Below are 57671 nucleotides of genomic sequence, written 5' to 3'. Positions count from 1 at the left end.
CGCTGTACAGCCTGCTCTATTACGTCAGCCCGATCCTGGCCTGGGCGCTGAATGTTTGCGCGCTCTACCTGACCATGGGTTTCCGGCAGTTCAGTCACCACTACACCGAAATCCAGCTGGCTCTCCGGCTGGGTGATCTTGAGCGAGCCCGCCAGTTGCTCGCTGAATGGCAGGGGCGGTCCACCGTCGATCTGGGCTCTGAGGATATTGCCAGGCTTTCGATCGAGGGGGCGCTGGCGGCTTCGCATCGGCATGTCTTCGCCGTGCTGCTCTGGTTTGTCATTCTGCCTGGCCCGTGTGGCGCCGTGCTGTACCGGATGGCGGCAGTTGTCCGCGAGCGCTGGCACGAAATCATCGGGGCGGAGTCAAATGATTTTTCGCTGTTCGCCAGGCAGGTTTTCGGTATCATCGATTGGCTGCCCCTGCGGGCAACCGCTTCGGCATTTGCCATCGTTGGCGATTTCGAGGATGCCGTGTATTGCTGGCGTACCCAACCGGCCCAGTGGCCGGATCGCGATATGGGCATTGTCCTCGCCAGTGGTGCGGGGGCGCTAGGTGTTCAGCTCGGGCGACCGGTCGTCGATGGCGCGGAAGTCTCGGATCGCGGAGAGCTCGGTCTGGGCGACCTGGCCGATGTGGATTTCATGCAGAGCGCTGTGGGCCTGGTCTGGCGCGCAACGATACTGTGGATCTTGTTGCTGTTTTTGTTGGGGCTCGCCAGTCTGGCGGGTTGAATGATACTTATCAGGAGGTTTTCATGAGCAGAGACGTCGTCGTTCTAAGCGCAGTTCGTTCCGCTATCGGTTCTTTTGGTGGTGCCCTGGCCGATTTTGAAAGCACCGAACTCGCCGGTGTGGTGATGAAGGAAGCGATTGCTCGCTCCGGTGTCGATCCCCTGGCCATCAACTACGTTACCGTCGGCACCACGATGCCGACCGATTCGCGTTATGCCTACGTTTCCCGCGTGGCATCGATCCAGGCCGGTCTGTCGATGGACTCCGTCGCCATGCAGGTCAGCCGCCTGTGTGCTTCCGGCCTGCAAGGCATCGTGACTACCGCTCAGAACCTGATGCTGGGTGATGCCGATTACGGTATCGGCGGTGGTGTCGAAGTCATGTCCAAGGCAGCCTACCTGTTGCCGGCACTTCGTTCCGGTGCCCGTATGGGTGACACCAAGGCGATCGACTCGATGGTTGCCGTGCTGACCGATCCGTTTGGCGTTGGCCACATGGGTATCACCGCGGAAAACCTGGCGACCAAGCACGGCATCACCCGTGAAGCTCAGGATGCCTTCGCGGTCGAATCCCAGCGTCGTGCTGCCGCCGCTATTGCTGCCGGTCACTTCAAGTCGCAGATTTTCCCGATCGTCAAACAGACCCGCAAGGGCGAAGTGGTGTTTGACACCGATGAATACGTCAAGGCCGGTACCACGCTGGAAAGTCTGGCCAAGATGAAGCCGGCCTTCAAGAAGGATGGTACCGTCACCGCCGGTAACGCTTCCGGTATCAATGATGGTGCCGCCTTCATGGTGCTGGCTGCCGCTGACGTCGCTGCCAAGGCCGGTTACAAGGCCATGGCCCGCATCGCTTCCTACGCTGTTGCCGGCGTGCCGAACGACGTGATGGGCGAAGGTCCGATCCCGGCGACCAAGCTGGCTCTGAAGAAGGCTGGCCTGACGCTGGACCAGATGGACGTCATCGAATCCAATGAAGCTTTCGCTGCCCAGGCATTGTCGGTTTCCAAGGTGCTCGGTCTCGACCCGGCCAAGACCAACCCGAACGGTGGCGCCATCGCCCTCGGTCACCCGGTTGGCTGTTCCGGTGCCTTCATCGCCACCAAGGCGCTGTACGAACTGGAACGCATTGGTGGCAAGTACGCCCTGGTCACGATGTGTATCGGTGGTGGTCAAGGTATCGCTGTCATCTTCGAACGCGCCTGATCACTCCGCGTCAGTCGTTATAGAGAAACCCACCGGAGCGATCCGGTGGGTTTTTTATTTGCACCAGTTTGAAATAAGCCGCACCGTATTGGGGCGTGGCCTTGCTTCATGAAAATGTAATTCACTGATTTGAAGCATTTTTAATCCGTGGCACGGAACCTGCTGAAATTGTACCGAGAGCATCCTCAGCGACGAGTCCAAAATGAACTTCTATAACGAAATGAATGACGCCAGCGGCGGCGTCCGCGCTCATTATCAGGGTTACGATGAATGGCTCAAGGCGACGCCGCCGGAACGTATCGCCCGCAAACGGGCCGAGGCCGATCTGGCTTTTCATCGGGTGGGCATCACGTTTGCGGTTTATGGCGAGGAGGCGGGCAAGGAGCGCTTGATTCCGTTCGACATCATTCCGCGCATCATCCCGTCGGCTGAATGGAAGTCGATGCAGGGCGGCCTGCGCCAGCGCGTCAAGGCGTTGAACATGTTCCTGCACGACGTGTACCACGACCAGGAAATCCTCAAGGCCGGCAAGATTCCGGCCGAACAGGTGCTCAACAATACCCAGTATCGCGCAGTGATGCAGGGCGTCGATCTGCCGGGCCAGATTTACGCGCACATTGCCGGCGTCGATATCGTGCGCGCCGGTGCCGGCGAATGCTATGTGCTGGAAGACAATTTGCGGGTGCCCTCCGGCGTGTCGTACATGCTGGAAGACCGCAAGATGATGATGCGCCTGTTCCCGGAGTTGTTTGCCAAGCACAAGGTGGCGCCGGTCCAGCATTATCCGGACATGCTGCTGGAAAAGCTGCGCGCCGTCGCGCCGAAGGGAGTCAGCGATCCGACGGTTGTCGTGCTGACGCCGGGCGCCTACAACAGCGCCTATTTCGAACATACCTTCCTGGCCCAGCAGATGGGGGTCGAACTGGTCGAGGGCCGCGATCTTTTCGTCAAGGACGAAGTGGTTTACATGCGGACGACGCAGGGTCCGCAACGCGTCGATGTGATCTATCGCCGCATCGACGACGATTTCATGGACCCGCTGGCCTTCCGCCCGGATTCGGCGCTTGGCGTGCCCGGCATCCTGAAAGCCTACCAGGCCGGCAACGTGACGCTATCCAACGCGATCGGTACCGGTGTTGCCGACGACAAGTCGATCTACCCCTACGTGCCGGAGATGATCCGCTTCTATCTCGGCGAAGAGCCGATCCTTAACAATGTGCCGACCTACATGTGCCGCAAGCCCGACGATCTGGCCTATGTGCTGGCGCATCTGCCGGAGCTGGTCGTCAAGGAGGTGCACGGGGCGGGCGGCTACGGCATGCTGGTCGGTCCGGCGTCGACCCGGGAACAGATCGAGCATTTCCGTCAGTTGTTGCTCGCCAAGCCGGATGGCTACATTGCCCAGCCGACGCTGGCGCTCTCCAACTGTCCGACTTTTGTCGAGGAAGGCATCGCGCCGCGTCACCTCGATTTGCGCCCCTTCGTGCTGTCCTCGGGCAAGTGCGTGAACATGGTGCCGGGCGGCCTGACCCGCGTCGCACTGACCAAGGGTTCGCTGGTGGTCAACTCGTCGCAGGGCGGCGGCACCAAGGACACCTGGGTCCTCGAAGACTGATAAGGGAGAGAAAAAATGCTATCGCGTACCGCCGACCACCTTTTCTGGATGTCCCGCTATGTCGAGCGGGCCGAAAACATCGCCCGTCTGCTCGATGTGACCTGGCAAATGTCCCTCGTGCCGCAATCGCTGGAAGCCGCCAACCAGAACTGGAATGCGATCATTGCGCTGAACAGTCTGGAAGAGGCCTATGCCAAGAAATATTCCGAGGTCAATGCTGAAAATGTGCTGCGCTTCATGGTCAGCGACCATGACAATTACGCGTCCATTCACAGCTGTCTGCGCCTGGCGCGGGAGAATGGCCATGCCGTGCGCGGGACGATCACCTCGGAAATGTGGGAAACACTGAATTCGACCTGGCTGGAAGCGCGCGAAAAGAGCTTCGAGCAAATTTCCAATGCCGGTGTCGGCGAGTTCTTCGAATGGGTCAAGATGCGTTCTTCGCTGACGCGCGGGGTGACGATCGGCACGCTGCTCCAGGACAAGGCCTACCATTTCATTCGTCTCGGCACGCTGCTCGAACGGGCCGACAACACGGCGCGCATTCTCGATGTCAAATACCATGTGCTGCGCCCGCAAGGGGACGAAGGGGCGACCGACTTCTACCAGTGGGGGGCCTTGCTGCGTTCGGTTTCGGCCTTCGAGGTCTATCGCAAGGTGTATCGCGATGTGATCACGCCGGAACGGGTGGCCGAGCTGTTGATCCTGCGCAACGACATGCCGCGCTCGCTGCATTTCTGCATGAACGGTGTCATCAAGAACCTCGAACTGATCGCCAACAGCCAGTCCGGCGAAACCCAGCGGCAGGCCGGCCTGCTGCACGCCCAACTGCATTACGGGCGGATCGAGGATATTCTGGCGCACGGCCTGCACCAATGGCTGACCGACTTCATGGACCGCATCTACCTGCTGGGCGATGGCATCAGCAAGGATTTCCTGGTGCCGATGGCCGAAGCCGCTTAAGGGATACCGGATGACTTATTGCGTTGCCATGCGTCTCGACGCCGGGCTGGTTTTTCTCTCCGATTCGCGGACCAATGCCGGGGTCGATCACATCAACACCTTCCGCAAGATGCACGTCTTCGAGAAAGTCGGCGAGCGGGTGCTGGTCCTGATGACCTCCGGCAACCTGTCGATCAGCCAGTCGGTGGTCAACACCCTGCGCGAGAAGATGGCCTCGTCACGCGGCGCCAATCTCAACAAGGTCAAGAACATGTTCGAGGCCGCCAAGCACATCGGCGATTGTCTGCGCGAGGTGCATGGCCGCGACGCGGAAGCGCTGGAGAAATTCGGTGTCGACTTCACTTCGTCGCTGATTCTCGGCGGGCAGATCAAGGGTGAGGAACAGCGGGTCTTCCAGATCTACGCAGCGGGCAATTTCATCGAGGCGACGCGCGAGACGCCGTATTTCCAGATCGGCGAATCGAAATACGGCAAGCCGATCATCGACCGGGTGATCAGCCCCAAAACCTCGCTCGACGAGGCGGCCAAATGCGCCCTGATTTCGATGGACTCGACCATCCGTTCGAACCTTTCGGTCGATCTTCCGCTCGATCTGGTGATCTATGAGCGGGATGGGCTGAAGATCAAGCGCCACGTCAATATCACCCGGGACAGCGCCTACTACGGGCAAATCAGCAAGCAGTGGGGCGAGCATCTGCGCCAGGGGTTTGCCGAGTTGCCGGATCCGGCCTGGGCGTCGCTCTAGCCTTTTCGCCGGCCGGGCGCGCAGCCCCGAACTCCTCTGCGCAAAAGACGAAGCTTGCCGGGCGGGGCTGGTTCTTGTAAAAGTTGAACCTATGCCCGACTCATCTCCTGCCATCAATAGCCATGCCGCAACGCCCGAGGCGGTGGCCGATCATCTTGGCGTCGACCCGGCCTGCGGCTTGAGTGGCGATGCGGCGCTGGCCCGTCGTGCCGAGCATGGTCCGAACCAGCTCGCCGAGAAGCCGCCGCGCCCGGCCTGGCTGAAATTTCTCGATCAGTTCCGCAGCTTTCTCATTCTGGTCCTGCTCGCGGCTGCGGTTCTCGCCGGGGTGGTCGGTGAGATCGAGGATGCGGTGGTGATCGGCATCGTGGTGCTGATCAATGCGCTGATGGGATTTCTTCAGGAACATCGGGCCGAGGCTGCGCTGTCGGCCTTGAAGGGCATGCTGGCGCCGATTGCCCGGGTGCGTCGCGACGGCCTGGCAAACGAGGTCCCGGCGGTCGATCTGGTGCCGGGCGATGTGCTGTTGCTGGAAGCGGGCGACCGCGTTCCGGCCGATGCCCGCATTTTCGTCGCCCATGCGGCCGAAGTCGCCGAAGCGGCGCTCACCGGCGAATCGCACCCGGTGGCCAAAATGCCCGCAGCGGTGGCCGAAAGCGCCATTCTGGCCGAGCGCAGCAACATGGTTTACATGAATACCGTGGTGACGCATGGCCGCCTGGAGGCGCTGGTCGTCGCCACCGGCATGTACACCGAAATGGGCCACCTGGCCGGTCTGCTGGCCGAAACGGCTGAATCGGCGACGCCGCTGCAAATCCAGCTCGACCAACTAGGCAAGCGGCTAGCCGCCATTGCCGGCCTCGTCGTCGGGCTGATTTTCGCGCTCGGCCTGTGGCGCGGCGACGATCTATTGCAGACCGCGATGACCGCCATTGCCCTTGCCGTGGCGGCGATTCCCGAAGGCTTGCCGGCAGTCGTCACGGTTACGCTGGCTCTCGGCATGAACCGGATGGCCGGGCGGCACGCCATCGTCAAGAAGCTGGCCGCCGTCGAAACGCTGGGTTGCACGACGGTGATCTGTTCGGACAAGACCGGGACGCTGACCCTCAACCAGATGACGGCGCGCCAGCTGTTTTTCGCCGGGCGGCGTTTTACGGTGAGCGGCGAGGGCTACGCCGGCGAAGGCGAGATCATTGAGGAAGACGGTGTTCCGCTACCAGATTTGATGCCGCTGTTGGTGCCGGCCGTCCTGTGCGCCGATGCGCGGGTCGATGCGGGCGCCCTGATCGGCGATCCTACCGAGGGGGCGTTGCTGGCCCTGGCGCTCAAGGGCGGCGTCGATCCGCAAGCGCTGAGCGGCGAGCATCCGCGCATTGCCGAGATTCCCTTCGATTCGGCGCACAAGTTCATGGCGACTTTCCATCGCGAAGGCAACGTCGTGCGGATGTGGCTCAAGGGCGCGCCGGATGTCCTGCTCGGGCGGGCCAGCCGGCAGTTTGGACCGGCTGGCGAGACGCCTCTTGATGCCGCTGGGCGGGCCGTTTTCACGGCCGAAAACACCCGCTTTGCCGAGGCGGCGATGCGGGTGCTGGCGGTCGCCGGGCGTAGCATTCCCGCCGCTCAATTCGATCCGGCCGGCGACCTGATGGCCTGGGCCGACGACCTGACGCTGATCGGCCTGGTTGGCATCATCGACCCGGCGCGGCCCGAGGTGAAGCAGGCGATCGAGCTCTGCCAGACGGCCGGCATCGCAGTCAAGATGATCACCGGCGACCACCTGGTCACGGCGGCCAGCATTGCCCGCGAACTCGGCCTGGACGGCGAGGTGCACGCCGGCAGCGATCTGGAAGGTCTGTCTGCCGGGCAGTTGCGCGACATGGTCGAAAGAACCGCGGTCTTCGCCCGCGTCGCACCGGAACACAAGATGCGCATCGTCGATGCCCTGCAGGCCGGCGGCCATGTCGTGGCGATGACCGGCGACGGGGTCAATGATGCGCCGGCCTTGAAGACCGCCGATATCGGCATTGCCATGGGGATCACCGGCACCGAGGTGACCAAGGAGGCGGCGACCATGGTGCTGACCGACGACAACTTCGCCAGCATCGTCGGCGCGGTGAAGGAGGGGCGGACGATCTACGACAACATCGTCAAGTTTGTTCGCTTCCAGTTGTCCACCAATATCGGCGCCATCCTCACCGTGCTCGGCGCGCCGCTGTTCGGTTTTCCGACGCCGTTCACCGCCATCCAGATCCTCTGGGTCAATATCATCATGGATGGGCCGCCGGCCATGAGCCTCGGTCTCGAACCGCCGCGCGACGGGATCATGGAGAGCAAGCCGCGGGCTGCCGATGCGGTCATTCTGCCCGGCGGGCGGCTGCTCAAGATCGCCCTGAGCGGCCTGACCATGGCCGCCGGCACCCTTGGCGCCTACGCCTGGGGGCAGCAGGTCGGGGGCGCGCCCTATGCCATGACGCTGGCTTTCACGACCTTCGTGCTGTTCCAGTTCTTCAATATTTTCAATGCCCGCGCCGAGCGGCGCAGCGCCTTCAACAGCCAGTTCTTTACCAACGGCAAGCTGTGGCTGGCGCTGGCCACGATGCTGCTGCTGCAGGTTCTGGTCGTGCACTGGGCGGCGGCCCAGGCAGTTTTCGATACTGTGCCGCTTGCCCCGAACGACTGGGCCTTGGCGCTGGCCATCGCCTCCAGCGTGCTGGTGCTGGAAGAGTGCCGCAAGCTCGGCCTTCGATTGTTCCGGCCTTAACGGCCGAGCATGCCGCGTTCGCGGATGAAGGCGATCACCGTATCCAGCCCGTCGCCGGTTTTCAGGTTGGTAAAGACAAAGGGCCGCGTGCCGCGCTGGGCCTTGGCGTCGTGCGCCATCACCTCGAGCGAGGCGCCGACCATCGGCGCGAGGTCGATCTTGTTGATGATCAGCAGGTCGGATTTGGTAATGCCGGGGCCGCCCTTGCGCGGGATTTTCTCGCCGGCCGCAACATCGATCACGTAGAGCGTCAGGTCGGATAGCTCCGGCGAGAAGGTGGCGGCCAGATTGTCGCCGCCGGATTCGACGAGGATCAGTTCGACGTCGGGAAAGGCGCGTTGCAGCCGGTCGATCGCTTCGAGATTGATCGATGCATCCTCGCGGATCGCCGTGTGCGGGCAACCGCCGGTCTCGACGCCGATGATCCGCTCCGGTGCGAGGGCCGAATGATTGACCAGGAACTTGGCGTCCTCGGCGGTATAGATGTCGTTGGTGACGACCGCCATGTCGATGCTTTCGCGCAGGGCCTGGCACAGGGCCAGGGTCAGGGCGGTCTTGCCGGAACCGACGGGGCCGCCGATACCGACGCGCAGGGCTTGTTTGTTCATGGTTTTACGATCTGAAGAGACGAGAATATTGGGTTTCGTGACGGGCGCAAGCGATGGCGAACGCCGGCGTGAAATTGGACCATTCGGCTTCCGGTAGTTTCAAGGCCTGGCGCGCGATGGCGGGGATCTCGCCGCCGAGTTGGGCGAGCAGGCGTTGCCCCGAGGCCTGGCCAAGGGGCACGGCTTTCAGTGCGGCCATCACCTGATTTTCCGCCCACGACCATAGATAGGCCGTGACGGCCGCTGGCGGATCGATCTGCCAGTGGGCGGCGATACCGGACCAGCCAGTAGGGAAGGCGATTTCCGGCAATTTCGCCAGGGTGCTGTCGACCAACACCAGCGCCGGGTCGCGCAAATCGCGCACCAGCCGGTTCAGCGAAAAGCCCATCTGGGCCGTTTCGGCGCGCAGTTCGGCCGACTCGCGACTGGCCAGGAATTCCTCGTTGAGGCGGCTGATTTCTTCCGTGTCGCCGGCCGTCCACGCCGCCATCAGCACCGCCACCAGCGGCGCCTCGTAGCGGCCGATGCCGTGCTGCATCAGGTCGGCGATCCACCGGCCGGCGCTCGCTTCGTCGCGGATCACACCGGATTCGACCGCCCACTCCAGGCCCTGCGAATAGGTGTAGGCGCCGACCGGCAGCGCCGGGCTGGCCAACTGTAGCAGGCGGGCGAGTTGCAGGCTGGAATTCACCGCGGCTTGAACTGGTGAATTTTCGGCACCGAGCGGTGCGGGCCGTGGCCGGGGTCGTGCAGGTCGGGGGTGTGATCGGCATCAGTCTCGCCGTGCGGGTGATGACCGCCATGCGCACCATAGGCTCCCGGTTCCGGCTGGAAGGGGGCATTCGTTTCGCTGACCGTACAGCCCAGGCCGCGCACCATCTCGGCCAGCACGTGGTCGGTCTGGAAGCGCAGCCGGCCGCCGTTGTCGCCGGGCAAGATCTGCACCGGCACGTGGCGATTGCCGAGGTGGTAGGCGGCGCGGCCGAACAGCAGCGGCGAGTCGGCAACGGCCTCGATCAGCTTTTCCGGGGCGGCGAGGATTTCGACGACGGTGCTGCCGTTTTCGGCAAGCAGCTTGTCGCCGCCATGCAGGTGATCGCCGCGTTCGAGGAAGATGCCGGCCTCGGCGCCAGAGGCCAGCGTGACCTTGAGGCGGCTGCGCTTGCGTTCGTCGTAGGCGAGGGCCACCGAGTCGGTGGCGGGCTGTTGGGTGCGTTGGTTGAGGATCAGCATGTCAGAACAGGAAGTAACGTTGGGCCAGCGGCAGCTCGGTCGCCGGTTCGCAGACCAGCAGCTCGCCATCGGCGCGCACGGCGTAGGTTTCCGGATCGACGTCGATGACCGGCGTGGCGCCGTTATGCACCATGTCCGACTTCCGCAGCGTGCGCGTGCCGGAGACGGCGACCAGCGGCTTGCTCAGGCCGAGCGCGGCGACGGCCGGGTTGTTGAGCGCCGCCTGCGAAACGAAGGTGACGGAAGTTTTCAGCGCCTTGCCGAAGCTGCCGAACATTGGCCGGTAATGCACTGGCTGCGGGGTTGGGATCGAGGCGTTGGGGTCGCCCATCGCGGCGCCGGCGATCATGCCGCCTTTCAGGATCAACGACGGCTTGACGCCGAAGAAGGCCGGTTTCCACAGCACCAGGTCGGCCAGCTTGCCGACCTCGATCGAGCCGACGGTGTGCGCGATGCCATGGGTCAGCGCCGGGTTGATGGTGTATTTGGCGATGTAGCGCTTGACGCGGAAGTTGTCGTGGCGGGCGCTGTCTTCCTGCAACGGCCCGCGCTGCAGCTTCATCTTGTGCGCTGTCTGCCAGGTGCGAATGATCACTTCGCCGACGCGGCCCATGGCCTGGGAATCGGAGGACATCATCGAGAAGGCGCCGAGGTCGTGCAGGATGTCTTCGGCGGCGATTGTTTCGCGACGGATGCGCGATTCGGCGAAGGCAATGTCCTCGGCGATGGCCGGGTCGAGGTGGTGGCAAACCATCAGCATGTCGAGATGCTCGTCGATGGTATTGACGGTGTAGGGCATGGTCGGGTTGGTCGAGCTGGGCAGCACGTTGGGCAGCCCGGCCGCCTTGATGATGTCCGGCGCATGGCCGCCGCCAGCGCCTTCGGTGTGGAAGGTGTGGATGGTGCGGCCCTTGAAGGCGGCCAGCGTGGTTTCGACGAAGCCGGATTCATTCAGCGTGTCGGAGTGGATGGCGACCTGGACATCCATCTCGTCGGCGACCGTCAGGCAGCAGTCGATGGCGGCCGGTGTCGTGCCCCAGTCTTCGTGCAGCTTGAGACCCATCGCACCAGCTTCGACCTGCTCGCGCAGGGCTGCCGGCAGGCTGGCGTTGCCCTTGCCGAGGAAGCCGAGGTTCATCGGGAAGGCGTCGGCGGCTTCGAGCATGCGGTGGATATGCCACGGCCCCGGCGTGCAGGTCGTGGCAAAGGTGCCGGTGGCCGGACCGGTGCCGCCGCCTATCATGGTCGTCACGCCCGAATACAGCGCCTCGTCGATCTGCTGCGGGCAGATGAAATGGATGTGGCTGTCGATGCCGCCGGCCGTGACGATCATGCCTTCACCGGCGATGACTTCGGTGCCGGGGCCGATGACGATGGACACGCCAGGCTGGATGTCCGGATTGCCGGCCTTGCCGATGGCGGCGATGCGGCCGTCCTTGAGGCCGATGTCGGCCTTGACGATGCCGGTGACGGCATCGACGATCAGCGCGTTGGTGATCACGGTATCGACCGTTTCGGCGGACACGCGCTGGCCCTGGCCCATGCCGTCGCGGATGACCTTGCCGCCGCCGAATTTCACTTCCTCGCCGTAGATCGTGTGGTCCTTTTCGACTTCGATGATCAGTTCGGTATCGGCGAGACGGAGACGGTCGCCGGTGGTCGGGCCGAACATTTCGGCGTAGGCCTGACGGGTGATTTTGTTCGCCATTACAGTGCTCCCTGAATCAGGCCACGGAAACCGTAGACCTTGCGCTCGCCGGCCAAAGCCACCAGTTGCACGGTGCGCGTCTGGCCCGGCTCGAAGCGCACGGCGGTGCCGGCGGCGATGTCGAGGCGGAAGCCGCGTGCGGCTTCACGCGCGAAGCTCAGGGCCGTGTTGGTTTCGGAGAAGTGGTAGTGCGAGCCGACCTGGATCGGCCGGTCGCCGGTATTGGCCACGCTCAGCGTGATCGTCGGGCGGCCGGCATTGAGTTCGAGTTCGCCGGGTTCGGCGAGGAGTTCTCCGGGAATCATGGCTTAGTTCCTAGTAGGTAGTTGTTAGTCGCTAGCTGTTGGTCACCGTCACTATTTGCTAGCGACTAACAACTAACGACTCGCGACTAAACAATGGGGTTATGTACGGTGACCAGCTTGGTGCCGTCGGGGAAGGTCGCTTCGACCTGGATTTCCGGGATCAGCTCGGCGATGCCGTCCATCACGTCCGCCCGGCTCAGCACCTGGGTGCCGGCGTGCATCAGTTCGGCGACGGTCCGGCCATCGCGGGCGCCTTCCATGATGGCGCAGGTAATCAGCGCCACGGCTTCCGGGTAGTTCAGCTTGAGGCCGCGCGCCTTGCGCCGTTCGGCGAGCAGGCCGGCGGTGAAGATCAGCAGCTTGTCTTTTTCGCGGGGAGTGAGTTCCATGAAGTTTCCTCAGGTATTCCAGATTCGGGGGATGATGGCCGGGCGACCGGTGCAAGCCGGGCGCAGGATTTCCCATAGCCGGGCGAACCACAGCCGGGCCGCCTCGCTGCTGTCGCCTAGATAGCGGGCAACGAGCAGGCCGGGCAGGGGGGTCAAGGCATGGCTGGCCCGGTCGTTCGGGGCAATTTCGCGGCAGGCCGCGAGCAGTTCGGGTGTCTGCGGAAAAGCGGCGAGCAGCGTGCCGCAGACGGTGGCGCCGGCCCAGCCGGCCGGGCTGCCGAGCATGGCGTCGTGGCCGGAAAAACCACCGCGCTCGAGCCAGATCGGCTTTTCTTCGCGGTCGATCCGGTAAAACAGGTCGAAACGGCCGTTCTCGAAACGCTCGCCGGCTGCGGCCCGACCCAGGCAGAGAATGTCCCAGCCGATATAGCGGCTGTCGGCGGCGAGTTGAACGCGGGTTTCCATGCGCGCCCTGGCCCCATCAAAGACGATGGTTTCCTGCGGCAACCATTCCAGCGTGGCCCTTTCGGCGACGGTGAAAGCAAGGCGCTGAGCTGCCTCCGCTCCGCCCGAGCGATACCACTTGCCGGCGCCGGGCGTGGTTAGCTGGGCATGGGCGCCTGCTGCGATTTCGGCGGAAATCCGGAGCTGGTCGCCGCCGGCGATGCCGGATGGCGGGTGCAACAAGATGGCCTGGCAGACGGCATCGCCTTCCGGGTACAGCGCCTTCTGCACGCGCAGCGGGCCGAAGTGGCGGTTTTCGCGCAGCACCGTACGTTCGCCCGTGCGGGCGAACCCCAGGTGCAACTCGGCATGCCAGGCGGGCGAAGTGAGCGGAAGGCGGGAAGTCATGGTGGGATTATCGGTGAGGTAGACGGCGCCGGGAATACGCAACTATACGCAGGCGAAATGATCCGGCCGTGCTTGGCAGAGGAGCGGTCGGCTGGCAGGACGTTGAACTTCTTCGAGCAGTGCGCTGTCGACCCAAAAGGAGCCTCGGATCACGAAGTCTGCAGCCTTCAGCGGGTTATGAACATAGGGTATTTATTAAATGCAAAGCTGAAAATTTGCGGTTACCATTCCCATGCTGTATCGATGCAAAAACGCTTGGCATCGCAGCTTGACCATGTGGAGAAAGATGAACCATGCCTTATGACCTTGTTTGGGAACCTGAAGGTGTCCACAAGCGGTTTTCAGGTTTTGTCACGGCCAGACAGTTCATCCAGTCGGTTGAGCAAACCCAGAGGGATTCCCGCTTCGACGAGATTCATTACATCATCAATGATCTTTCGGAAATTACCGGCCATGAACTTTCCGAAGAAGTTCTGACTCATCTGGCAGCCATCAATTACGGGGCATACGCCAGCAATCCCAATTGTCGTATCGTCTATGTGACGACTGAGGACGCCTTGGTCGGGCGCCTGAAGGCCAATCTGGTCTCCGGCGAGATGACCTCGTTTCAAGTCGAAGTGCTGCCCACCGTTACCGATGCACGCGACTGGCTGGATAGTCAGCCCAAACTGCATAACTTGAGTAACGTGATGGGGTTTCGGCTCGGCTGAACCGACCCGGTTGCCCCGTCTTTACTGCCTGACTTCCCGCGTATTGTCCGGTGGCGGAAACTCGCCGCTGCTGCGGAAGGGATTGATGTCCAGCCCGCCGCGCCGGGTATAGCGGGCATAGACCGCCAGCGCCTCGGGGGCGCACTGCCTAGTGATGTCGCAATAGATCCGTTCGACGCACTGTTCGTGAAATTCGTTGTGGCCGCGGAAGGACACGATGTAGCGCAGCAGGCCGGTTCGCTCGATCGGCCGGCCGCGATAACGGATGACGACCATCGCCCAGTCGGGCTGGCCGGTGACCAGGCAGTTCGACTTCAGCAGATGCGAGTACAGCGTTTCCTCGACGATCTCGCCGTCGGCCGCTGTCAGCAATTCCGGTGCCGGCTGGTAGGTGGTGCACGCGATATCCAGATCGTCGAGCAGCACACCTGCCGGATAGGCGACCGTGACTTGCGGACGGCTGCCCAGCGCCTCGACTTTGGCGCCGATTGCCGCTCCGGCGGCAGCCGAAAGATCGCGCCGCAGCGTTGCCTCGACTGCTGCGGCGTCGGCAAACGTGCTCTGATTGAATGAATTCAGGTAGAGCTTGAAGGACTTCGACTCGATCAGGTTCGGACTGTCGGCCGGCACCCGGAAGGTGGCCAGCGCGACGACCGGCTTGCCCTTCGGGTTCAGCCAGGAGACTTCGTAGGCGTTCCACAGGTCTTCGCCGACGAAAGGCAGCGCGGCGGCGTCAATGCCGATTTCGGCCCGCTTGAACGCGCGGGGGATCGGAAAAAGCAGCTCCGGCGCATAGTCGCTGCGATATTCGGTGGCCTTGCCAAGCAGCGAGAGGGCGCTGGGATCGATACTGGATTTCATGGCTGGGGATTTTACCTGCAAGTCGCTTTCGCCAATCGCCGGCGGCGCCCTGCGGAAAATGAAAAAGGCGCGGCAGCCGAAGCTTGCCGCGCCGCTGCGACGCTCGGTACTGACAACTTAGAAGTGGTATTCAGCCCGGATCATCGGGGTCTTGGCGAAGGCGCCATCGCCGGCGGCACCGTTGTGGTCGTTGCCGAACTTGTTCTTCCAGTACTGATAACCAAGGCCGGCCTTGAAAGTGTTCTTGCCGGCGCCGACCAGGCTGCTGAAGTCGTACATCACGGCGAGGTCGATATTGGTTTCCGGCTTGGTGCCGCCGCCGAATTCGTTCTTGCCTTTGGCGGCGATGAAGTTGGCGTAGCCGGTGAAGGAGAGCGGCAACGAACCGATCGGGATGCCCCAGGCCAGGTTCAGCATCGGATGCGGATCGTAGCTGTAGCGGTCCGGGTGGGTGGCCGGGGCATTGCTTTCCCACAGTTGCAGCAGGCTGACGTTGAGGAAGCCCGGGACATCCAGCATCACCGTCGGGCCGGCGACGAGCATGCGCTTCTTCGACTGATAGCTATCGCCGCTCTTGTTGTTGTAGTCGAACCCGGCGGTGAAACCAAAGCCGCGGATCGGGCCGACCGCCAGATCCTTGTTCAGGATCTTGCCGAAATCCAGGGTGTGGCGATAGACGATGTAGAGTTCATGGGCTTCGGTATTGCGGTTCGGCGAATCGTTCTTGTCCGACATCAGCATGTCGGCATTGAAGAAATTGCTGCCGTACTTGTAGCCGCTGGCGTGGCTCAAGTTGAAGATGTTCTTGGAGATATCGCTGGTGTTGAACGGCTCGGCAAACTTGGTACCGTAGCGATAGCCGATCGAGGTGTCGCTCCAGTCGGCAGCCTGGGCAGTCAGACCGGCCGCCATCAGGGCCAGGCCGATGAGCGTGGATTTGCGGGTAAACATAATTGAACCTCCTGTATTGATAAATTTGATTTAGTCGGAGCGGCTGATGCTGCGCAGCTGCATTGAACCGATGGGCAAAATTTATCAGGCCGGACCGCTTTTTCACGGTATATCCAGTATCAGAGAATCGATATAAAGTACCTCTTATATCTCATTGAATATAGAGGGATTATTTGATAATAAATATGCAAATAAAATGCACCTGAACAGGGCATTTGTGGAACGCGCGCACCGATTTAATGCAGATTTTTTGGCAAAAATGCCAATTGGCCAGCGAATCCCGGTGCATCCTTGGGCGTAAATCTTCTGTGAATTATTTAGTCATGTAAATTCAATGACTTATTTGGTGGCATGGCAATTGCTGAAACAGGCTCACTTAACTTGTTCAGGAGTAATCCAATGTCTGTCCCCTTCAATGTCTGCCGTCGTCTCTTTCTCGCTGCCAGCATGGCCTTCCTCGCCAGCCCGGTGCTCGCCGATACGCCGACCAAGCTGAAGTTCACGCTCGACTGGCGCTTCGAAGGCCCGTCCGCACCCTTCCTGCTCGCCAAGGCCAAGGGCTACTTCGCGGCTGAAGGCCTCGATGTCGAGATCGACTCCGGCGCCGGTTCGGCCGGTGCGGTGACGCGCGTCGCCACCGGTGTCTACGACATGGGCTTTGCCGACTTCAACGCTCTGGTCGAATACGACGCCAAGACGCCGAACTCGAAGATCCAGGCCGTCTACATGGTGTACAACGCAACGCCGGCTGCCGTCTTCGTGCTCAAAAAATCCGGTATCACCAAGCCGGCCGACCTGGTTGGCAAGACGCTGGCGGCGCCGATCTTCGATGCCGGCCGCAAGGCCTGGCCGGCCTTTGCCAAATCCAACAAGCTGGCGGTCGATGCCGTGAAATGGCAGACCGTCGAACCGGCCCTGCGCGAAACCCTGCTGGCGCGCGGCGACGTCGATGGCATCACCGGTTTCTACTTCACCAGCCTGCTCAATCTCGAGTCGCGCGGCGTCAAGACGGAAGACATCGTCGCCCTGAAGTACCCGGATTTCGGCGTCGAACTGTACGGCAACGCCATCATCGCCAGCCCGAAGCTGATGGCCGAGAACCCCAAGGCCGTCGCCGGCGTGCTGCGCGCCTTCAACAAGGCACTCAAGGAAACCATCGCCAACCCGGTGGCGAGCATGGCCTACGTGAAGGAACGCGATCCGCTGATCAATGTCGATCTGGAAACGCGTCGCCTCAAGCTGGCGCTCGAATCCAGCGTGATCACCCCGGAAGTCAAGGCGAACGGCCTCGGTGCCGTGACCGCCGAACGCATGCAGCGCTCGCTCGCCGAAACCGCCGAAGCCTACGGCCTGGCCAAGGTGCCGGCCGCTGCCGACCTGTTCACCTCGGCCTTCCTGCCGGCCAAGGCCGACCGGATGCTCAAGTAAGCAGTTTGCGCCGGGGGCGGGTGTCCGCCGCCGGCTGATTTCACCCGACAGGAATTCCCCATGTCTTTTGTTTCCTTTGAAAACGTCAGCCTGGCCTACGCGCCGGGCGGCGCCAATGCCATCGAGAACGTCAGCCTGAACATCCGCGAAGGCGAGTTCGTCGCCGTGGTCGGTCCGTCCGGTTGCGGCAAATCGACCCTGATGAAACTGGTTTCCGGCCTCAAGCCGCCGAGCGAAGGCTATGTCTTCGTCGACGGCCGCGAAGTCGGCGGGCCGCTGAAAATCATCGGCATGGCCTTCCAGGCCGCCAACCTGCTGCCCTGGCGTACGACGCTGGACAACGTGATGCTGCCGCTGGAAATCGTCGAACCCTTCCGCAGCAACCTGAAGAAGGAGAAGGCCAAATACACGGCCGATGCCGAAGCGCTGCTCGCCAAGGTCGGCCTGGCCGGCTACGGTGACAAGTTCCCGTGGGAACTGTCGGGCGGCATGCAGCAGCGCGCCTCGATCTGCCGCGCGCTGATCCACCAGCCGCGCCTGTTGATGCTCGACGAACCTTTCGGCGCGCTTGATGCCTTCACCCGCGAAGAACTCTGGTGCATGTTGCGCGATTTGTGGCAGCAGCAGCCATTTACCGTCGTGCTGGTGACGCACGACCTGCGCGAGGCGGTCTTCCTCGCCGATACCGTTTACGTGATGAGCAAGCGTCCGGGCCGCATCCTGGTGCGCAAGGAAATCGACCTGCCGCGCCCGCGTCCGCTCGACGTGACCTATACCGATGCCTTCGCCGGCTACGTTCACGAACTGCGTGAACACATCGGCCGCATTCGTGAATCCTGAGGAGCGCCAGCATGGCCGTTAAACAATCCACCCTGATCAAGGTCGCGCCCTGGGCCTTGACCATCACGCTTTTCCTCGTCTGGGAAATCATCTGCACCGGGCTGAAGATTCCCGACTACCTGATGCCGGCGCCCAGCGCCATCTGGGTTGCTGGCGTCGAGTACGCCTCGCCGATCATGATGCACGCGACGCAGACGCTATTCACCACGCTGGCCGGCTTTGCGCTGGCGGTCGTCGTCGGCATGGTGCTCGGCCTGGCGGTCGGCGCCTCGCCGCTGGTCTACAAGGCGACTTATCCGCTGCTGGTCGGCTTCAACAGCATCCCCAAGGTGGCATTCGTACCGGTGCTCGTCGTCTGGTTCGGCATCGGTACCGTGCCGGCCATCCTGACAGCCTTCCTGATCTCCTTTTTCCCGGTCGTGGTCAATGTCGCGACCGGCCTGGCGACGCTCGAGCCGGAACTGGAAGACGTGCTGCGCTCGCTCGGCGCCAAGCGCTGGGACATCATGATCAAGGTCGGCCTGCCGCGCTCGCTGCCGTACTTCTTCGCCTCGCTCAAGGTGGCGATCACGCTGGCTTTCGTCGGTTCGGTGATCTCGGAAACCGTCGCCTCCAACCTCGGCATAGGCTACCTGATGATGTCGGCCAGCTCGTCGATGAACATGCCGCTGGTGTTTGCCGGCCTGATCGTCATCGGCGTCATGGGCGTCGTCATGTACGAACTGTTCGCCGTGCTCGAGAATCGCCTGACCGGCTGGGCGCACCGCAATCCAAATGCGCCGGGCTGAGTCGGTTGCCATGGGCCAAGGAATGGCGCCTGACGGCGCCATTTTTTATTGTGCGGGGCGCCGTTTGCGCTAGTTGTGTTTAGCTGTGAGTCGCGTTTGGCTTGCCGGTCAGCGTCCTTGTTCGTGTCCTTTGGCTGTCTGGCCGTGCAACAGCGCGGCCAGCTTGCGATCGGTCTTGAGAATGTGCTCGTAAAGCCACTCGTTGAGAAAATCGATCAAATGACTCATCGTCTGAGGGCCGTCCTGCTTGGCCTGCGCCCGCATCATCGTCAGTTGCTCAATAAAACTGCCGTGTTGTCGAAGATGTTCTTCAGCGTGACGTTCGTTGCGCGGCAAGCCGGCGATCAGCGCCTCCTCGGTCGCAAAATGGAACGCCACATAGGTTCCCAGGCGTTGCAGGACGTCATCCAGTACAGTTTGGCTTTTGCCCGAACCATGTGCTTCATCCAGCTCGTTCAGCATGCCGATCAACTCTTCGTGTTGAAGGTCGATTGAACGAATTCCGGTCTCCAGAGCAGTGCCCCATGTAATGCGCATGCCACACCTCATACAATAGCCGAGTTGCCGAGAGTGTACATTGCCGGATAACCTATCAACCGCCGCCATGGCATAAAAGCGCTTGCTTTCGCATGAAACCTGAAAACAGAACATCGAACCCCAGCGAATTGGCCGCCCAGAGGGCCTTGGCGCCGATTCGGCGGCATGCGACCTGGTTGCTGGTGATTTTTCTCATCGCGCTTTCATTTTTTGCGATGCGCAGCCTCGTCGAGCGTATCGATCAGTTAAATGACGCCAGCCTCGATCGCAAATGGATGGGAGCAAGCAGCGCGATCGGGCTGCTGATCCACGAGCTGCAGCGCGAACGCGGACTGTCCAGTGGATTCATTGCCTCAAATGGCGAGCATTTCGCTGATCAGCTCGGCGCCCAGCAAAAGCAGACCGATGCCTCGCTCGCCTCATTGACGTCGATCGTTCGCGAGCAAGCGCTCGACAAGACAGTTCGCCAACGCCTCGACGCCGGGGCGCTGCAATTGCCCAAGCTCCGCCTGCGCGTCAGGCAACTCGAAATCTCCCGGGACTACACGGTTGATCGTTACACCGGCATCATCGACACGCTTTTCGACTTGCAGCTGAGTACCTTCGGCAACGCCTCCGAGCCCTCGATTTTCCGCAAGCAAATGGCCTTCATCGCCTTCGCGCAGGCCAAGGAAATGTCGGGGCAGGAGCGCGCTTTGCTATCCGCCATGCTGTCGGATCGCAACTTCAGTGCTGGCCGAATGGTGATGCTGAACAGCATCAAGGCCGCCGAGGCGGCCCGGCTGGCCAATTTTGTCGGCCTGGCCGACCAGGAGGCCCTGGCCGCCTACCAGAATATCCTCAAACAAGCCTATATCAAGGATGCCGAACGCATCCGGCAGAAGGTCCAGGCGGCCGCCTGGCGGGAAGCGCTTGGCGACGAGGGAACGGCCGTCCTGCCCTCACCGGATGCCTGGTTCGCACTGGCCAGCACGAAAATTGACGCCATGAAACAACTCGAGGATGCGTTGAATGCATCGGTCAATGCCGATGCCCGGCAAATGGAAGGCCGGGCGCAGCAGGAACTTTTGATCAGCGGCTTTCTGGCGCTTCTCTCTTTTGCCCTGGCCGGCATTCTGATCCACCAGATTCAACGGGGTGGCCGGGTGGCGGAGCACCAGCTGAATTTGGCCGAGGCGGTATTCAGCAATAGCGTCGAATCGATTCTGGTGACCGATGCCGACCTGCGGATCATCGAAGTGAACCCGGCCTTCTTGCGTATTTCCGGTTACACCCGGGACGAAATAATCGGGCAACACCCGCGGATACTAAAATCTGGCCGGCATGATGCGGCATTTTTCGAAAAAGTCTGGAATGAGGTAAATGCGTCGGGCACCTGGGTCGGCGAGGTCTGGAACCGGCGCAAGAACGGTGAAATTTACCCGGCGCTGCTCTCCATCGCCGCCGTCACGGGGTCCGATGGCGTGGTTTCGAATTACACGGGCATGATCTTCGACCTGAGCCGGCACAAGACGGTTGAGGCGCTGCTCAACCAACTGCGGACGTTTGATGGATTGACCGCTCTGCCCAATCGGGAATCATGGCTGTCGGCGCTTGAGCAAATGCTGGTCAATGCCCAACGGAGCAGCAGCAGATTTTCGATCCTGGCCGTCGATCTCGACCGACTCAAGGTAATCAACGATTCCTTGGGGTATGCCGTGGGCGATCTGGTGCTGATCGAAGCCGCCGAGCGCATCAAGAACACGCTGCGCAAATACGATATCGTCGCGCGTCTGGTCGGCAACCGTTTCGCGGTGCTGCTCAATGAAATTGCCGAACCGCAAGATATCGGCAGCGTCTGCGAAAAACTGCTGACGGCGTTCGCTCGACCGTTCGAACTCGACGGTATCAACGTGCATGTCACGGCGAGCATCGGGGCGGCGATCTACCCGACCGACGGTTCCGACAGCAACACCCTGATGATGGCCGCGGAATCGGCCTTGTACAGCGCCAAGGCCGACGGTCGCAATCTCTACAAATACTATTCGCGTGAAATGAACGAGATGGGCTCCCTCTTGTTCAAGCTCGAACGGATGTTGCGATTCGCCTTGGAGCGCAACGAGTTCTCCGTTGTCTATCAGCCGCAAGTCAATGCGCAAAGCGGCTGCCTGGTCGGCGTCGAGGCCTTGTTGCGCTGGAACAACCCGGAACTCGGCAATGTGTCGCCGGTCCAGTTCATTCCGATTGCCGAGGAAACCGGATTGATCGTCGCCATTGGCGAATGGATCATGCGCGCTGCCTGCCAGCAGGTTTGCCAATGGCAGAACGAATTGGGGATCGAAGTCCCGGTTGCCGTCAATCTTTCCGCCCGCCAATTCCGTCGCAACGATCTCCTCGCCTCGGTCCAGACCGTACTCGACGAAACGGGCTTGCCCAGCCGGCTTCTCGAACTGGAAATCACCGAGGGCTTGTTGATGACCGACCCGATCGGCGCCATTGCCATCATGCAGGGGCTGAACGCCATGGGAATCAAGACCGCGCTCGATGATTTCGGCACCGGGTATTCCTCGCTGGCTTATCTCAAGACGTTTCCGCTGAATCGGCTAAAAATCGATCGCGCTTTCGTTCGCGACCTGCCGAACAATCGGAGTGACTGCGCGATCACCAATACCATCATTGCCCTTGGCCTTAACCTCAACATGCAGGTCCTGGCCGAGGGGGTTGAAACCGAAGCGCAACGGGAATTCCTGACCAACTCGGGGTGCCAGGTGTTCCAGGGCTATTTGTTTGGCAAGCCGATGCCCGGCGAAGAGCTGACATTGCGCCTGACCTCCGGCGAGTTGGTGGTGGCCGCCGTCTAGGCCTGCATCCGGTCCCGTTTCGCCAGGGCCGGGAAAATCCGGACCCAGGCGGCAGCAACCAGCAAGGTGCCGAGGCCGCCCGTCAGCACCGAACCGACCGGGCCGAACAGCGCGGCGGTGGCGCCCGATTCGAATTCCCCAAGCTGGTTGGAGGCGCCGATGAAAATCGAATTGACGGCCGAGACCCGGCCGCGAATTTCGTTGGGGGTTTCCAGCTGGACCAGGGTCATGCGCATGACGACGCTGATGTTGTCGACCGCGCCGGTGATGGCGAGAGCCAGCAGCGACAGGCCGAAATGTTCGGAGAGCCCGAAGACCACCGTCGCCAGGCCGAAGACGGCCACCGAACCGATCAGCCATCGGCCGACCTTGCGCTGGATCGGCCAGCGCAGCAGGAGCAGCGACATCAGCAGCGCCCCGGCCGCCGGCGCGGCGCGCAGCAGGCCGAGGCCTTGCGGACCGGTGTGCAGGATGTCGCGGGCGTAGATCGGCAAGAGCGCGGTGGCGCCACCGAGCAGTACGGCAAAGAGATCGAGCGAGGTGGCGCCAAGCAGCAGCTTGTTTTGCCAGACGAAGGTGACGCCGGCCAGCACGCTGCTCAAGGTGGTCTTTTCCCTGGTCGCTTGTTGCGCATCATGGACGGCCAGCATCAGCCCGCAAGCGGCCAGCAGCAGGCCGGCGCTGGTGCCATAGACCCAGGCGGCGCCCTGCGTGTAGAGCAAACCGCCGAGTGCCGGGCCGCAGATGATCGCCGCCTGCATGCCGCTGGAACTGAGGGTGACGGCGCGCTCGAGCAGCCGCGGCGGCACCAGCATCGGTACCAGTGCCTGCTGGGTCGGCATCTGGAAGGCCCGACAGGCGCCGAGCAGGACGGACAGGCCGAGGATGAGTTCGCGCGAAACGAAGCTGCCTTGCGTCGCCAGGACGAGCAGCAGGGCGATCGCGCCCTGGATCAGCAGGCACGTGCCGAAAATTCGCCCGCGTCGCCAGCGGTCGACCAGATGGCCGGCCGGCAGGGTCAGCAGCAGCGCCGGCACGAACTGGAAGAGTCCGACCAGCCCGAGATCCCAGGCGCTTCCGGTCAGGTCGTACATCTGCCAGGCGACTGCCACCATCAACATCTGCTGGGCCAGCATGCCGGCCAGCCGGGCCAGCCAGAACAGGATGAATTGGCGGTGATCGAAGAGTTCGGAGAGTCTCGGTTTGGTCATTGCCGAAGCTTAGCAAACCGGGCCGCCGCCCAGAACCCTGTTGTCGAGGCTTCGGCGGCAGGCAGCCAAGCGTTGTCCGGGGGCGTTAGAATCCCGCCTTCCCGATTTCACCATCCCAGAAAACCCCAGGAGAAAGCCGATGTCCGATCATGGATTTCATGTGCATGGTCCGCACGATCACGAAGTTGAGCACGTCGCCCAGCATGGCGGCGACAGTTTTACCGGGCGGCTGGCCGTTCTGACGGCAGTGCTATCGACCATTGGCGCCATTTTCGGCTACATGGGCGGTCATTCCCAGAACGCGGCGCTGCTCTACAAGAACGAGGCGGCGATCCAGAAAACCTCGGCCGCGAACCAGTGGAACTACTATCAGGCCAAAAGCAACAAGCAGAACCTCGCCGAGCTGTCGATCACCCTGACGGCAGGCGAGACGCAGGAAAAATTCAAACAGGCCGTCGAGCGCTACAAGCAGGAAAAGGAAGAAATCAAGGCGGAAGCCGACAAACTGGAAGCCGAGGCCAAGGCCGCCGACCACAAGAGCGAAGCGGAAATGCATGTGCATGAACGCTGGGCTCTGGCAACGACGCTGCTCCAGATTGCCATCGCCCTTTCGGCGATTACCCTGCTGACCCGCAAGCGCTGGCTGCTCGCCGGGGTTTTTGGGGCGACCGGTTTCGGGCTGCTCGCCGGGGTGATGGGTTACCTGCATCTGTGAGCCCGCGCCGTCCCGGATTCCACCATGCCCTGGTCGGGCTGGCCTGCTCGCTGGTCGCCGCCTTGGCCTTGGCCGAAGCGCCTTGCCGGATCGCCTTCGACATGGGGTCCTCGGGCATCCGGGCCGGCCATGCCGCCAGTTCCGTCACCCCGCGAGTCGGCATCGACTACCTCGCCCCGTTGTGGGCCGGGGATGGTCTGGAACCGGTGGTCGCGGCAACGATAAATGCCCTGCGCAATCTGCCGGAGGAGGGCCGCTTTCCTGAAAGTTGCGCCCGTGTCGGTGGCGGCTTTTCGGCATGGCGCCTGGCTCTGCAGCAGGACCCCGGCCGGCTGACGGCAATCCTGGCCAGCATCGAAGCGGCCAGCGGCGTGGCAATCCTAGTCATGCCGCCGTTGCAGGAAGGCGCCTACGGTTATTACGGCGCCCGCCAATTGCTTGGCGACCGGCTGAAGACCAGCCATATCCTGGATATCGGCGGCGGCAGCCTGCAGATTGCCGGGGAGCGTACCGCCTACGGCGAGCAGCTCGGCCAGAAAGTCTGGCATCAGCAGCTCTGTCGGGAAATCCGCCAGGCCGATGCCGCCTGTACCTTGCAGCCGCTGAGCGAAGACGAGCTTGCCGCTGCCCGCGCGCTGCTGGCGAAGAACCTGGCCGGCGTTCGCGCCGCGTTGCCGGAAAGGGTCACGCTGACGGCAATCAGCCGCACGGTCAGCCGTGGCATCCGGCCGGTGATCGAGCGTCTGGAACCGGCCGAGCGTGCCGACGGCATGCTGCAAGGTTCGGCCATCAGCGCCGCCATTGCCCGGGTCGAAGGGCAAACCGGTGCGGAAACCAGGGCATTGGTCGACGGCACCGGGGCCAATGCCACTTATTTGCTGAGCGGCCTGCTGCTGGTCGAAGGGGTGTTAGCGGCGACCGACGGGGAAGCGCTGCAGGTGGCCGAAGTCGACCTCACCAACCTGCCGGGACTGCTCGCCGACGACCATGCCTTCGCCTGGCAACTGCACTACGGCTGCTACCTGGCGCGTCTGCAAACGCTCGGCATCGACGCCTACGCCAGCGATCCGGCCACCTGCCGGTGATCCGGCGGGTGGCCAACGCCGGTATCAGTACGGCTGACCATTCTTGTGTCTGAAGCGCCAGCCGCCATTCTCGAGGTAAGCCTCAATATCGTCGTCCTGGTAGGGCGTGAACGTAGAAGTAACCAGCCTTTCGCTGCTTTATAGGCGATATCAGGTTGACTGCAGGGTTGAGGGGCGAGCATGACAATGACAGACAGGACTCCATTTGCCTACCGTCTGGTGAGGGGGGAAGGAACCAGTAGTATTGGCAACTTGTGCAGTAGATTGTTGCTCATGCCTCGAAGTTCGATTGCGGAGGGTAATACCGTCCCGTGGTCGTGAGTAATGAAGAATCTATGTCTTCGGCACTGCTTTCAATGATCATCCAGCCGTTTTTTGTGATTTTGTCTTGGGTGACTTTGCCTTCACCAAGAGTATCTAGGCCTTGTTCTTGATCGTGATAACGGAACGAATAGACAGTGATGATTGACATAGAACCTCCGTGCAAAGGTGATACCACCAAGAGTTATTCAGACCAATAAAACACCGGTTTATAGGTTGTCGTCAGGACACTATCTTGAACTTGCCGACTTGCCGGTTCAAGGTATCCGATTCACCGACCAGCGTTCCAACCAGTCCTTTCACGTCGTTCATCGCCGCTGCGGTTTGCTCAATTCCGCCGGCGATCGACTCGACGCGTTGGGCGATATCGGTACTGACCGAGCTTTGTTCGCGCAGGCCGTTGCTGATCGAGTCGATCGCTTCGCGCACTTGAACTGCCGCGGCATCGAGGCCGTGAACGGTGCTCTGCACCTGTTCCGTTTGCAGGGCGCCTTGCAGGGCCAGTTCTTTCGTCTTGTTCATCGCCAGGGAAGCCGATTGCGTCGTGCTCCTGACCGAGTCCAGGACTTCGCTGATTTCACGGGTTGAGACGGTCGTCCGTTCGGCCAGCTTGCGTACCTCGTCGGCCACCACGGCGAAGCCTCGGCCCTGCTCGCCGGCCCGTGCCGCCTCAATCGCCGCGTTCAGTGCCAGAAGATTGGTTTGTTCGGCAATATCCCGAATCGTCGAGGCGATACTGTTGATGCTATCGACCTTCTTCGCCAGGTCATCCATTTGCTGCGACGATTGCATCATGCTGTTGGCCACTTGCTGGATGTTCTGGGTCGTCGCCTGGATGCCTTCGTAGCCTTCCTGAATGGTCGTTTCAGTCGTCTTCGAAAGATTTGCCGCGAGGATCGCGTTGTCCGACATTACCCCGATACTCACGGTCAGCTGCTCAATGGCCGCAGCGATTGCCGAAGCCGATTCGCTTTGTTGTTCCGAGGCGCTCGCCACATTGCCGGCATTCAAGTTCAGCTTGGTCGAGACATTGCCCAGCGTACTGACGCTTTGAGAAATGTCGCCCAGCATGCTCAATAAATAGCTCTGCATGGTGAAGGCGGAGCCCAGGATACTGGCCTTGTTCGAGGGATCGACCTGAATCCGCTCGGTCAGATCGCCCCCCGAAATCTTGTCGAGGATCGCCGCGGTACTCGAAGGTTCGCCGCCGACCTGGCGGAACACTTCACGACCGATGTAGGCCAGGGCCAGCGAGATGAAAAGAATGATCAGGGTGCCGATGCCCAACACGACATTGCGCGCCGTTTCCTGGGATTGGTCGAGCGCGATGCGTCCTTCCATGGCCGACGTTTCGCTGGTCTTGACCACCTCAAGGAGGATTTCCCGGACATTTCGCCAGGCCGGCGTTTCGTCGGAGATCATCAATTGCTTGGCCGAGGCCAGGTCGCCGGCCTCGATCAAGCTGAAAACCTTCTGCTGCGCCGGCAGATATTTGGCTGTGCGCTCGCTCAACTCCCTGGCTTTGTCCGATCCGCCCGGAATCGACTTCAGCAGGCCATCAAGCCGGATCAAAAGGCCATCGAGCTGCTTCGCCGCCGTTGTGTAGTTGGCAACGGACTTCTTGTTGTCGGGGTCGAGAACGTAGTTGCGGAGTGCCTGACCTCTTTGCAATCCGGCGGCAAGCGTATTGGCTGCCACCAGATGTGTTTCGATATCGCGATCGACGAAGTGGGCGATCTGCCCCTTGGTTCGATCGCTAAGCCACCAGGACGAACCGGCGAGAATAACTACGGCCACGACGCACCCCGAGGCGACAGCCCACAACCTGCTTTTTAGCGATGACTGAACAGTCAATTCAACTCCCCTTTTTGCTATCAATATTGTTGTTTTAACCAGTTTTTGTGGTTAAAACTGTGCGATATAAGAAAAAAATCAATGTTTTGGATCATTGCATATGCAGCTTGTTTATGGCTAGCGTCACGTCCATCACAGCATTGATTTGAGCTAACACCGCTGTTTGCATCAGTGTCGTTTTCCGGTGCTGGCGACTTCGGCCAAAAGGTCGGCCAATAGGGATTTTTACCTATCGTTATGCACCTTTCTTCCAATTTCCGTCATATGGCTTGTCGCCTAAGCTGGGCCCGTCATCAAAAAAACGGAGCTTTGCATGAGCGCTCATCCTGATCTTTCCCGGCGGGCCTTCCTTACCGCGCTGCCGGCGGTGACGGCCGGTCTGGCTATGCCGGCCCAGGCGGCCGAAGAAGCAGGGCCGCACTGGTCGATGCTGGTCGATACCCGCCGGTGCATTGCCTGCCAGGCATGCACCATGGCCTGTTCGATGGAAAACGTTTCGCCCGAAGGGCAATTCCGTACGGTCGTGGCAACCTATGCGGTGACGGACGGGGCTGGCAAAACCGGTCTTGCCGTGTTGCCTCGCCTGTGCAACCACTGCGAACAGCCCCCGTGCATCCCGGTCTGTCCGGTCGGCGCCACCTTCAAGCGCCAGGACGGCATCGTGCTGGTCGATGGCGACCGCTGCGTCGGCTGTGCCTATTGCGTCCAGGCCTGTCCCTACGATGCCCGGTTCATCAATCACCACACCGGCAAGGCCGACAAATGCACGTTCTGCAGCCACCGCCTTGAAGCCGGGCTGCTGCCGGCCTGCGTTGAAACCTGCGTCGGCGGCGCCCGAATCTTTGGCGACATCAACAATCCGGCTAGCGAAATCAGCACCCGCCTGAAAGTGGCCGAAGGCAAGACCCAGGTCCTGAAACCGGAGGCTGGAACGACCCCCCGCGTTTTCTACATTGGCCTCGACGACCATCTGAAGGGCCGTGTCGATGGCGCTTCCGCCGCCGACATGATGTGGCGCCCGGACCAGCAAGGAGGATGAGCATGTACTCGAGCGTTGAAGTCCTGGGCTTTGCCCGGGAGCCGGCCTGGTTGCCGTGGGCCGTCCAGTATTTTTTCCTGATCGGCATTTCCACCGCCGCATTCTTCCTTTCCCTGCCCGGCTTGGTCTGGCGCCACCCCGAGTGGCGCGCCGTGTCGCGGCGCGCCTTGCTGGCGGCGCTGGTCTGCGGCTTGACGGCGCCGGTGGCCTTGCTGGCCGACCTGCATCAGCCCGGGCGTTTCCTCAATTTCTACCTGCATCCGAATCTCGGATCGTGGATGGCCTGGGGATCCTTCTTTATTCCGCTCTATCTGCTCGGCCTTTTTCTCTATGCCTGGCTCTGTCTGCGGCCGCAACTGGCCGCCCTGGCCGAACGCGGCGGCAAGTTCGCCGCCCTCTATCGCGCACTGGCTTACGGCGGTCATGACAATCCCGGTGCCATTCGCGCCGCGGCCGTCGTCGGCAGTATCGGCGCCGGGCTGGTCCTGCTTTATACCGGCATGGAAGTGATGGTGGTGCAGGCCCGTCCGCTGTGGCACAGCCCCGTTCTGCCGCTGCTCTTTGCCGTTACCGCGCTGACCGGCGGCATCGGCATGACCGGCCTGCTCGAGGCCCTGTCCGGCAGTCGGACTTCGGCGCCCTTGCTCAATCGCTGGCAGGTACGTGGCCAGCGGGCGACCTTGCTGCTCCTCCTGGTCTGGCTGTTGCCGGCCTTTGCCGGGCTGGCTGGCTCGGCGGCCGAGGCGCTGGCCACCATGGGCGGTTCGCTCGGCTGGCAGGTGACCGGTGCCTGGCTGTTCGGCAGCAGCCTGCTGACGCTCTGGCTGGCCCGTCGCTACCGCACTGCGCTGGTCCTGCCGGCCTTGCTCGCGCTGCATGGCGCCTGGCTGGTGCGCTGGGTCGTCTTCATCGGCGGCCAGAGCCTGCCGAAGATCGGCTCGACCAGCCATGCCTATTACCTGACCCTGACGCCGGACAGCCTGCTTGGCATCGTCGGCATGGCCGGCCTGTGTCTCACCATTTACATCGTTCTGACCGCCATCATCCCCTGGGATGATCGGGCTGAGGTCTGAGGAGTCCGATCATGAAAATCAGCAAGCGTCGTCAAGTTCTCGCTCTTGGTGGTCTGGCCGCCTTCGCCGCCGGCTATTCCGAAACCGCCGGCCGCATGGTTGGCAAGCTCCTCGGCCATGATGCACCGAAGCACAAGACAGCCGGCGAAGCGCCGGCCCCGGAATTCCGCATCGATCGTCAAGGCCGGCTCGAAGTCAATCCGGCTCAGCAGGTCAGCTATACGACCTGTCTCGGTTGCACCACCATGTGCGGCGTCCGGGTCCGTATCGACCGGGCTTCCGGCAAGGTGCTGCGGGTTGCCGGCAACCCCTACAGTCCGTTGTCGACCGATCCGCATCTGCCGATGAAGGCCAGCGTCCGGGACAGTTTCGTGGCCATCTCGGCTCACCAGGGCAAGGGGCTGGATGGGCGCTCCACCGCCTGCGGGCGGGGCAATGCCGTCGCCCAGCAGATCGATTCGCCGTATCGCGTACTGACTCCGCTGAAGCGCGTCGGTCCGCGCAACAGCGGCCAATGGGAGCCGATACCCTTCGCCCAGCTGGTCAGCGAGGTGGTCAATGGCGGAAACCTGTTCGGCGAAGGCAATGTCGAGGGGCTGGGCACGCTGCGCGACCTGAAAACGCCGATCGACAGCGAGCAGCCGGCACTTGGTCCGCGCGTCAATCAGGTGGCGGTGCTCTCCAGCGTCAATGACGGCCGCGAGAACTTCGCTCGCCGCTTCTTCCAGAAGGCCTACGGCACGATCAATTTCATCGGTCACGGCTCCTACTGCGGCGGCTCCTACCGCTCCGGGTCGGGGGCCTTGTTCGGCGACATGAAGGCGATGCCGCACTGCAAGCCGGATTTCTCGAATGCCGAGTTCGTGCTCTTCGTCGGCACGGCGCCGGGCCAGGCCGGCAACCCGTTCAAGCGCCAGGGAACCCTGGTCGCCAAGGCGCGCACCGAGGGCAAACTGTCCTATGTCGTGGTCGATCCGGTGCTGACCCATGCCGACAACCGGGCCAGTGGCGACCGCGGTCGCTGGCTGCCGATCCGTCCCGGCACCGACGGGGCGATGGCGATGGCGATCATTCGCTGGCTGTTTGACAATCAACGCTTCGACAGTCATTTCCTGAGCTTCCCGAATGCGGCGCTGGCCAAGCGGAACGGCGAACCATCCTGGTCGAATGCCACGCATCTGGTGGTCGTCGAAGCGAAGCATCCGCGCGAACGCCGCTTCCTGCGCGCCTCCGACCTCGGCTTCGAGATTGCCGAAGAGCTGCGCTACAAGGAGGGCGATGCCTTCGTTTGCCTCGATGACTCGGGCCAGCCTGTTTTCAGCGATCAGGCGCAAGGGCCGGCCCAGCTGTTTGTCGATACCACGCTCGATGTCGGCGGCAAGCCGGTCCATGTCAAATCGTCGCTGCAACTGCTGCGTGAGGAAGCGATGCGCCTCGATCTGCCCGCCTATGCCGAGGCCTGCGGCATTCCGGCCGACACGCTGGCCGCCCTGGCCAGGGAACTGGCCTCGCACGGCAAGCGCGCCTCGGTCATCGCCCACGGCGGCATGATGAGCGCCAGCGGTTTCTACAACGCCTACGCGCTGATGAGCATCAATGCGCTGCTCGGCAACATTAACTGGAAAGGCGGCTTTGTCGCCAACGGCGGCGGCTTCAAGGATAACGGGGAGGGGCCGCGCTACAACCTCGATACCTTCGCCGGCATGGTCAAGCCATCCGGTACGCCGCTCGGGCGCAACGTGCCCTATGAAAAAACCGCCGAATTCGCCGCCAAGAAGGCTCAGGACAAACCCTATCCGGCCGCTGCCCCGTGGTTTCCCAATGCCCCGGGCCTGACCACCGAACTGCTGCCGGGCGGCATCGCCGGCTATCCCTATAGCTTGAAGGCGCTGGTCCTGTGGTCCTCCAACCCGCTCTACGGCGTCACCGGCCTGCGCAACAAGATCGCCAAGGATCTGGCCGATCCGCGGAAGTTGCCGCTGATCATCTCGGTCGATCCGTTCATCAATGAGAGCAATGCCTACGCCGATTACATCGTTCCCGACTCGCTGATGTACGAAAGCTGGGGCTGGGTCGGGGCCTGGAACGGGGTGCCGACCAAGGCGATGAGCGCCCGCTGGCCGGTCATCGAGCCACAGGCGGCGAAGACGCCGGACGGCCGCGCCATCGGTATGGAAACCTTCTTCATCGCCCTGGCCAAGGCCATGCAACTGCCCGGCTTCGGGGCCGGCGCGATCAGCGATCCGGAAGGCAACAGCTATGCCCTGAACGGGCCGGAAGACTGGTATTTGCGCGGCGGCGCCAACATCGCCTGGCTGGGCAAGGAACCGGTAGCCGATGCGACGGCCGAGGACATCATCCTGTCCGGCGTCGAACGCCTCCGTCCGCTGCTCGAAAAGACGCTGAAGCCGGAAGAGGTGGCCAAGGTGGCGTTCCTGCTGACGCGAGGCGGACGCTATCAGCCGGGCAAGGATGCCTACGACGAGGAAAACCCGGAGTGGATGCGTAACCCGATGAAGGCGATGTCCCACCTGTGGAACGAAAACGTCGGGGCAGCCAAGAACAGCCTGAGCGGCAAACGTTACAGCGGTTGCGCCAGCTGGGTCGAACCCGCGTTCGCCGACGGTACGCCGGTGCGCCAGCTCTATCCGGCCGACAAGTGGCCCTTGCAGTTGGTCAGCTACAAGTCGGCGCTGCAGAATCCGTACTCGATCGGTGCCACCCGCCTGCTCGGCTTGCATCCGGAAAACCCGGTGCTGATCCACCCGGACGATGCCCGGCGCCTGCACCTGGAAATGGGTGACCTGGCGGAGATCACGACACCGAGCGGCAGCCTCAAGGCGAGAATCATGGTCCATCCCGGCATCACCCCGGGCGTTGCCGCCTTCGAGCACGGGTTCGGCCACCGCGAACTGGGGGCGCGGGCGCACCGTATCGGTGGCCAGCGTCAGCCGGAAGACAGGCGGCTGGCGGCCGGCGTCAATCTGAACGATATCGGCCTGATCGACCCGACCCGGCCGGACAAGGCGCCCTGGGTCGACTCCGTCTCCGGCGCCGCCGTGCGCAACGGCCTGCCGGCGAGTATCCGCCGGGCCTGAGCGGCGGTGTTTTAATCCAAAGTCGTCGGATCGGCCCGCAGCATCAGGCGGGCCAGTTCGGCGGCCGAGGAAATTCCGGCCTTTTCCATGATGTGCTGACGGTGGATGTGCACCGTCTTTTCACTGATGCCGAGTCGCGTGGCGATCAGCTTGTTCGGCTGGCCAAGCGCGATCAGGCGGGCGGCTTCCTTTTCCCGGGGCGACAGCGAGCCGAGCACGGCGAGGGCCGCTTCGCGCCGCTGCGTTTCGTCGAGCGCCTCGGCACTGCGCCGGATGGCTGCGGCGACGGTGTCGAGCAGCATCTGGTCCTTGAACGGCTTTTCGATGAAATCGCTGGCCCCCGATTTCATCGCCTGGACAGCCATCGAGACATCGGCATGGCCAGTCATGAACAGGATCGGCATGATGACTCCCCGCTCGCGCAGCACCTGCTGCAATTCGAGGCCGCTCATCGCCGGCATGCGGATGTCGAGCAGCAGGCAGGAAGGCCGGCTGGGCGGGGCGGCGACATCGAGGAATTCTTCGGCCGAGGCGTACAACTGGACGTTCCAGCCGACCGAATCGAGCAGGAAACGCAGCGAGCGACGGAGGCCGGCATCATCGTCGACGACGTGGACAAAGCACTCTTCAGGCTGATAGTTCATGGCAGGGGAGAGAGAAGGAAAAACGCATGCCCGGGCCGTCGCTGTTGGGCTCCGCCCAGAGCCGACCGCCGTGGGCTTCGATAATGGTTTTGCAGATCGGCAGGCCGAGACCGAGGCCATCCGGCTTGGTGGTGAAAAACGGTTCGAACAGATGCGCCAATTGTCCGCTGTCGAGGCCGGTCGCATGGTCGATGACGTGCACCTGCACCCAGTTGTCGACCGCTTCGACAATCACCTGGATACTCTGGCGCTCGGCCGGCAGGGCGCGGCCCGCATCGATCGCATTCTTAATCAGGTTGAGCAGTACCTGCTGGATTTGCGGGCCGTCTGCCAGCACGCCGCAACGGGCGGAAAGCCGGTTGTCGATGCGCACTTCCGGCGGGTGGGCCAGCATGCCGGTAATCAGATGCCGTGCCTCTTCGGCCAGGCCCGGCAGATCGACCGGGTCGCGTACTGCGGCGCGCTTCCTGGCGAAATGACGAATGCGCTGGACGATGCCGCCGGCTCGCTCGGCTTCGTTGGCGATTTCGGTACAGGCCTCGCTGATCGCCTCCGGGGTCAGGCGACCGCTTGCCTGGCGTCGCAGCACCGTGCGGGCGTAGGTGCCGATGGTGGTGAGCGGCTGATTCAGCTCATGGGCCAAATTGCCGGACAGTTCGCCCAGTACCGACAGGCGCGACAGATGCTCCATTTGCTCCTGGCTCTCGCGCATCCGCGACTCGGCCTGTTCCCTGGCGTTCAGCGAATCGCGCAACTGCGCGGTCCGCCGGCTGACCAGATGCTCGACGCGCACCGTATGGACAATCCAGGCGACCAGCACGACCAGTATGCCGAGCAGCCAGGGCCAGAAGCGGCGAGCCAGCCCTTCCGGGGTGATTTCGCGCAGGTAGGCGTAGGGGCCGATGCGCAATTCCCGATAGAGGTCGTGCACCGGCTGATAATCGGCCGGCACCGTCCAGTTCAGGCCATCGTTCGCTTCGATCATCGATAACAGGGCGTGCGCCACGTTCTTGGCCAGCTCGGGGTTGGTCTGCCGGGTAACGGCGATTGGCCAGTTCGGGTACAAGGGCGTCGACAGGGTGCAAGGAATTTCGCTGTCCTGGCGCGCCGACAGAACTCGGAACTCGTTCAGCCGAAGTTGGCCCTGGCGAGCCATCTGCTCGGGCAGGCAGGCGCGGACGATGCCGGCATCGACCTCGCCCCGTTGCACCGCCTCGATGACCCGCGCCATCGGCAAACCGACGAAGCGGATTTCCTTCAGATCGGATTCCGGATCGACGCCCCGCCGCAGCATTTCACGCGCCGCCAGCAGGTAACCACCGAAGGCCTCCGGGGCGACCGCCGCAACGCGTTTTCCGGCGAGATCGGCCAGCTCGTTCAGGTCGCTGCGTTCGGCGCGGGTAATGACCACCGAGCCCAGCGCCCGTGCTGCCGGCATGCCCGGTGAGGCCAGCGTGGCAATGCGACTGAGGCCGAATTCGGCTTCCATCGTGATGTAATGCCCGGGGTTGGTTAACACCAGATCAATCCGCTGTTCGGTAATGGCGGCGCGCAAGCTCTGGGCGTCGTAATTTTCGAGGCGGAAATGGTGTTCCGGCAGGGCCTTGTTGAGGTAGCGGACCAAGGGCGTCCAGTCGGAGGTCGCGGCGCGCTCTCCCTGGTAGGCAAAGACGCCGATCGCCACATCGCTCGCCGCGGCCTGCATCGCCCAAAAGCAAGACAGCGCGAGCAGGCCGGCCAAACGGCCTGGCATCAGGGGCTTTCGATGGGGGAGGTAATCCATGTGCAGAGTATACCGATGCGGCACCGGTCGATTGGCTCGCCGTCTGCTTCATTTGGCCCGGCGCCCAGCCGGGACGCGCGATTCGCTGGCCGGCGCGGGGCGCTACAGGGTTGCCGGTGTTTTCACCCAGGTCGACAGCACCCGGCCGAGTTGCTCGATGCTGATCGGTTTGGTCAGGAAATCGTCCATCCCGGCCGCCATGCATTGTTGACGATCCTCGGCAAAAGCCCCGGCGGTCAAGGCGACGATGGGCAGGGGCGGGCGCTGCTCGTCCCGCTCCCACTGGCGAATGCGCCGGGTCGCTTCGAGGCCGTCCATGACCGGCATCTGGATATCCATCAGGACCAGATCCGGATGTTTCCCGGCGGTAATCGCCGCCAGCGCCTGCTCGCCGTTTTCGACGATGTCGACCCGGGCACCGAGCTTGCCGAGCAGCATCGTCAGCACCATGCGATTGGTCTGATTGTCTTCGACCACCAGCACCCGGCCGGCCGAGCCTTTCGGTGCAGCGTCGTCGAGCGGCGGCAGGCGAGGCGCCTGGCGGCTTTCGCCGGTCGCCGATTGGAGCGGCGCCGGGATGCGGAACCAGAAACGCGCCTGCTGGCCAAGTTCGCTCGTTACCCCGAATTCGCCGCCCATCAGCTGGACCAGGTTGCTGACAATCGACAGCCCGAGGCCGGTGCCGCCGTACGGCCGGGTGCTGCTGCCGTCGAGCTGGGAAAATGGCTGGAACAGCAAGGCCTGCTTGTCGGGTGCAATGCCGATGCCGCTGTCGGTTACCGCGAACTCCAGTTCGCTCCGCCCGTCGGCCAGGACGACCGGCTGCGCCTCGATCCGCACGAACCCGCGGTCGGTGAATTTGACGGCATTGCTGACCAGGTTCGACAGCATCTGGCGCAGGCGTGTCTGATCGCCGTGATAGCGTGCCTCCGGCGCCCCGTGCCAAACGGCTTCGATGCGCAGGCCCTTGCTTGTCGCCAATTCGGAGAAAAGGCTCAGCGTTTCGTCGATCAGACGCTGCGGCGAAAAAACCCCGGGTACCAGCTCGAAGCGGCCGGCCTCGATCTTCGACAGGTCGAGAATGTCGTCGAGCAGGGTCAAGAGCGTTTTGCCGGAATTCAGGATGATCCGCGCTGCGTCCTGCCGCTCCTCTTCGCTCAGCCCCGGCATCAACAGGATTTGCGCCATGCCCAGCACACCGTTCATCGGCGTGCGGATTTCATGCGACATTGTCGCCAGGAAACTGCTTTTTGCCTGATTGGCGGCTTCGGCGGCCAGCTTGGCGGCCAGCAATTGCTCGGCCGCGGCACGGCTGGTGGTAATGTCCTCGACGATCGACCAGATGTATTGCCGGCCGTCCTTGCCGGTCATCAGCATGCCGTTGAGGCGCAGCGGGATGCGGTGCCCATCCTTGTGCAGGTACTCTTTTTCGTAGGGGCCGTAACGCCCGGTGCGGGCCAGCGTTTCGAGCTGCAGCTTTTCCAGTTCGGCATACTCGGGCGGGGTCAGTTGCCAGTAATCGATCTGCCGGAGTTCGTCGGCCGGATAGCCGGAAATCTGCCGGAAGGCTTCGTTGAAGTCGATGTAACGGCCGGCCATGTCGGTCAGCGCGATGCCGAGCGGCGACAGCTCATAAAGTCCGAGCAGCTTGTCCTCGCTCTCGCGCAATGCCTTTTTCGCCTGAACCGCCAGTTGCTCGCGCAGTTCGCGCTCATTGCGCAGGTGCGCGGCGATCTCGGCCTGCATCGCATTGAAGGCGCCGAGCAGTTGGTGCAGTTCGTAGCCGGCCCGCCCGGCGTCGGCTTCCAGCGCGATCACCGATCCCGGCTCGTTGGCGGCAATCCGTGCCGCCAGTTGCCCGAGCGGGGTGACGATTTCGCGGCGTATGGTCAGGTAGCTCAAACCGCCGAACAGGCCGACGAAGAGCAGGGCGCTGACGATCAGGCGGGTGATGCGATGGATCAGTTCATCGATCATCACATCGTTGCTGACGGCGATTTCCAGTACCCCGAGCGACTGCTCGCCACGCACCAGCGGCGCGCTGCGCGCCAGGTACTCGCCATGCACCGTCGGGGTCGCGTAACGATAGGTCTGGCCGGTCAGCGTCCGCAGTTCGGCGCGGACCACGCCGTCGGTCTTCAACGCCGATTGCAGAAGATTCTCCGACTGGCGCACATCGACCGCCCAGACCGCTTCGGTCAGCGCAATGCTCAGCGACTCCAGGGTTTGCGCCGACAGGGCGCGCAGCCGCTGGGTTTCCTGTTGCCAGGCAAAGTACGAGGTCAGGGCGATCGCCAGAAGCATGGTCAGTGCCGCGGCCGCCAGGATGTGACGGAGGATTCTGCGTTGTAGCGACGGGGCGGCGATCATTTGAGCAGGGGTAACAACGAGAAGTGATAGTCGCGGGACTTCGGCGCATGTACCAGGCTGAATTGCCGGAAGTCGACCTGGGGAATGCGCTGGTCGTCAAAGCGCTCGATGAACTGCTTGGCCTGACGGGCGTCGATGATGGCAAACAGCGGATCGCGCCGATCCCGGCCGCCGGCCTTCTCGAGGTCCTTGCCGGCGTGGACATCGTGAATCATCACCACGGCCCAGCCGCCGGCCGTGAAATGCCCGGCCGCAAGAACGCTGAGGCGGCCGCTCAGCCGGTCCTGCATCGCCTGCCGCGAATTGTTCAGGCCGGCGAACAGGATGTTCTTGCCGGGCAGCAGATTTTTCGCCTCGGCGGCCTGGATCGCGCCGAAGGCCATCAGATCGTTGGCTGCCCAGACCAGACGGGCTTCCGGGTAGCGCGTCAGCAGGATGTCGGTCTGCGCCTGGGCCCGTTGCTGGTTCCACTCGCCATAGACGATCTGGGTCAGCTGGATTTCCGGATGTTCGGCCAGCGCCCGGCGCAATCCGGCCTCGCGCTCCAGTGAGGCGGGCGTTGCCTTGTCGCCGGCAATGGCGATCAGTTGGCGGCTGCCGTCCGGCCGCGCCGGCAGGGCGCGCTGCGCCTCGTTAAAGAGTGCCTTGGCCATGCGATAGCCGGCATCCTCGTTGTTGGGCACCAGGCTGCCGACCAGATGGCTCAACGAAACCCCGGCGCTTTCCAGGGCCTGCTTCTGCTCGGCGCTGATCGAATTGAGCAGCAGGAACACTTTGATGCCCGAACCCGCGGTCATTTTCAGGATCTCGGGCGCCACCTGCTTTTCGTTGACGACGATCAGGTAATCCGGCTGCCGCGCCCGCTCGAGCACCGAACGGGCGTTGGCGACCATCTTGGTGGCATCGCGTTCGGCATACAGGATGTCGAGATCGACGTGGAGATCGCTGGCCGCCGACTGCATGAAACGGCTGACGCTGACCCAGAATTCCTCGGTCGACTTGCCCGGATTCAGGAAAACGATGCTTTCGGCCCATCCGGCAATCGGGATCAGCAGCAGACAGCAAAATAGCATTACGGAACGACGGATAGTTTCAGCCATTGACCAGCAGTTGAATTGCCCTGACATGTTCGATGCCGTGATTATCACGCATCGCATGCCGGCCGTCTTGTCCGGCGACGCACTTCTCCGGTCGCGCGCCGAGCTGAGCCAGCCGGGCAAGGCCGGGCATCCGGACGAAAAAAAGCGCCCCACAGGGCGCTTTGATGGCCGCACAGCCGACGGCTTATTTGGGAATCGCCCCGTCGACGCCTTCGACGTAGAAATTCATCTTCTTCAACTCGCCGTCGGCATAGCTCTTGCCCGCCGCGAGCAGCTCCTTGCCGGCCTGGTCCTTGAGCGGGCCGGTGAACGGGTGGAGCTTGCCGGACTTGATGTCGTCCCGCCGCTGTTCGGCCAGTTTCTTCACCTCTGCCGGCACGGCCGAGCCGAAGCTCTCGATATTGACCGCACCTTCCTTGACGCCCCACCACAGGTCGCCGCTCTTCCAGGTGCCGGCCTGCACTTCATCGACGGTCTTCTTGTAGATGACGCCCCAGTTGAGCACCGATGCCGCCAGGTGCGCCTTGCCGCCGAACTTGCTCATGTCGGAATCCCAGCCGAAGGCGAGCACGCCTTTTTCCTGGGCGGCCTGGACGACGGCCGGCGAATCGGTGTTCTGCATCAGCACGTCGCAACCCTGGGCGATCAGCGCCAGCGCGGCTTCGCGTTCCTTGCCCGGATCGAACCAGCTATTGACCCAGATGGCGCGGGTGGTGATCGCCGGATTGACGCTGCGCGCCCCGATCGTGAAAGCGTTGATGTTGCGGATCACTTCCGGGATGGGGATCGAAGCGACGACGCCCAGCTTGTTGCCCTTGCTCATCTTGCCGGCGACGACGCCGAGCATGTAGGCGCCTTCGTAGGTCCGGACGTCATAGACGCCGAGATTGGCCGCCGTCTTGTAGCCGGTGGCGTGCATGAAGACGGTGTTGGGGAAGGCCTTGGCGACCTTGGTCATCTGGTTCATGTAGCCGAAGGAGGTGCCGAAGACCACCTTGTTGCCTTTTTGCGCCAGATCGCGGAAAACCCGCTCGGCGTCGGCCGTTTCCGGCACATTCTCGACGAAGGTGGTTTTCACCTGGCCGGCCGACTGGCTTTCCAGCAGCTTGCGGCCTTCGTCATGCGAATAGGTCCAGCCGTGGTCGCCGGTTGGGCCGATATAGACGAAACCGGCCTTCAGCGGGTCGGCCGCCTGGGCGCCGGTCAGGCTGGCAACAGACAGCGCCGCGACGGCAGTCAGGGTCTTGAGGCGAGAGAGCAGCATGCGTGGTTCTCCTTGGAGGGGTGAGGGGGTTGGTTGCTGCACTGTAGCAATCGCCAACCGCCAGACCCATCCCGCCGGCGTTATGACCAGTATTCCTCAACGCTGCTATGGCCGGCCCCGGCCGGCCGCGATAATTGCCGACCTTAAAGGAGTCCGCCATGAGCCAAATCCTGTCCGCCACGGACCTGTTTTTTCTGCAGCGCAGCATCGAACTTTCCCGCCAGGTCCGCGCCGCCGGCAAGCATCCGTTTGCCGCGCTGGTCGTCGACGCCGCCGGCCGCATCGTCGCCGAAGCCGGCAACGACTCGCTGCCGCCGGACGGCGACCCGACCCGCCATGCCGAGCTGGTGGCCGCCGGGCTGGCCGCCCGCCGCCTGACGCCGGATGAACTGGCCGGGGCGACGCTGTATTCGAGCGCCGAACCCTGCGCCATGTGTGCCGGGGCGATCTATTGGTGCGGCATCGGCCGCGTCGTCTATGCGCTGTCCGAACATCGGCTGCTCTCGCTGACCGGCGACCACCCGGAAAACCCGACTTTTGCCTTGCCCTGTCGCGAGGTCTTCGCCCGTGGCCAGCGTCCGGTCGCCGTCACCGGCCCCTGTCTCGAAGACGCGGCGGCGGCGCCGCATGTTGGCTTCTGGGAACGGCCATAAGCCAGCGCAGATAATCCTTATCGCTGGCCGCTGATCAACCCCGCCGGGGAGCCGTGCTACTTTGAAACATCGCAATTCGACGCATTTTTGATCATGGCCGAACGTCCAATCCACTTCTATTTTCGCGGCGCAATCCAGCAGGTCGATGGCGCCTCGCCGACCCGCACCGTGCTCCAGCACCTGCGTGAAGACCGCCAACAGACCGGCACCAAGGAAGGCTGCGCCGAGGGCGATTGCGGCGCCTGCACCGTCGTCGTCGGCGAACTGGTCGGGGCCGACGGGCAGCAGGAATTGCGCCTGCGCGCCGTCAATTCCTGCATCCAGTTCCTGCCTTCGCTCGACGGCAAGGCCTTGTTCACCGTCGAAGATCTGGCGCCGGCCGCCGACCAGCTCCACCCGGTGCAGCAGGCGCTGGTCGACCGGCACGGTTCGCAATGCGGCTTCTGCACGCCGGGTTTCGCAATGTCGCTGTTCGCGCTCTACGAAAACCAGACTAGCTGCCCCGAACGCGAGGAAATCGACCATACGCTGTCGGGCAACCTGTGCCGGTGCACCGGCTACCGGCCGATTGTCGATGCGACGCGCGACGCCTACGCGCTGCCCCGGCAGAACCTCGCACGGCAGCCGGTGATCGCCGCGTTGCAGCAGATGGCCAAGCTGCCGCCGCTCGACTACCAGGCGGCTGGCCGACGCAGCCACAGCCCGCGCAGCCTGGCCGAACTGGCCGCCCTCCGTCTCGCCCGGCCGGCCGCCCGGCTGGTCGCCGGCGGCACCGACGTCGGCCTGTGGGTCACCAAGCAGGGGCGCGATCTCGGCGAAATCATCCAGCTCGGCGCGGTGGCCGAACTGAAAACCATCAGCGTCGGCGCCAGCCGTCTGGAAATCGGCGCCGGCGTCACGCTGACCGATGCCTTCGCCGCGCTCACCGCCTTCGAGCCGCAATGGGCCGAACTGGCCCGGCGCTTCGCCTCGACCCCGGTCAAGAACGCCGGGACGCTCGGCGGCAATGTCGCCAACGGCTCGCCGATCGGCGATTCGATGCCGGCGCTGATCGCGCTCGGTACCCGCATCGTGCTGCAACAGGGCGAGAGCCGGCGCGAGATGCCGCTTGAAGACTTCTATCTCGCCTACCAGCAGACCGCGCTGCGGGCCGGCGAGTTCGTCCGCGGGCTGGTGCTCGATGCCCCGTTCGCGCCGCTGCGCCGCATCTTTCGCAGCTACAAGGTGGCCAAACGGCTCGATCAGGATATATCCGCCGTCTGTGCCGGCCTTGCCGTGCATGTCGACGCGCAAGGGCTGATTCGCCGCGCCCGTCTTGCCTTCGGCGGCATGGCGGCGACCCCGAAACGGGCGCTCAGCTGCGAAATGGCGCTGCTCGGCCGGCCGTGGACGCTGGCCAGCGTGCGCCATGCCATGGCGGCGCTCGGCGAAGATTACGCCCCGCTGGCCGACGTTCGCGCCGGCAGCGCCTATCGGCTGAGCGTGGCGAAAAACCTGCTCCACCGTTTCTGGCTGGAAACCCGGCCCGACCAGGGCGAGGCGCCGCCGCCCGTGCGTCTGGCGCAGCTCGCCCCGATCCGGCCGGCGGTGCAGGCATGAGCGCCGCAGTCGCCGGGGCATCGCTGATCGGCCGCCCGGTGCCGCACGAGAGCGCCCATCTCCACGTCAGCGGCAAGGCCGCCTACATCGACGACCTGCCGGAACTGGCCGGCACGCTGCACGCGGCGGCCGGCTTGTCGACCTGCGCGCGCGGCCGCATCAAGCAGCTCGACCTCGCCGCCGTGCGCGCCTATCCCGGCGTGCGCTGCGTCATCACCGCCGCCGACATTCCCGGCGAGAACAATTGCGGGCCGATCCTGCACGACGATCCGATCATCGCCGGCGACGAGATCCAGTTCTACGGCCAGGTCATCTTCGCCGTCGCCGCCGAAACGCGCGACGCGGCCCGTCAGGCCGTGCGTCTGGCGAAAGTGGAATATGAAGCCACGACGCCCGTCCTCGACATCGACGCAGCGATTGCCGCCGAGTCCTGGGTGCTGCCGCCCTTCGCGATGCAGCGCGGGCCGGTGGATGCCGCCTTCGCCGAAGCGCCGCATCACCTGAGCGGCACGACAAGCGTCGGCGGACAGGAACATTTCTACCTCGAAGGCCAGATTTCCTACGTCCAGCCCAGGGAAGACCGGACGTTGCACCTGATCTGCTCGACGCAGCACCCGACCGAGATGCAGCAGCTCGTCTCGCGCGCATTGGGCTGGCGTTCGCACCAGATCAGCGTCGAGATCCGGCGCATGGGTGGCGGTTTCGGCGGCAAGGAATCGCAGTCGGCGCAATGGGCCTGCCTGGCGGCGATCCTGGCGGTCAACACCGGAAAACCGGTCAAAATGCGTCTCGACCGCGACGACGACATGATCGCCACCGGCAAGCGCCACGGCTTCCAGTACGCCTGGGAATCCGCCTTCGACGAGGCCGGCCGCCTGCTCGGCCTGAAGCTGGAGATGGCCTCGAACTGCGGCTATTCGGCCGACCTGTCCGGGCCGGTCAATGACCGCACGATCTGCCATATCGACAACGCCTACTATCTCGACGCGGTGACGCTGAAAAGCCTGCGCTGCAAGACCAATACCGTGTCGAACACCGCTTTCCGCGGCTTCGGCGGGCCGCAGGGCATGTTCGTCATCGAGACCGTGCTCGACGACATCGCGCGCCATCTCGGGCGCGATCCGCTCGAAGTCCGGCAGATCAACTTCTACGACACCGTTCCCGGCGCGCGCAGCACGACGCCCTACGGCATGAGCGTCGAAGACAACGTCGCCCCGGCGCTGGTCGCCGAACTCGCCGCCAGTTGCGACTACGCTGCCCGCCGCGCCGCGCTTGCCGAATTCAACGCCAGCAGCCCGGTCATCAAGCGCGGCCTGGCGCTGACCCCGCTCAAGTTCGGCATTTCCTTCAACGCCACGCACTACAACCAGGCCGGCGCGCTGGTCCATGTCTATACCGACGGCACCGTGCTCGTTTCGCACGGCGGCACCGAGATGGGCCAGGGCCTTTACACCAAGATCAAGCAGATCGTCGCCCAGGAATTCGGCCTGCCGCTCGAAGACGTGCGCCTCTCCTCGACCGACACCAGCCGCGTCGCCAACACCTCGGCAACCGCTGCCTCGAGCGGCGCCGACCTCAACGGCAAGGCTTCGCAAAACGCCTGCCTGAACATCAAGGCGCGGCTTGCCGCCTTCGTCGTCGATCTGTGCAACGGCAAGGTGGCGGCGACCGACGTGCAATTCGTCGATGGTCGCGTCAAGGCCGGTGAGGCCTACGACGCCAGCTTCCCCGAACTGGTGATGGCCGCCTACCGGGCGCGCATCCAGTTGTGGGATGCCGGTTTCTACAAGACGCCGAAAATCCATTTCGACCCGGTTACCAAGCTCGGCCGGCCCTTCTTCTACTTCGCTTACGGCGCCTCGTGCAGCGAAGTCGCCATCGACACGCTGACCGGCGAAAGCCGCGTGCTGCGCGTCGATCTGCTGCACGACGTCGGCCGCTCGATCAATCCGGCGCTCGATATCGGCCAGATCGAAGGCGGCTTCATCCAGGGCATGGGCTGGCTGACCAGCGAAGAGTTGTGGTGGAAAACCGAGGGCGCCCAGGCCGGCCGGCTGATGAGCCATGCGCCCTCGACCTACAAGATCCCGACTGCCAGCGATTTGCCGGAAGTCTTCAACGTCCGCCTCTTTGACAACGCCAATGTCGAAGACAGCATCCACCGCTCGAAGGCGGTCGGCGAGCCGCCCTTCATGCTCGCGCTGTCGGTCTTCCAGGCGCTGCGCGACGCGGTCGGCGCGACGCTGCCGGCCGGCAGCCAGGTCAAGCTGAGTGCGCCGGCGACGCCGGAAGCCATCCTGCGCGCCATCACCAACGGCCAGCGCCGGGAAACCGGGTGGCAGTGATGGACGAGAACCGGCCCGACGACTGGTTGCACGCGCTGCCGCAGCACCTGGCCAGTGGCCGGGATTGCGTGCTGGTCAGCGTCGCCCGGACCCAGGGTTCGGCGCCGCGTGAGGCGGGGGCCGGTATGGTGGTCGGCGAGCAGCGAAGCAGCGACACGATAGGCGGCGGCCATCTTGAGTGGCAGGCGATCCATCATGCCCGGCGCTTGCTCGCCGCCGGCAGTCGGCAGCCCGAACTGCTTCGCTTCAACCTCGGCGCCCGGCTCGGCCAGTGCTGCGGCGGAGTGGTCTGGCTGCTCTTCGAAACCATCCCGGCGGCCAGTCTGGGACTGTGGCAAATGCGGCGGCTGGCGGTCGACGGCGGCCAGCGGCTGGAGCGCCAACTCGACCGCTTCGGGGCGGCCTCGGCCTGGCAACTGACCGACAGTCCGGGCGCCGGCACCCAACTGATCGGCGACCCGAGCTACTGGCTGTTCCGGCAGGAAATCGCCGACCAGCGCTTTCCGGTGTTCCTGTTCGGCGCCGGCCACGTGGCGCGCGCGCTGGTTCGCCAATTGCAGCCGCTGGGCGCCCGCCTGACGTGGATCGACAGCCGGGAGGAGGGCTTTGCCGGGGCCGAGGGGGCGGGCTGCCGCCAAGTGCTGACCGACATCCCGGAAAGCGAAGTGAAGAGGGCGCCGGCCGGCAGTTATTTCCTGGTGATGACGCACAATCACAGCCTCGATTTTTCGTTGTGCGAGGAAATTTTCAAGCGCCAGGATTTCGCCTATTTCGGCCTGATCGGCTCGCATAGCAAGCGCGCTTCCTTCGAACACCGCTTGCGCGACCGCGGCTTGGCGCCCGAACGGCTGGCCGAACTGACCTGCCCGATCGGCATCCCCGGCATCGTCAGCAAGGAACCGGCGGCCATTGCGCTGGCCGTTGCCGCCCAGCTTTATCAGATCGAGAACAGTCGCCAACTGATCAGGCAGGCCGGCCAGCGCCGCCTGCCCGATACCCACAGCCTGCCGGAGGAACCATGAGCGCCAGCGCCCGCCTGGAACTGCTGCATATCACCAAACGCTATCCCGCCGTTGTGGCCAATGACGACATCAGCCTGTCGGTCGAGCCGGGTGAAATCCACGCCATCCTCGGCGAGAACGGCGCCGGCAAGAGCACACTGATGAAGATCATCTATGGCGCGGTCAAGGCCGACGACGGCGAGATGATGTGGAACGGCCGCCAGGTCGCCATCGCCAACCCGGCGCAGGCCCGCCAACTGGGCATCGGCATGGTCTTCCAGCATTTCTCGCTGTTCGAGACCTTGAGCGTGGTCGAGAACATTGCTCTGGTGCTCGACGAGCCTTTCGACCTGCCGGCGCTGGCGGTTCGCGTCAAGGAAGTGTCGGAACGCTACGGCCTGCCGCTCGACCCGCAGCGCATGGTGCATAGCCTGTCGGTCGGCGAACGGCAGCGCGTCGAAATTGTCCGCTGTCTGCTGCAGGACCCGCAACTGCTGATCCTCGACGAACCGACCTCAGTGCTGACCCCGCAAGCCGTGCAGAAACTGTTCGAGACGCTGCGTCGGCTGGCCTCGGAAGGCGTCTCCATTCTCTACATCAGCCACAAGCTGCACGAAATCAAGTCTCTGTGCGACCGTGCGACGATCATGCGCGGCGGCAAGGTGACCGGCACCGCCATTCCGCGCGACGAGACGCCGGCCAGTCTGGCCCGCCTGATGATCGGGCGCGAACTGCCGGTCTGCGCGGCGCCGCTCTACACCGGCGAACCAAAGCCGGTCCTCGAAGTCGACCGCCTCAGCCTGGTATCCGACGATCCGTTCGGCACTTCACTGGAAAACATCTCGCTGACCGTCCATGCCGGCGAAATCCTCGGCATCGCCGGCATTTCCGGTAACGGCCAGGCCGAGCTGCTGGCCGCGCTGTCCGGCGAAACGACCGTTGATCGCGAAGCCATCTGGCTCGCCGGCGAGGCCATCGGCCATCTCGATGCCGGCCGGCGACGGGCCCAGGGCCTGGTTTTCGTGCCGGAAGAACGGCTCGGCCGGGGCGCCGTACCTGCCCAGTCGCTGGCCCGCAACGCGCTGCTGACGGCGCACCGCCAGGGCATGAAGCAGTGGGGCCTGGTCAGTTACCGGAAAGCGAAGGAATTCGCCGAGCAGTGCATCGCCCGCTTCGATGTGCGCTGCGGCGGGCCAGGGTCGGCGGCCCGGTCGCTGTCCGGCGGCAATTTGCAGAAATTCATCGTCGGCCGCGAAATCATGCTCGCCCCGAAGGTGATGATCGTCGCCCAGCCGACCTGGGGCGTCGATGTCGGCGCCGCCGCCTTCCTGCGCCAGACGCTGCTCGACCTGTCGCGCACCGGCGTCGCCATTCTGGTCGTTTCGGAAGAACTCGAAGAATTGTTCGAGATCAGCGACCGCATTGCCGTGCTGGCCGCCGGCAAGCTTTCCGCCGCCCAGCCCAAGGCGGCGACCAATGCCGAATCGGTCGGTCTGCAGATGTCCGGCCTGTTTGCCGTAACCGCCCAGCCCACGGAGTCCGGCCATGCACCTGCTTGAACCCCGCGCCCAGCCGTCGCAGTTGCTGCGCTGGACGGCGCCGCTGATCGCCATCGTCGCCACGCTGCTCGCCGGCTCGGTGCTGTTCTGGGCGCTCGGCAAGCCGCCGCTCGCTTCCTTCGAAGTCTTCTTCATTCAGCCGCTGGCCAGCAGCTACGGCTGGAGCGAACTGCTGATCAAGGCCTGCCCGCTGATCCTGATCGCCCAGGGCCTGGCCATTGGCTTCAAGGCGCGCATCTACAACATCGGCGCTGAGGGCCAGCTGATCGTTGGCGCGCTGTTCGGCGGCGGCGTCGCCATTTATATGGAGGGCAGCGCTTCGGCCTGGGTGATCCCGGCCATGGTCGTCGCCGGCGCCCTCGGCGGCGCCTTGTGGGGGGCGTTGCCGGCGCTGCTCAAGACCCGCTTCAATGCCGAGGAAACGCTGACCACATTGATGCTGGCCTACGTCGCCAACTTCATCCTCTCCTACATGGTCAACGGCCCGTGGCGCGATCCGGAGGGCATGAACTTCCCGCAGTCGATCATGTTCGCCGACAACGCGCTGTTCGGCATTCTCCTCGACGGCTCGCGGGTCAATACCTCGATCTTCATCACGCTGTTCGCGGTGCTCGCCTTCTGGCTGTTCAACGCCAGGAGCTTCCTTGCCTACCAGCTGGAGGTCGGCGGCTTGGCGCCCGCCGCGGCGCGCTATGCCGGTTTCTCGGCCAAGGGCACGGTGTGGTTCAGCCTGGTCATTTCCGGCCTGACCGCCGGCCTGGCCGGGGTCGGCGAAGTGGCCGGACCGGTCGGCCAGTTGAACCTCAATATCTCGCCGGGCTACGGTTTTGCGGCGATCATCGTCGCCTACCTCGGCCGTCTGCACCCGCTCGGCATCGTCCTCGCCGGCAGTCTGATGGCGCTGATCTACCTCGGCGGCGAAGCGGCCCAGGTCAGCCTGCAGATGCCGGCCGCGATTACCGGCATTTTCCAGGGCATGCTGCTGTTTTTCCTGCTCGGCGCCGATGCCTTCATCGATAACCGCCTGCGTCGCCCGCAACTGTCCGCTGCCCGAGGATAACGCCATGCTCGAACACCTGCTCCCGGTCTTTGCCGGCACGCTGGCCGCCGCCACCCCGCTGATCTTCGCCGGCCTCGGCGAACTGGTCAGCGAACGCAGCGGCGTCATCAACCTCGGCGTCGAAGGCATGATGCTGATCGGCGCCATCGCCGGTTTTGCGGTCGCTGCCGAAACCGGTTACGGCGCGGTCACCGGCCTGCCGGCCGGGGCCCTGGCCGGCGCGGCGGCGGCGATGATCTTCGCCTTCTTCGCGTTGTCGCTGGCCGCCAACCAGGCCGCCTGCGGCCTGGCCCTGACCATCTTCGGTATCGGCCTTTCCGCCTTCATCGGCCAGCACTACGTCAGCTACAGCCTGCCCGGCCTGCAGCCGATCGCCATTCCGCTGCTCTCGGAAATCCCGCTGCTCGGCCCGATCTTCTTCAAGCAGGACTGGGTGGTCTATCTCTCCTTCATCGCCTTTGCCGGCGTTGCCTGGACCCTGGCCAAAACCCGCCTCGGCCTGCTGCTCAAGGCGGTCGGCGAATCGCCGGAAGCGGCGCATGCGATCGGCTACCCGGTGCTCGGCATCCGCTACGGCGCGGTGGCTTTCGGTGGCGCCATGGCCGGCATTGCCGGCGCCTACCTGTCCACCGTCTATACCCCGCTGTGGGTCCAGAACATGAGCGCCGGGCGCGGCTGGATCGCCGTCGCGCTGGTCGTCTTCGCCACCTGGAAACCGAGCCGGCTGCTGCTCGGCGCCTACCTGTTCGGCGCCGTTACCATCCTGCAGTTCCACGCCCAGGGGCTCGGCATTTCGGTGCCTGTGCAGTTTCTCGCCGCGCTGCCTTACCTCGCCACCATCGTCGTGCTGGTCGTCATTTCGCGCGACCGTCGACTGCTCCAACTCAACCTGCCGGCTTCGCTCGGCAAGCCTTTCCTGCCATGACCACACTGCTACTGAAAGACGCCGACGTTCTCGTCACCATGGACGCCGCCCGCCGCGAAATCCCCGGCGGCGGCGTCTTCATCCGCGACGGCGTGATCGAGGCGGTCGGCAGCCGTGCCGAACTGCCGGCCAGCGCCGACCGGGTGATCTCGCTGGCCGGCACGGTCGCCTTGCCCGGCCTGGTGAACACGCACCACCACATGTACCAGAGCCTGACGCGGGTCATTCCCGGTGCCCAGGACGCCGAACTGTTTGGCTGGCTGCGCCGCCTGTACCCGATCTGGGCCGGGCTGACGCCGGAAATGATCAGGATTTCCACGTTGACCGCGATGGCCGAGCTGATCCTCTCCGGCTGCACGACTTCCAGCGACCATCTTTACCTCTACCCGAACGGCAGCCGTCTCGACGACTCGATCGAGGCCGCCGCGACCATCGGCATGCGCTTCCACGCGGCGCGCGGCAGCATGAGCGTCGGCGAAAGCCAGGGCGGCCTGCCGCCGGACCGGCTGGTCGAAAGCGAAGCGAGCATCCTGAAAGACACGCAGCGCCTGATCGAGACCTGGCACGACCCGGCCCGCCATGCCATGCAGCGTATCGTCGTCGCGCCGTGTTCGCCGTTCTCGGTCAGTCGCGATCTGATGCGCGAGTCGGCCGCCCTGGCGCGCAGCCATGGCGTCTCGTTGCACACCCACCTGGCCGAGAACGACAACGACGTCGCCTACAGCCGCGAGAAGTTCGGCATGACGCCGGCCGAATACGCCGAATCGCTCGGCTGGGTCGGCCACGACGTCTGGCACGCCCACTGCGTCAAGCTCGACGCGCCGGGCATCGGCTTGTTCGCCCGTACTGGCACCGGCATCGCCCATTGCCCCTGCTCGAACATGCGCCTGGCCTCCGGCATCGCGGCGATCCCGGCGATGCGCGCCGCCGGCGTCCATGTCGGCCTCGGCGTCGACGGCTGCGCCTCGAACGACGCCGCCCACCTGCTCGGCGAAGCCCGGCAGGCGATGTTGCTGGCCCGCGTCAGCCACGGCCCGGCGGCGATGAACGCCCGTCAGGCGCTGGAACTGGCCACATTGGGCGGCGCCAGAGTCCTCGGCCGCGACGACATCGGCGCACTGGCCCCGGGCATGAGCGCCGACCTGGTCGCCTTTTCGACCGGCGGTCTCGATCTGGCCGGCGCCGCCGTGCATGACCCGGTCGCCGCGCTGGTCTTTTGCACGCCGCAGGCGGTGCGCCATTCGATCATCAACGGCAAAGCGGTGGTCGCCGACGGCCAACTGCTGCCGCTCGACCTCCCGGTGCTGGTCGCCACCCACAACCGCCTGGCCCGGCAACTGGTCAACGGCAACCGCTGAGCAGCCATGAACGATACGCCCCAACCCCATTACCAGCTGGTGCATGGCCAGATCCTGCATTTTCTCAAGGACCCCGGCGCCGCCGATGCGGCTGACAGCTACCAGTATTTCCCGGACGGGGCGCTGTGGATCGAGGACGGCCATATCGCCGATGTCGGCCCCTGGGCCGACCTCCTGGCCCGCATTCCGCCGGCCGTGCTGGGCCGCGCCGAAGTCTTCGACTACTCCGGCAAGCTGGTTCTGCCCGGCCTGGTCGATACCCACTGCCACTATCCGCAGTCGGCCATCATCGCCTCGTTTGGCCGGCAACTGCTCGACTGGTTGAACGACTACACCTTCCCGGTCGAAAGCGGTTTTTTCGACCCGCAGGTCGCCCAGACGACTGCCGACTATTTCGTCGAACGGCTGCTCGCCCACGGCACCACCACCGCCTCGGTGTTCGCCACGGTGCATCCGGAATCGGTCGATGCCTTCATGGCCTCGGCCGAGCGGCACCGGCTGCGCATGTTGTGCGGCAAGGTGATGATGGACCGTCACGCGCCGGCCAACTTGCTCGACACGGTGCGCGCTGCCGAACGCGACAGCCTGGCCCTGATCGAGCGCTGGCATGGCAAGGGCCGGTTGCGCTACAGCATCACGCCGCGCTTCGCGCCGACCTCGAGCATCGATCAACTGGTGCTGGCCGGCGAGCTCTATGCCAGCCGGCCCGACCTGCATGTCCAGTCGCATCTGGCGGAAAACCCCGACGAAATCGCCTGGGTCGGCGAACTGTTTCCGCATTGCCGAGACTACCTCGACGTTTACGCGCAATACGGTCTGCTCGGGCCGCGCACCATCTACGGCCACTGCATCCACCTGGCCCCCGTCGAAATCGCCGAAATGGCCCGGCACGGGGCAGCCGCCGCCTTCTGCCCGACCTCCAACCTGTTTCTCGGCAGCGGTTTCTTCAACCACCATGCGGCGCTGAATGCCGGCATCCAGGTTGGTCTGGCCACCGATGTCGGCGGCGGTACCTCGTTCAGCCTGATCCGCACGCTGGGCGACGCCTACAAGGTGTCGCAACTGCATCGCAGCCCGCTGCCGCCGCTCCAGGCCTGGTACCTGGCCACCCTAGGTGGTGCCCAGGCACTGCATCTCGACGCCTTCATCGGCAACTTCAGGCGCGGCAAGGAAGCCGACTTCGTCGTTCTCGAACCACGCGCCACGCCGGAACTGGCATTCCGGCTGGATCGGCGGAACAGCCTGGAAGACCAGCTGTTCGCGATGATGATCCTCGGTGACGAACGCTGTGTCGCCGCCACCCACGTCATGGGTCGTCCGGCCTTCCGCCAGAACCCGCCGTTGTCCGGCCGTTTGCACAATGCCGGCGAGCCACCGACAATCCCCGTTACCCCTATCCCGAGCACCTGCCGATGATTACCCCGTCCCCTGCCGATTCCGTTCTCGACCTTGCCTGCCGCATGCCCAAGGCCGAACTGCACGTTCATATCGAAGGCACGCTGGAGCCCGAACTGGCCTTCGCGCTGGCCCGCCGCAACGGCCTGACGCTGCCCTATGCCGACGAAGCGGCGCTCAAGGCGGCCTACGATTTCGACAGCCTGCAGTCCTTTCTCGATCTTTATTACGCCTGTGCCGACGTGCTGCGCACCGCCGACGATTTTCGCGACCTGATGCTGGCCTATCTGGAGCGCGCCGCGGCCGACAACGTGCTGCACGCCGAAATATTCTTCGACCCGCAAACCCACACCGCCCGCGGCATTTCGTTCGTGACGGTGCTCGACGGTCTGGCCGAGGGCTTGCGTCTCGGTCGCCAGCGCTGGGGCATCAGCGGCCGCCTGATTCTCTGTTTCCTGCGTCACCTCAGCGAGGAAGAGGGTTTCGTCACGTTGGCCGAGGCCGAACCCCATCTCGAGCGGATCGATGGTTTCGGCCTCGATTCCTCGGAAAAGGGCCATCCGCCAAGCAAGTTCGCCCGCCTGTTCGCCCGCTGCCAGGAACTCGGCAAGCCGGTCGTCGCCCATGCCGGCGAAGAAGGCCCGCCGGCCTTCATCATTGAGGCTCTCGATGGGCTCGGCGCGGCCCGCATCGATCATGGCGTGCGGGCGCTGGAAGACCAGGCGCTGGTCGACCGGCTGGTCCGCGACGGCATTCCGTTGACCGTCTGCCCGCTGTCCAACATCCGGCTGTGCGTCTTCCCGAGCATGGCTGAACACACGCTCGGCAAGCTGCTTGCCGCGGGCGTCAAGGTCATGCTGAACAGCGACGATCCGGCCTATTTCGGCGGCTACCTGAACGACAACATCCGGGCGGTGCAGGCCGCCTTCCAGTTCGATGCGGCTACCTGGTACCAGCTGGCGCGCAATAGTTTCGAGGCGAGTTTCGCCAGCCCGGCCGACCAGGCCGGCTGGATCGCCCGTCTCGACGCCCATTTCGCGGCGGCCGGCAGCTTGGCCAACTGAGCCGGAAGAGGGCGTTTGCCGGCCGGCCCGGGGGCTGTCGTCTTTCGCACAAGGTTGTAGATCGCCCTCCGTACCGCTCCGAACCCCGCGCTGTCGATCACTTGGCTTGTGCGGCAAGGGGTTCGGCCAGGCACGACGGCTCGGAACGGGCCGCCTCGGCGATAGGCGTATTTCCTGCTTTTAATGCGCCGACGAGGCCGTTTTCCACTCTTTTTGTCGTCTTTGCCCGCACCCGACAAAGCCTTGCCGCATTTTCGTCGGGCCAGTCAGGGACCAACAATAAAAAGCCATGAAAACGAATCTGCCAATTACGCGCCAGGAAGTCCTGATGGAGGAGGGCGCGACCATCGTCACCAAGACCGATCTGCGCGGCGTCATCACCTACGTCAATCCGGATTTCATCCGGATCTCCGGCTTTCCCGAAGAGGAATTGCTCGGTCAGAACCACAATGTCGTGCGTCATCCGGAAATGCCGGTCGAGGCCTTCGCCGACATGTGGGCGACGCTGAAGCGGGGCAAGCCGTGGAACGGCGTGGTCAAGAACCGCTGCAGGAATGGCGATTTCTACTGGGTGAATGCCCACGTCGCGCCGATCGACGAGGGCGGCAAGGTGGTCGGCTACACCTCGATGCGCACCAAGCCGACGCGCGCCCAGGTCGAGGCGGCCGACGCGCTGTATCGCCAGTTCCGGGAAGGCCGGGCCAGCGTCCGGCTACAGGGCGGTGCTGTCGTCAGCAAGTCGGCGCTCAGCCATCTCAATGTTTTTCGCCGGGTTTTCGAATTGTCGGTCAGCCACCAGTTGCGGCTGCTGATGCTGGCTTTCCTGCTCGGCTTCGGCATTGCCGGAACGATGGTCTACAACGGCCTGGGCAAGGTGCAGGTCAATGGGCCGATCTACCAGCGCGTGGTCCAGGGCAAGGATCTGGTGGCCGATATCCTGCCGCCGCCCGAGTATCTGATCGAATCCTATCTCGTCGTGCTGGAAATGCTCCGTGCCGAGAGCGCGGCCCTGCCAGCCTTTTTCGACAAGAGCCGGCAATTGCGCGAGGATTTCGAGGTCCGCCACAAGGTCTGGGTCGATCAATTGCCGGCCGGCCAAATGAAAACCCTGATGGTTGAGGATGCCTACCGGCCGGGCATCGCCTTCCTCGATTTGCGCGACAAGGAATTCATCCCGGCGCTGCAGGCCGACAATCACGCCGCCGCCGAGAGTCTGCTGCCCAGGCTGGCGGCGCTTTACGCGCAGCATCGGGCGGTGATCGATCAAGTGGTGATCATGGCCAATGCCCGGAATGCCGAGGACGAAATCAATGCGGCGGAAATCATCCGCAGCAACTACCTGTGGCTCGGCGGCTTTGGACTGGCCATTGCCCTTGTCGTCGCGCTCCTCGGCGGCGCGGTGATTCGCAATCTGCAACGCCTGCTCGGCGGCGACCCTCGCTATGCCTGCGAAATCACCCGCCATGTCGCGGCCGGCAATCTCGGGCTGCGCATCGAGGTCGATCCGCTCGACCGGAGCAGCCTGCTCGCCTCGATCAAGCACCTGCGCGAGATGTTCCGGCAGATGCTGACGGAAATCCGCAACAACGCCGATCAGGTGACCCTGCATGCCCGATTGATGGTGAACGCCGCCGATCAGGTGGCGCTGACCTCGCAGGCGCAGAGCCAGTCCACGGCCGGCGTGGCGAGCACTACCGAAGAGGTGAGCGCGAGCATGGTGCAGGTGGTCGACCACGCCACGCAAGCCCATGCCATTTCGGTGGCCTCGGGCAACGCCTGCGAGAGCGGCGTGACGGTCATCGGCAACGCCGTCAGCAGCATGGAGGAAATCGCCGCCACCGTGCGCCTGTCGACGCAAAACATCCTGGCGCTGGGCGACCAGTCGGAACGGATTTCCTCGGTCGTCCAGGTTATTCGCGACATCGCCGATCAGACCAACTTGCTGGCCCTGAACGCCGCCATCGAAGCGGCGCGGGCCGGCGAATCCGGGCGCGGTTTTGCCGTGGTGGCCGATGAGGTGCGCAAGCTGGCCGAGCGCACGGCCACGGCAACCCGGGAAATCGCCGGGATGATCCAGGCCATCCAGGGCGGCATGCACGCTGCCGTGAAGGCCATGGAATCCGGCGTGACCCAGGTGGACAAGGGTGTGGCGCTGGCCAACGAAGCCGGCGTGGCGATCCAGCACATCCGCGACAGCGCGGCCAGGGTGGTCGCCGTGGTGGCGAGCATTTCCGGAGCGCTTCAGGAGCAGGGCACGGCGACCGAGAATATCCGCGCCCATGTCGAAAAGATTTCCGGACTGTCGGATGAAAACAATTCGGTGGCCGGCGAAGCCTTGCTCGGCGCCCAGAAATTGCTCGAAACGGCAACCGGCATGCAAAGCACGGTCAGCCGCTTCGCCGTTTAGTCGGACGGCTTGCCGATCATCAAGCAGCTGTTTGACACCAGCCCTAGCCTATCAGTGCAAGGGGCTGGTGCAAAAAGGTCAAGTCGTTCTCCTTCAATTCAGGCCTGTGTTTGCACGTTGAGCGCCAGATCCCACGGTGCCGGTTCGCCGGCAAAGCGGGCAGCAAGAAAATCCACCAGCAGGCGCAGGGCGAGCGGTTGATGCCGACGCGAGAGATAAATGGCATGAATTCCCAGCACGTCTGGCTCATGATCCGGCAGCAGGTGCACCAGGCGCCCGGCACGCAGGTCGTCACCCAAATAGTAAGTCGGCAGCATGCCAATACCCGCGCCGGATAGCACCGCCCGTCGTAAGACGGCAGTCTCGTTGGTGTGGAAGCTCCAATTGACCGGTACGGTAATCGTCTCGCCACTCCGCGTCAGTCGGTATTGCTTGCCAATACCGAAGGCGTGCGCGATGCAGCGGTGCTGGCGCAAGTCGTCGGCGGTAAGCGGCAGGCCGTGGCGTTGCAGATAGTCGGGTGAGGCACAGAGCATCGAGCGACAGCGCGCCAGGGGGCGCGTAATCATTGTCGGATCCAGTGTGTTGGTGATGCGCACCGCCAGATCGACCCGCTCGGCGACCAGATCGGTCGGCTTGTCACCCACCGACAGCACGATTTCGACCTGCGGGTAGTGCTGCTGAAAGTCGATCAGTGCAGCCGTAAGTTGAGCGTCGGCAAAAGAGCTGGAAGTTGTAACCCGGAGGACCCCGGCTGGCTCACGGCTGCGTTCGGCCGCGATGTGGCGAGCCTCCTCGGCGATGTCGAGCATTTGCCGGCAGGCGGGCAGCGCCGCCAGACCGGCATCGGTCAGGCTGACCTTGCGCGTCGTCCGATGCAGCAAGCGGGCCTCGAACCAGTCCTCGACGGCGGCGAGATAGCGGCTGACCATGGCGGCCGACATTTCCAGATGCTCGGCCGTCTGCGTCAGGCTGCCCCGATCGGCGACTTCGACAAAGACACGTACTGCGGTCAGGCGATCCATTTCATCGATCCATGCAATAAACAATCAACCGATACGGACTTTATCAATCATTTTGCAAAACTTAAAGTTCGTTCCGCACCGCTTGCTTATTCATTCAAGGAGACCAACATGTCCTATACCCGCCAACTTGGCCGCTTCGTTTTCCCCGCCCTGATCACGCTCGGCGTTGTTGCCGCGAGCGGCGCCCGTGCCGAAGTCGCCGCGCCGCTCAGCATCACGACCTATAACGCCGACGCCAACAGCTTTCACGTCAATGCCGTGGTGGTCAGCGGCAAGCGCGAAGCGGTCGTGATCGACAGCGGCTTCACCCGCGCCGATGCGCTGCGCATTGCCGCCAATGTGCTCGATAGCGGCAAGACGCTGAAGACGATCTTCATCAGCAATGCCGACCCCGATTTCTACTTCGGCGCCGAAGTGCTGAAAGGCATTTTCCCGCAGGCGCAGGTGCTGACCACCCCGGCCGTGCGCGCCAAGATCGAGGCCAAGCTGGCCGGCAAGCTCGCCTTCTGGGGCCCGAAGATGGGCGCCAACGCACCGCAGAAGCCGATCGTCCCGGACCTGCTGCAAGGCAACACGCTGAGCGTTGATGGCGAAAGCATCGAAGTGCGCGACACCGGCGGCGAACTCGCGCATCGCCCCTATGTGTGGATTCCGTCGATCCGGACCATCGCCGGCAACATCGCCATTTTCGGCAATTTGCATGTGTGGACCGCTGACACCCAGAAAGCGAGCGAACGCCAGGCCTGGATTGTCCAACTCGATGAAATCGAGGCACTCAAACCGGTGACGGTCGTGCCCGGCCACATGACTGCCGGCACGGTGCTGGATACCAGCAATATCCGCTATACCCGCGAATACCTGCAGCGCTTTGAGGTAGAAGCGGCCAAGGCGAAGACCGGTGCCGAGCTGATCGAAGCAATGAAGAAAGCCTACCCGCAAGTCGGCGAGGGTCTCGCGCTGGAGATCGGCGCCAAGGTGAACAAGGGCGAAATGAAGTGGTAATCGGCCCCGCCTGGCCCGCATCGCCCCGACGGGCAGTGCGGGCCAGGCAAACCGGCCTTTACCCCGCAAAACCCATTGATTGATTTGGAGTCCCGAACATGAGCACCCTGCATTACATCTACGACCCGCTCTGCGGCTGGTGCTACGGCGCCGCGCCGCTGGTCAGGGCGGCGCGCGAAATTCTCGCCGTTCAGGCGCACGGCGGCGGCATGATGACCGGTGCCAACCGCCAGAGCGTGACGCCGCAACTGCGCGCCTACGTCAAGCAGCACGACGCGCGCATCGCGCAACTGACCGGCCAGCCCTTCGGGCCGGCCTACGCCGACGGTCTGCTACACGCCAGCGGCGTCGTGCTCGATTCCGAACCGCCCACGGCGGCCATCCTGGCCGCCGAAGCGATCGCCGGGCGCGGGCTGGACATGCTGGCGCAACTGCAGATCGCGCATTACGTCGAAGGCCGCCGGATTGCCGAGCCAGCCACCCTGAGCGAAGTCGCCGCCGAACTCGGCCTCGACACGCAGGCCTTTGTCGCAGCGTTCGCGCAACAATCCGGCGCCACCGTCCAGCGCCATATCGAGGAAACCCGGCATTTGATGGCCGAGGTCGGCGCCCGCGGCTTTCCCAGCTTTGTACTCGAAACCGATGGTG

49 protein-coding genes (2 of these 49 cut by a window edge) are annotated in these 57671 nt (G+C 63.6%); 29 read left to right on the top strand and 20 right to left on the bottom strand.

Going from position 1 to position 57671, the window contains the following annotated elements; all coding sequences use genetic code 11:
* The 6 genes from KI611_RS15525 to KI611_RS15500 form a co-directional block, all read left to right on the top strand.
* Positions 1–734: the 3' portion of a CobD/CbiB family protein gene (locus KI611_RS15525; RefSeq protein WP_226416555.1), read on the top strand. The gene continues 190 nt to the left of window position 1, outside the view; only the last 734 of its 924 coding nucleotides appear in the window; the start codon falls outside the window, past its left edge; its stop codon occupies positions 732–734.
* 23 nt (positions 735–757) lie between these two features.
* Entirely contained in the window at positions 758–1939 is a 1182-nt protein-coding gene (locus KI611_RS15520; protein ID WP_226416554.1) for an acetyl-CoA C-acyltransferase family protein, read from the top strand.
* A gap of 202 nt (positions 1940–2141) precedes the next feature.
* A complete protein-coding gene (locus tag KI611_RS15515; RefSeq protein ID WP_226416553.1) occupies positions 2142–3554 on the top strand; it encodes a circularly permuted type 2 ATP-grasp protein in 1413 nt (470 codons plus the stop codon).
* Positions 3555–3569: 15 nt separating this feature from the next.
* Positions 3570–4517: an alpha-E domain-containing protein gene (locus KI611_RS15510; RefSeq protein ID WP_226416552.1), complete on the top strand. Its 948-nt coding sequence runs from the start codon at positions 3570–3572 to the stop codon at positions 4515–4517.
* A gap of 10 nt (positions 4518–4527) precedes the next feature.
* Complete coding sequence (locus tag KI611_RS15505) at positions 4528–5262, top strand: proteasome-type protease (RefSeq protein ID WP_226416551.1); 735 nt, start codon at positions 4528–4530, stop codon at positions 5260–5262.
* 91 nt (positions 5263–5353) lie between these two features.
* Positions 5354–8023 (top strand): cation-translocating P-type ATPase, encoded by a 2670-nt coding sequence (locus KI611_RS15500; protein WP_226416550.1) that lies wholly within the window; start codon positions 5354–5356, stop codon positions 8021–8023.
* Here KI611_RS15500 and ureG read toward each other — a convergent pair.
* The 7 genes from ureG to KI611_RS15465 form a co-directional block, all read right to left on the bottom strand.
* Positions 8020–8631 carry an urease accessory protein UreG gene (ureG, locus tag KI611_RS15495; RefSeq protein WP_226416549.1) on the bottom strand — a complete coding sequence of 204 codons (612 nt, stop codon included), beginning with the start codon at positions 8629–8631 and terminating at the stop codon, positions 8020–8022. The two genes, KI611_RS15500 and ureG, sit on opposite strands and share 4 nt — an antisense overlap.
* A gap of 4 nt (positions 8632–8635) precedes the next feature.
* On the bottom strand, positions 8636–9322 hold the full coding sequence (locus KI611_RS15490) for an urease accessory protein UreF (protein ID WP_226416548.1): 687 nt from the start codon (positions 9320–9322) through the stop codon (positions 8636–8638).
* Entirely contained in the window at positions 9319–9864 is a 546-nt protein-coding gene (ureE, locus tag KI611_RS15485; protein WP_226416547.1) for an urease accessory protein UreE, read from the bottom strand. Before ureE ends, KI611_RS15490 begins: the two co-directional genes overlap by 4 nt.
* A 1-nt stretch (position 9865) precedes the next feature.
* Entirely contained in the window at positions 9866–11572 is a 1707-nt protein-coding gene (ureC, locus tag KI611_RS15480; protein WP_226416546.1) for an urease subunit alpha, read from the bottom strand.
* A complete protein-coding gene (locus KI611_RS15475; protein WP_226416545.1) occupies positions 11572–11877 on the bottom strand; it encodes an urease subunit beta in 306 nt (101 codons plus the stop codon). Before KI611_RS15475 ends, ureC begins: the two co-directional genes overlap by 1 nt.
* An 86-nt stretch (positions 11878–11963) precedes the next feature.
* Positions 11964–12266, bottom strand: coding sequence for an urease subunit gamma (gene ureA, locus KI611_RS15470; protein WP_226416544.1), 303 nt, complete (start codon positions 12264–12266; stop codon positions 11964–11966).
* Positions 12267–12275: 9 nt separating this feature from the next.
* Entirely contained in the window at positions 12276–13118 is an 843-nt protein-coding gene (locus KI611_RS15465; RefSeq protein WP_226416543.1) for an urease accessory protein UreD, read from the bottom strand.
* A 293-nt stretch (positions 13119–13411) separates the two neighbouring features.
* Between KI611_RS15465 and KI611_RS15460 the strand changes: the two genes are divergently transcribed.
* Positions 13412–13828 (top strand): hypothetical protein, encoded by a 417-nt coding sequence (locus KI611_RS15460; protein ID WP_226416542.1) that lies wholly within the window; start codon positions 13412–13414, stop codon positions 13826–13828.
* A 21-nt stretch (positions 13829–13849) separates the two neighbouring features.
* Here KI611_RS15460 and queF read toward each other — a convergent pair whose 3' ends face one another.
* Positions 13850–14689, bottom strand: coding sequence for an NADPH-dependent 7-cyano-7-deazaguanine reductase QueF (gene queF / locus KI611_RS15455; protein ID WP_226416541.1), 840 nt, complete (start codon positions 14687–14689; stop codon positions 13850–13852).
* 117 nt (positions 14690–14806) lie between these two features.
* Positions 14807–15640: a hypothetical protein gene (locus tag KI611_RS15450; RefSeq protein WP_226416540.1), complete on the bottom strand. Its 834-nt coding sequence runs from the start codon at positions 15638–15640 to the stop codon at positions 14807–14809.
* 399 nt (positions 15641–16039) lie between these two features.
* Here KI611_RS15450 and KI611_RS15445 point away from each other — a divergent pair, with 399 nt between their 5' ends.
* The 3 genes from KI611_RS15445 to KI611_RS15435 are packed head-to-tail and all read left to right on the top strand — an operon-like array spanning position 16040 to position 18696.
* Positions 16040–17068: an ABC transporter substrate-binding protein gene (locus tag KI611_RS15445; RefSeq protein WP_226416539.1), complete on the top strand. Its 1029-nt coding sequence runs from the start codon at positions 16040–16042 to the stop codon at positions 17066–17068.
* A 60-nt stretch (positions 17069–17128) separates the two neighbouring features.
* A complete protein-coding gene (locus tag KI611_RS15440) occupies positions 17129–17908 on the top strand; it encodes an ABC transporter ATP-binding protein (RefSeq protein WP_226416538.1) in 780 nt (259 codons plus the stop codon).
* Between the two features lie 11 nt (positions 17909–17919).
* The gene (locus KI611_RS15435; protein ID WP_226416537.1) at positions 17920–18696 is read left to right on the top strand and encodes an ABC transporter permease; all 777 of its coding nucleotides are present in this window, start codon (positions 17920–17922) and stop codon (positions 18694–18696) included.
* A gap of 108 nt (positions 18697–18804) precedes the next feature.
* On the opposite strand, the gene KI611_RS15430 is transcribed toward KI611_RS15435, so the two are convergent.
* Together KI611_RS15430 and KI611_RS15425 are read right to left on the bottom strand one after the other, a co-directional pair.
* On the bottom strand, positions 18805–19233 hold the full coding sequence (locus tag KI611_RS15430; protein WP_226416536.1) for a bacteriohemerythrin: 429 nt from the start codon (positions 19231–19233) through the stop codon (positions 18805–18807).
* A gap of 55 nt (positions 19234–19288) precedes the next feature.
* On the bottom strand, positions 19289–19429 hold the full coding sequence (locus KI611_RS15425; RefSeq protein ID WP_226416535.1) for a hypothetical protein: 141 nt from the start codon (positions 19427–19429) through the stop codon (positions 19289–19291).
* A gap of 19 nt (positions 19430–19448) precedes the next feature.
* Between KI611_RS15425 and KI611_RS15420 the strand changes: the two genes are divergently transcribed.
* Positions 19449–22073 carry an EAL domain-containing protein gene (locus tag KI611_RS15420; protein ID WP_226416534.1) on the top strand — a complete coding sequence of 875 codons (2625 nt, stop codon included), beginning with the start codon at positions 19449–19451 and terminating at the stop codon, positions 22071–22073.
* Here the strand turns inward: KI611_RS15420 and KI611_RS15415 are convergent.
* Positions 22070–23284: an MFS transporter gene (locus KI611_RS15415; protein WP_226416533.1), complete on the bottom strand. Its 1215-nt coding sequence runs from the start codon at positions 23282–23284 to the stop codon at positions 22070–22072. The genes KI611_RS15420 and KI611_RS15415 overlap by 4 nt on opposite strands.
* A gap of 139 nt (positions 23285–23423) precedes the next feature.
* Here KI611_RS15415 and KI611_RS15410 point away from each other — a divergent pair, with 139 nt between their 5' ends.
* Together KI611_RS15410 and KI611_RS15405 are read left to right on the top strand one after the other, a co-directional pair.
* Positions 23424–23999: a DUF4337 domain-containing protein gene (locus KI611_RS15410; protein WP_226416532.1), complete on the top strand. Its 576-nt coding sequence runs from the start codon at positions 23424–23426 to the stop codon at positions 23997–23999.
* On the top strand, positions 23996–25084 hold the full coding sequence (locus KI611_RS15405; protein ID WP_226416531.1) for a hypothetical protein: 1089 nt from the start codon (positions 23996–23998) through the stop codon (positions 25082–25084). Before KI611_RS15410 ends, KI611_RS15405 begins: the two co-directional genes overlap by 4 nt.
* 271 nt (positions 25085–25355) lie before the next feature.
* Here KI611_RS15405 and KI611_RS15400 read toward each other — a convergent pair whose 3' ends face one another.
* The gene (locus KI611_RS15400; protein ID WP_226416530.1) at positions 25356–25556 is read right to left on the bottom strand and encodes a hypothetical protein; all 201 of its coding nucleotides are present in this window, start codon (positions 25554–25556) and stop codon (positions 25356–25358) included.
* Between the two features lie 71 nt (positions 25557–25627).
* The gene (locus KI611_RS15395) at positions 25628–27202 is read right to left on the bottom strand and encodes a methyl-accepting chemotaxis protein (RefSeq protein WP_226416529.1); all 1575 of its coding nucleotides are present in this window, start codon (positions 27200–27202) and stop codon (positions 25628–25630) included.
* A 370-nt stretch (positions 27203–27572) separates the two neighbouring features.
* On the opposite strand from KI611_RS15395, the gene dsrO reads away from it, so the two are divergent.
* From dsrO to KI611_RS15380, 3 genes are read left to right on the top strand one after another with little or no spacing between them, the layout of a single operon-like run.
* Positions 27573–28298 (top strand): sulfate reduction electron transfer complex DsrMKJOP subunit DsrO, encoded by a 726-nt coding sequence (gene dsrO, locus KI611_RS15390; protein WP_226416528.1) that lies wholly within the window; start codon positions 27573–27575, stop codon positions 28296–28298.
* Positions 28299–28300: 2 nt separating this feature from the next.
* On the top strand, positions 28301–29371 hold the full coding sequence (gene nrfD / locus KI611_RS15385) for an NrfD/PsrC family molybdoenzyme membrane anchor subunit (protein WP_226416527.1): 1071 nt from the start codon (positions 28301–28303) through the stop codon (positions 29369–29371).
* A gap of 11 nt (positions 29372–29382) precedes the next feature.
* Positions 29383–32469: a molybdopterin dinucleotide binding domain-containing protein gene (locus KI611_RS15380; RefSeq protein ID WP_226416526.1), complete on the top strand. Its 3087-nt coding sequence runs from the start codon at positions 29383–29385 to the stop codon at positions 32467–32469.
* An 11-nt stretch (positions 32470–32480) separates the two neighbouring features.
* On the opposite strand, the gene KI611_RS15375 is transcribed toward KI611_RS15380, so the two are convergent.
* From KI611_RS15375 to KI611_RS15355, 5 genes are all read right to left on the bottom strand, one after another.
* Positions 32481–33113: a response regulator transcription factor gene (locus KI611_RS15375; protein WP_226416525.1), complete on the bottom strand. Its 633-nt coding sequence runs from the start codon at positions 33111–33113 to the stop codon at positions 32481–32483.
* Entirely contained in the window at positions 33097–34866 is a 1770-nt protein-coding gene (locus KI611_RS15370) for a sensor histidine kinase (protein WP_226416524.1), read from the bottom strand. The genes KI611_RS15375 and KI611_RS15370 overlap by 17 nt, the downstream gene beginning before the upstream one ends.
* Positions 34867–34998: 132 nt before the next feature.
* Positions 34999–37266 carry an ATP-binding protein gene (locus KI611_RS15365; RefSeq protein ID WP_226416523.1) on the bottom strand — a complete coding sequence of 756 codons (2268 nt, stop codon included), beginning with the start codon at positions 37264–37266 and terminating at the stop codon, positions 34999–35001.
* On the bottom strand, positions 37263–38366 hold the full coding sequence (locus tag KI611_RS15360) for an ABC transporter substrate-binding protein (protein WP_226416522.1): 1104 nt from the start codon (positions 38364–38366) through the stop codon (positions 37263–37265). The genes KI611_RS15365 and KI611_RS15360 overlap by 4 nt, the downstream gene beginning before the upstream one ends.
* Before the next feature lie 184 nt (positions 38367–38550).
* Positions 38551–39630, bottom strand: coding sequence for a BMP family ABC transporter substrate-binding protein (locus KI611_RS15355; RefSeq protein WP_319002301.1), 1080 nt, complete (start codon positions 39628–39630; stop codon positions 38551–38553).
* A gap of 158 nt (positions 39631–39788) precedes the next feature.
* Here KI611_RS15355 and KI611_RS15350 point away from each other — a divergent pair, with 158 nt between their 5' ends.
* From KI611_RS15350 to KI611_RS15300, 11 genes are all read left to right on the top strand, one after another.
* A complete protein-coding gene (locus KI611_RS15350; RefSeq protein ID WP_226416521.1) occupies positions 39789–40283 on the top strand; it encodes a nucleoside deaminase in 495 nt (164 codons plus the stop codon).
* 93 nt (positions 40284–40376) lie between these two features.
* A complete protein-coding gene (gene xdhA, locus KI611_RS15345; RefSeq protein WP_226416520.1) occupies positions 40377–41882 on the top strand; it encodes a xanthine dehydrogenase small subunit in 1506 nt (501 codons plus the stop codon).
* Positions 41879–44227 (top strand): xanthine dehydrogenase molybdopterin binding subunit, encoded by a 2349-nt coding sequence (xdhB, locus tag KI611_RS15340; RefSeq protein WP_226416519.1) that lies wholly within the window; start codon positions 41879–41881, stop codon positions 44225–44227. Before xdhA ends, xdhB begins: the two co-directional genes overlap by 4 nt.
* Positions 44227–45249 (top strand): xanthine dehydrogenase accessory protein XdhC, encoded by a 1023-nt coding sequence (gene xdhC / locus KI611_RS15335; protein WP_226416518.1) that lies wholly within the window; start codon positions 44227–44229, stop codon positions 45247–45249. The genes xdhB and xdhC overlap by 1 nt, the downstream gene beginning before the upstream one ends.
* On the top strand, positions 45246–46787 hold the full coding sequence (locus KI611_RS15330) for an ABC transporter ATP-binding protein (protein WP_226416517.1): 1542 nt from the start codon (positions 45246–45248) through the stop codon (positions 46785–46787). Before xdhC ends, KI611_RS15330 begins: the two co-directional genes overlap by 4 nt.
* Entirely contained in the window at positions 46774–47847 is a 1074-nt protein-coding gene (locus KI611_RS15325) for an ABC transporter permease (RefSeq protein WP_226416516.1), read from the top strand. The genes KI611_RS15330 and KI611_RS15325 overlap by 14 nt, the downstream gene beginning before the upstream one ends.
* A complete protein-coding gene (locus KI611_RS15320) occupies positions 47792–48772 on the top strand; it encodes an ABC transporter permease (protein ID WP_264180068.1) in 981 nt (326 codons plus the stop codon). The genes KI611_RS15325 and KI611_RS15320 overlap by 56 nt, the downstream gene beginning before the upstream one ends.
* On the top strand, positions 48769–50130 hold the full coding sequence (locus KI611_RS15315) for an 8-oxoguanine deaminase (RefSeq protein ID WP_226416515.1): 1362 nt from the start codon (positions 48769–48771) through the stop codon (positions 50128–50130). The genes KI611_RS15320 and KI611_RS15315 overlap by 4 nt, the downstream gene beginning before the upstream one ends.
* Positions 50131–50136: 6 nt before the next feature.
* Positions 50137–51546 carry a guanine deaminase gene (gene guaD / locus KI611_RS15310; protein WP_226416514.1) on the top strand — a complete coding sequence of 470 codons (1410 nt, stop codon included), beginning with the start codon at positions 50137–50139 and terminating at the stop codon, positions 51544–51546.
* Positions 51543–52589 carry an adenosine deaminase gene (locus KI611_RS15305; protein WP_226416513.1) on the top strand — a complete coding sequence of 349 codons (1047 nt, stop codon included), beginning with the start codon at positions 51543–51545 and terminating at the stop codon, positions 52587–52589. The genes guaD and KI611_RS15305 overlap by 4 nt, the downstream gene beginning before the upstream one ends.
* 289 nt (positions 52590–52878) lie before the next feature.
* Positions 52879–54996 (top strand): methyl-accepting chemotaxis protein, encoded by a 2118-nt coding sequence (locus KI611_RS15300; RefSeq protein WP_226416512.1) that lies wholly within the window; start codon positions 52879–52881, stop codon positions 54994–54996.
* A gap of 98 nt (positions 54997–55094) precedes the next feature.
* Here KI611_RS15300 and KI611_RS15295 read toward each other — a convergent pair whose 3' ends face one another.
* Positions 55095–56021 (bottom strand): LysR family transcriptional regulator, encoded by a 927-nt coding sequence (locus tag KI611_RS15295; protein ID WP_226416511.1) that lies wholly within the window; start codon positions 56019–56021, stop codon positions 55095–55097.
* A gap of 108 nt (positions 56022–56129) precedes the next feature.
* On the opposite strand from KI611_RS15295, the gene KI611_RS15290 reads away from it, so the two are divergent.
* Positions 56130–57023: an MBL fold metallo-hydrolase gene (locus tag KI611_RS15290; RefSeq protein WP_226416510.1), complete on the top strand. Its 894-nt coding sequence runs from the start codon at positions 56130–56132 to the stop codon at positions 57021–57023.
* A gap of 98 nt (positions 57024–57121) precedes the next feature.
* Positions 57122–57671: the 5' portion of a DsbA family protein gene (locus tag KI611_RS15285; RefSeq protein ID WP_226416509.1), read on the top strand. The gene runs 140 nt beyond the window's last position; 550 of the gene's 690 nt are visible here — the first part of the coding sequence; its start codon is at positions 57122–57124; its stop codon lies beyond the right edge, outside the window.

Origin of the sequence: Dechloromonas denitrificans, assembly GCF_020510685.1 — a bacterium.
Classification (GTDB): domain Bacteria; phylum Pseudomonadota; class Gammaproteobacteria; order Burkholderiales; family Rhodocyclaceae; genus Azonexus; species Azonexus denitrificans_A.
Note: the sequence above shows the minus strand (reverse complement) of the source record. Positions and strands in the feature narration are given on the sequence as shown.

Bases quoted from the DNA above. Each gene is read 5' to 3' on its own strand.
- KI611_RS15520 (WP_226416554.1), top strand. From the start codon at position 758: ATGAGCAGAGACGTCGTCGTTCTAAGCGCAGTTCGTTCCGCTATCGGT.
- KI611_RS15515 (WP_226416553.1), top strand. From the start codon at position 2,142: ATGAACTTCTATAACGAAATGAATGACGCCAGCGGCGGCGTCCGCGCT.
- KI611_RS15510 (WP_226416552.1), top strand. From the start codon at position 3,570: ATGCTATCGCGTACCGCCGACCACCTTTTCTGGATGTCCCGCTATGTC.
- KI611_RS15505 (WP_226416551.1), top strand. From the start codon at position 4,528: ATGACTTATTGCGTTGCCATGCGTCTCGACGCCGGGCTGGTTTTTCTC.
- KI611_RS15500 (WP_226416550.1), top strand. From the start codon at position 5,354: ATGCCCGACTCATCTCCTGCCATCAATAGCCATGCCGCAACGCCCGAG.
- ureG (WP_226416549.1), bottom strand. From the start codon at position 8,631: ATGAACAAACAAGCCCTGCGCGTCGGTATCGGCGGCCCCGTCGGTTCC.
- ureE (WP_226416547.1), bottom strand. From the start codon at position 9,864: ATGCTGATCCTCAACCAACGCACCCAACAGCCCGCCACCGACTCGGTG.
- ureC (WP_226416546.1), bottom strand. From the start codon at position 11,572: ATGGCGAACAAAATCACCCGTCAGGCCTACGCCGAAATGTTCGGCCCG.
- KI611_RS15475 (WP_226416545.1), bottom strand. From the start codon at position 11,877: ATGATTCCCGGAGAACTCCTCGCCGAACCCGGCGAACTCGAACTCAAT.
- ureA (WP_226416544.1), bottom strand. From the start codon at position 12,266: ATGGAACTCACTCCCCGCGAAAAAGACAAGCTGCTGATCTTCACCGCC.
- KI611_RS15465 (WP_226416543.1), bottom strand. From the start codon at position 13,118: ATGACTTCCCGCCTTCCGCTCACTTCGCCCGCCTGGCATGCCGAGTTG.
- KI611_RS15460 (WP_226416542.1), top strand. From the start codon at position 13,412: ATGCCTTATGACCTTGTTTGGGAACCTGAAGGTGTCCACAAGCGGTTT.
- queF (WP_226416541.1), bottom strand. From the start codon at position 14,689: ATGAAATCCAGTATCGATCCCAGCGCCCTCTCGCTGCTTGGCAAGGCC.
- KI611_RS15450 (WP_226416540.1), bottom strand. From the start codon at position 15,640: ATGTTTACCCGCAAATCCACGCTCATCGGCCTGGCCCTGATGGCGGCC.
- KI611_RS15445 (WP_226416539.1), top strand. From the start codon at position 16,040: ATGTCTGTCCCCTTCAATGTCTGCCGTCGTCTCTTTCTCGCTGCCAGC.
- KI611_RS15440 (WP_226416538.1), top strand. From the start codon at position 17,129: ATGTCTTTTGTTTCCTTTGAAAACGTCAGCCTGGCCTACGCGCCGGGC.
- KI611_RS15435 (WP_226416537.1), top strand. From the start codon at position 17,920: ATGGCCGTTAAACAATCCACCCTGATCAAGGTCGCGCCCTGGGCCTTG.
- KI611_RS15430 (WP_226416536.1), bottom strand. From the start codon at position 19,233: ATGCGCATTACATGGGGCACTGCTCTGGAGACCGGAATTCGTTCAATC.
- KI611_RS15425 (WP_226416535.1), bottom strand. From the start codon at position 19,429: ATGAGAAAAATCACCAGCAACCAGGTCGCATGCCGCCGAATCGGCGCC.
- KI611_RS15420 (WP_226416534.1), top strand. From the start codon at position 19,449: ATGCGCAGCCTCGTCGAGCGTATCGATCAGTTAAATGACGCCAGCCTC.
- KI611_RS15415 (WP_226416533.1), bottom strand. From the start codon at position 23,284: ATGACCAAACCGAGACTCTCCGAACTCTTCGATCACCGCCAATTCATC.
- KI611_RS15410 (WP_226416532.1), top strand. From the start codon at position 23,424: ATGTCCGATCATGGATTTCATGTGCATGGTCCGCACGATCACGAAGTT.
- KI611_RS15400 (WP_226416530.1), bottom strand. From the start codon at position 25,556: ATGTCAATCATCACTGTCTATTCGTTCCGTTATCACGATCAAGAACAA.
- dsrO (WP_226416528.1), top strand. From the start codon at position 27,573: ATGAGCGCTCATCCTGATCTTTCCCGGCGGGCCTTCCTTACCGCGCTG.
- nrfD (WP_226416527.1), top strand. From the start codon at position 28,301: ATGTACTCGAGCGTTGAAGTCCTGGGCTTTGCCCGGGAGCCGGCCTGG.
- KI611_RS15380 (WP_226416526.1), top strand. From the start codon at position 29,383: ATGAAAATCAGCAAGCGTCGTCAAGTTCTCGCTCTTGGTGGTCTGGCC.
- KI611_RS15375 (WP_226416525.1), bottom strand. From the start codon at position 33,113: ATGAACTATCAGCCTGAAGAGTGCTTTGTCCACGTCGTCGACGATGAT.
- KI611_RS15370 (WP_226416524.1), bottom strand. From the start codon at position 34,866: ATGCCAGGCCGTTTGGCCGGCCTGCTCGCGCTGTCTTGCTTTTGGGCG.
- KI611_RS15365 (WP_226416523.1), bottom strand. From the start codon at position 37,266: ATGATCGCCGCCCCGTCGCTACAACGCAGAATCCTCCGTCACATCCTG.
- KI611_RS15360 (WP_226416522.1), bottom strand. From the start codon at position 38,366: ATGGCTGAAACTATCCGTCGTTCCGTAATGCTATTTTGCTGTCTGCTG.
- KI611_RS15355 (WP_319002301.1), bottom strand. From the start codon at position 39,630: ATGCTGCTCTCTCGCCTCAAGACCCTGACTGCCGTCGCGGCGCTGTCT.
- KI611_RS15350 (WP_226416521.1), top strand. From the start codon at position 39,789: ATGAGCCAAATCCTGTCCGCCACGGACCTGTTTTTTCTGCAGCGCAGC.
- xdhA (WP_226416520.1), top strand. From the start codon at position 40,377: ATGGCCGAACGTCCAATCCACTTCTATTTTCGCGGCGCAATCCAGCAG.
- xdhB (WP_226416519.1), top strand. From the start codon at position 41,879: ATGAGCGCCGCAGTCGCCGGGGCATCGCTGATCGGCCGCCCGGTGCCG.
- xdhC (WP_226416518.1), top strand. From the start codon at position 44,227: ATGGACGAGAACCGGCCCGACGACTGGTTGCACGCGCTGCCGCAGCAC.
- KI611_RS15330 (WP_226416517.1), top strand. From the start codon at position 45,246: ATGAGCGCCAGCGCCCGCCTGGAACTGCTGCATATCACCAAACGCTAT.
- KI611_RS15325 (WP_226416516.1), top strand. From the start codon at position 46,774: ATGCACCTGCTTGAACCCCGCGCCCAGCCGTCGCAGTTGCTGCGCTGG.
- KI611_RS15320 (WP_264180068.1), top strand. From the start codon at position 47,792: ATGCCTTCATCGATAACCGCCTGCGTCGCCCGCAACTGTCCGCTGCCC.
- KI611_RS15315 (WP_226416515.1), top strand. From the start codon at position 48,769: ATGACCACACTGCTACTGAAAGACGCCGACGTTCTCGTCACCATGGAC.
- guaD (WP_226416514.1), top strand. From the start codon at position 50,137: ATGAACGATACGCCCCAACCCCATTACCAGCTGGTGCATGGCCAGATC.
- KI611_RS15305 (WP_226416513.1), top strand. From the start codon at position 51,543: ATGATTACCCCGTCCCCTGCCGATTCCGTTCTCGACCTTGCCTGCCGC.
- KI611_RS15300 (WP_226416512.1), top strand. From the start codon at position 52,879: ATGAAAACGAATCTGCCAATTACGCGCCAGGAAGTCCTGATGGAGGAG.
- KI611_RS15295 (WP_226416511.1), bottom strand. From the start codon at position 56,021: ATGGATCGCCTGACCGCAGTACGTGTCTTTGTCGAAGTCGCCGATCGG.
- KI611_RS15290 (WP_226416510.1), top strand. From the start codon at position 56,130: ATGTCCTATACCCGCCAACTTGGCCGCTTCGTTTTCCCCGCCCTGATC.